The organism is Intestinimonas timonensis, from assembly GCF_900626145.1.
GTDB classification, from domain to species: domain Bacteria; phylum Bacillota; class Clostridia; order Oscillospirales; family Oscillospiraceae; genus Intestinimonas; species Intestinimonas aquisgranensis.
Genome location: NZ_LR130817.1, coordinates 1,485,817 through 1,542,907 on the forward strand (window position 1 = coordinate 1,485,817; position 57,091 = coordinate 1,542,907).

The 57,091-nt window shown below is 60.8% G+C and carries 51 protein-coding genes, 8 pseudogenes and 2 riboswitches (1 of these 61 cut by a window edge); of the genes and pseudogenes, 22 read left to right on the forward strand and 37 right to left on the reverse strand.

The genetic code is table 11. From position 1 onward, the window contains the following. The 16 genes and pseudogenes from E0E29_RS14055 to E0E29_RS14125 all read right to left on the reverse strand — a co-directional run. A protein-coding gene (locus tag E0E29_RS14055) for a DUF1576 domain-containing protein (protein WP_130850375.1) crosses the window boundary here: on the reverse strand, positions 1-1,329 show its 5' portion. It extends 63 nt beyond the left edge of the window; 1,329 of the gene's 1,392 nt are visible here — the first part of the coding sequence; it begins with the start codon at positions 1,327-1,329; the stop codon falls past the left edge of the window. A gap of 35 nt (positions 1,330-1,364) precedes the next feature. After that, the gene (gene ribF / locus E0E29_RS14060; protein ID WP_130850376.1) at positions 1,365-2,264 is read right to left on the reverse strand and encodes a riboflavin biosynthesis protein RibF; all 900 of its coding nucleotides are present in this window, start codon (positions 2,262-2,264) and stop codon (positions 1,365-1,367) included. A gap of 28 nt (positions 2,265-2,292) precedes the next feature. Continuing rightward, positions 2,293-3,171: a tRNA pseudouridine(55) synthase TruB gene (gene truB, locus E0E29_RS14065; protein ID WP_130850377.1), complete on the reverse strand. Its 879-nt coding sequence runs from the start codon at positions 3,169-3,171 to the stop codon at positions 2,293-2,295. Continuing rightward, positions 3,164-4,114, reverse strand: coding sequence for a DHH family phosphoesterase (locus E0E29_RS14070; RefSeq protein ID WP_130850378.1), 951 nt, complete (start codon positions 4,112-4,114; stop codon positions 3,164-3,166). The genes truB and E0E29_RS14070 overlap by 8 nt, the downstream gene beginning before the upstream one ends. A 12-nt stretch (positions 4,115-4,126) precedes the next feature. After that, complete coding sequence (rbfA, locus tag E0E29_RS14075) at positions 4,127-4,465, reverse strand: 30S ribosome-binding factor RbfA (protein WP_130850379.1); 339 nt, start codon at positions 4,463-4,465, stop codon at positions 4,127-4,129. Between the two features lie 241 nt (positions 4,466-4,706). Then, positions 4,707-7,100, reverse strand: a complete 2,394-nt coding sequence (gene infB / locus E0E29_RS14080) for a translation initiation factor IF-2 (RefSeq protein WP_130850380.1) — start codon at positions 7,098-7,100, stop codon at positions 4,707-4,709. A gap of 133 nt (positions 7,101-7,233) precedes the next feature. Next, the gene (locus tag E0E29_RS14085; protein ID WP_130850381.1) at positions 7,234-7,770 is read right to left on the reverse strand and encodes a L7Ae/L30e/S12e/Gadd45 family ribosomal protein; all 537 of its coding nucleotides are present in this window, start codon (positions 7,768-7,770) and stop codon (positions 7,234-7,236) included. Next, positions 7,763-8,041 carry an RNase P modulator RnpM gene (rnpM, locus tag E0E29_RS14090; RefSeq protein ID WP_130850382.1) on the reverse strand — a complete coding sequence of 93 codons (279 nt, stop codon included), beginning with the start codon at positions 8,039-8,041 and terminating at the stop codon, positions 7,763-7,765. Before rnpM ends, E0E29_RS14085 begins: the two co-directional genes overlap by 8 nt. Positions 8,042-8,056: 15 nt before the next feature. Further along, positions 8,057-8,212 carry a hypothetical protein gene (locus E0E29_RS18295; RefSeq protein ID WP_165449915.1) on the reverse strand — a complete coding sequence of 52 codons (156 nt, stop codon included), beginning with the start codon at positions 8,210-8,212 and terminating at the stop codon, positions 8,057-8,059. Positions 8,213-8,245: 33 nt separating this feature from the next. Further along, positions 8,246-8,392: pseudogene (locus E0E29_RS14095) on the reverse strand (transcription termination factor NusA); the annotation flags it as partial. A gap of 132 nt (positions 8,393-8,524) precedes the next feature. Next, positions 8,525-9,694 (reverse strand): transcription termination factor NusA, encoded by a 1,170-nt coding sequence (gene nusA, locus E0E29_RS14100; RefSeq protein ID WP_130850384.1) that lies wholly within the window; start codon positions 9,692-9,694, stop codon positions 8,525-8,527. A gap of 14 nt (positions 9,695-9,708) precedes the next feature. Next, complete coding sequence (locus tag E0E29_RS14105; protein ID WP_130850385.1) at positions 9,709-10,164, reverse strand: ribosome maturation factor RimP; 456 nt, start codon at positions 10,162-10,164, stop codon at positions 9,709-9,711. A 206-nt stretch (positions 10,165-10,370) separates the two neighbouring features. Next, on the reverse strand, positions 10,371-10,976 hold the full coding sequence (locus E0E29_RS14110) for an ATP-binding cassette domain-containing protein (RefSeq protein WP_130850386.1): 606 nt from the start codon (positions 10,974-10,976) through the stop codon (positions 10,371-10,373). Continuing rightward, entirely contained in the window at positions 10,960-11,781 is an 822-nt protein-coding gene (locus E0E29_RS14115) for an ABC transporter permease (RefSeq protein ID WP_242622511.1), read from the reverse strand. Before E0E29_RS14115 ends, E0E29_RS14110 begins: the two co-directional genes overlap by 17 nt. Before the next feature lie 47 nt (positions 11,782-11,828). Then, entirely contained in the window at positions 11,829-12,890 is a 1,062-nt protein-coding gene (locus E0E29_RS14120) for an ABC transporter substrate-binding protein (protein ID WP_130850387.1), read from the reverse strand. A 1-nt stretch (position 12,891) separates the two neighbouring features. Then, positions 12,892-13,557, reverse strand: coding sequence for a Crp/Fnr family transcriptional regulator (locus tag E0E29_RS14125; protein WP_130850388.1), 666 nt, complete (start codon positions 13,555-13,557; stop codon positions 12,892-12,894). Positions 13,558-13,666: 109 nt separating this feature from the next. On the opposite strand from E0E29_RS14125, the gene E0E29_RS14130 reads away from it, so the two are divergent. After that, on the forward strand, positions 13,667-13,903 hold the full coding sequence (locus E0E29_RS14130) for a hypothetical protein (RefSeq protein WP_130850389.1): 237 nt from the start codon (positions 13,667-13,669) through the stop codon (positions 13,901-13,903). 39 nt (positions 13,904-13,942) lie between these two features. Here E0E29_RS14130 and E0E29_RS19300 read toward each other — a convergent pair whose 3' ends face one another. The 3 genes and pseudogenes from E0E29_RS19300 to thyA all read right to left on the reverse strand — a co-directional run bounded on the left by E0E29_RS19300 (position 13,943) and on the right by thyA (position 15,721). Next, complete coding sequence (locus tag E0E29_RS19300; RefSeq protein WP_242622562.1) at positions 13,943-14,416, reverse strand: dihydrofolate reductase; 474 nt, start codon at positions 14,414-14,416, stop codon at positions 13,943-13,945. Positions 14,417-14,452: 36 nt separating this feature from the next. Then, a pseudogene (locus E0E29_RS19305) lies at positions 14,453-14,878 on the reverse strand (2-thiouracil desulfurase family protein); the annotation flags it as partial. Between the two features lie 12 nt (positions 14,879-14,890). Beyond that, positions 14,891-15,721 carry a thymidylate synthase gene (gene thyA, locus E0E29_RS14145; protein ID WP_130850390.1) on the reverse strand — a complete coding sequence of 277 codons (831 nt, stop codon included), beginning with the start codon at positions 15,719-15,721 and terminating at the stop codon, positions 14,891-14,893. Between the two features lie 93 nt (positions 15,722-15,814). Between thyA and E0E29_RS14150 the strand changes: the two genes are divergently transcribed. Continuing rightward, positions 15,815-16,351, forward strand: coding sequence for an FUSC family protein (locus E0E29_RS14150; RefSeq protein WP_130850391.1), 537 nt, complete (start codon positions 15,815-15,817; stop codon positions 16,349-16,351). Positions 16,352-16,355: 4 nt separating this feature from the next. Here the strand turns inward: E0E29_RS14150 and mtaB are convergent, their stop codons facing one another. Beyond that, positions 16,356-17,666: a tRNA (N(6)-L-threonylcarbamoyladenosine(37)-C(2))-methylthiotransferase MtaB gene (gene mtaB, locus E0E29_RS14155; RefSeq protein ID WP_130850392.1), complete on the reverse strand. Its 1,311-nt coding sequence runs from the start codon at positions 17,664-17,666 to the stop codon at positions 16,356-16,358. Between the two features lie 151 nt (positions 17,667-17,817). Between mtaB and E0E29_RS14160 the strand changes: the two genes are divergently transcribed. The 9 genes from E0E29_RS14160 to E0E29_RS14195 all read left to right on the forward strand — a co-directional run bounded on the left by E0E29_RS14160 (position 17,818) and on the right by E0E29_RS14195 (position 25,320). After that, on the forward strand, positions 17,818-18,054 hold the full coding sequence (locus tag E0E29_RS14160; RefSeq protein WP_130850393.1) for an HPr family phosphocarrier protein: 237 nt from the start codon (positions 17,818-17,820) through the stop codon (positions 18,052-18,054). A gap of 2 nt (positions 18,055-18,056) precedes the next feature. After that, a complete protein-coding gene (gene yfbR, locus E0E29_RS14165) occupies positions 18,057-18,635 on the forward strand; it encodes a 5'-deoxynucleotidase (protein WP_130850394.1) in 579 nt (192 codons plus the stop codon). Between the two features lie 37 nt (positions 18,636-18,672). Continuing rightward, positions 18,673-18,942, forward strand: coding sequence for an ACT domain-containing protein (locus tag E0E29_RS14170; protein ID WP_130850395.1), 270 nt, complete (start codon positions 18,673-18,675; stop codon positions 18,940-18,942). Positions 18,943-18,957: 15 nt separating this feature from the next. Beyond that, positions 18,958-20,316: a PFL family protein gene (locus tag E0E29_RS14175; RefSeq protein ID WP_130850396.1), complete on the forward strand. Its 1,359-nt coding sequence runs from the start codon at positions 18,958-18,960 to the stop codon at positions 20,314-20,316. A gap of 266 nt (positions 20,317-20,582) precedes the next feature. Beyond that, entirely contained in the window at positions 20,583-21,107 is a 525-nt protein-coding gene (locus E0E29_RS14180; protein WP_130850397.1) for a nitroreductase family protein, read from the forward strand. 131 nt (positions 21,108-21,238) lie between these two features. Next, complete coding sequence (locus E0E29_RS18830) at positions 21,239-22,078, forward strand: cache domain-containing protein (protein WP_242622512.1); 840 nt, start codon at positions 21,239-21,241, stop codon at positions 22,076-22,078. Beyond that, positions 22,060-23,214: a methyl-accepting chemotaxis protein gene (locus tag E0E29_RS18835; RefSeq protein ID WP_242622513.1), complete on the forward strand. Its 1,155-nt coding sequence runs from the start codon at positions 22,060-22,062 to the stop codon at positions 23,212-23,214. Before E0E29_RS18830 ends, E0E29_RS18835 begins: the two co-directional genes overlap by 19 nt. 195 nt (positions 23,215-23,409) lie before the next feature. Then, a complete protein-coding gene (locus E0E29_RS14190) occupies positions 23,410-24,735 on the forward strand; it encodes a glucose-6-phosphate isomerase (RefSeq protein ID WP_130850398.1) in 1,326 nt (441 codons plus the stop codon). A 171-nt stretch (positions 24,736-24,906) separates the two neighbouring features. Beyond that, on the forward strand, positions 24,907-25,320 hold the full coding sequence (locus E0E29_RS14195) for a P-loop NTPase family protein (RefSeq protein WP_130850399.1): 414 nt from the start codon (positions 24,907-24,909) through the stop codon (positions 25,318-25,320). A 111-nt stretch (positions 25,321-25,431) separates the two neighbouring features. On the opposite strand, the gene E0E29_RS14200 is transcribed toward E0E29_RS14195, so the two are convergent. Further along, entirely contained in the window at positions 25,432-26,643 is a 1,212-nt protein-coding gene (locus E0E29_RS14200; protein WP_130850400.1) for an NADP-dependent isocitrate dehydrogenase, read from the reverse strand. 318 nt (positions 26,644-26,961) lie between these two features. Here E0E29_RS14200 and E0E29_RS14205 point away from each other — a divergent pair, with 318 nt between their 5' ends. Both E0E29_RS14205 and E0E29_RS14210 read left to right on the forward strand, forming a co-directional pair. After that, positions 26,962-27,939 (forward strand): homing endonuclease associated repeat-containing protein, encoded by a 978-nt coding sequence (locus E0E29_RS14205; protein WP_130850401.1) that lies wholly within the window; start codon positions 26,962-26,964, stop codon positions 27,937-27,939. Positions 27,940-28,002: 63 nt separating this feature from the next. Continuing rightward, positions 28,003-28,866, forward strand: a complete 864-nt coding sequence (locus tag E0E29_RS14210; RefSeq protein WP_130850402.1) for a glycosyltransferase family 2 protein — start codon at positions 28,003-28,005, stop codon at positions 28,864-28,866. Between the two features lie 85 nt (positions 28,867-28,951). On the opposite strand, the gene E0E29_RS14215 is transcribed toward E0E29_RS14210, so the two are convergent. The 6 genes from E0E29_RS14215 to E0E29_RS14240 all read right to left on the reverse strand — a co-directional run bounded on the left by E0E29_RS14215 (position 28,952) and on the right by E0E29_RS14240 (position 35,903). Further along, positions 28,952-29,809, reverse strand: a complete 858-nt coding sequence (locus E0E29_RS14215) for an IS3 family transposase (protein ID WP_130848459.1) — start codon at positions 29,807-29,809, stop codon at positions 28,952-28,954. After that, positions 29,806-30,120 carry an imidazolonepropionase gene (locus tag E0E29_RS14220; protein ID WP_130848458.1) on the reverse strand — a complete coding sequence of 105 codons (315 nt, stop codon included), beginning with the start codon at positions 30,118-30,120 and terminating at the stop codon, positions 29,806-29,808. Before E0E29_RS14220 ends, E0E29_RS14215 begins: the two co-directional genes overlap by 4 nt. A gap of 117 nt (positions 30,121-30,237) precedes the next feature. Beyond that, positions 30,238-31,140 (reverse strand): NAD(P)/FAD-dependent oxidoreductase, encoded by a 903-nt coding sequence (locus tag E0E29_RS14225; protein ID WP_130850403.1) that lies wholly within the window; start codon positions 31,138-31,140, stop codon positions 30,238-30,240. 135 nt (positions 31,141-31,275) lie between these two features. Next, the gene (locus tag E0E29_RS14230) at positions 31,276-33,399 is read right to left on the reverse strand and encodes a sensor histidine kinase (protein ID WP_242622514.1); all 2,124 of its coding nucleotides are present in this window, start codon (positions 33,397-33,399) and stop codon (positions 31,276-31,278) included. A gap of 25 nt (positions 33,400-33,424) precedes the next feature. After that, on the reverse strand, positions 33,425-34,123 hold the full coding sequence (locus tag E0E29_RS14235; protein WP_130850404.1) for a response regulator transcription factor: 699 nt from the start codon (positions 34,121-34,123) through the stop codon (positions 33,425-33,427). 214 nt (positions 34,124-34,337) lie between these two features. Beyond that, complete coding sequence (locus tag E0E29_RS14240; protein WP_341273112.1) at positions 34,338-35,903, reverse strand: L-lactate permease; 1,566 nt, start codon at positions 35,901-35,903, stop codon at positions 34,338-34,340. A gap of 361 nt (positions 35,904-36,264) precedes the next feature. Here E0E29_RS14240 and larA point away from each other — a divergent pair, with 361 nt between their 5' ends. After that, positions 36,265-37,533: a nickel-dependent lactate racemase gene (gene larA, locus E0E29_RS14245; RefSeq protein ID WP_341273113.1), complete on the forward strand. Its 1,269-nt coding sequence runs from the start codon at positions 36,265-36,267 to the stop codon at positions 37,531-37,533. 61 nt (positions 37,534-37,594) lie between these two features. Further along, positions 37,595-39,015, forward strand: a pseudogene (locus tag E0E29_RS14250) (FAD-binding oxidoreductase). Between the two features lie 126 nt (positions 39,016-39,141). Here the strand turns inward: E0E29_RS14250 and E0E29_RS14255 are convergent. Both E0E29_RS14255 and E0E29_RS14260 read right to left on the reverse strand, forming a co-directional pair. Next, a pseudogene (locus E0E29_RS14255) lies at positions 39,142-40,468 on the reverse strand (MATE family efflux transporter). After that, the gene (locus tag E0E29_RS14260) at positions 40,465-40,926 is read right to left on the reverse strand and encodes a MarR family winged helix-turn-helix transcriptional regulator (RefSeq protein ID WP_130850406.1); all 462 of its coding nucleotides are present in this window, start codon (positions 40,924-40,926) and stop codon (positions 40,465-40,467) included. Before E0E29_RS14260 ends, E0E29_RS14255 begins: the two are co-directional and overlap by 4 nt. Positions 40,927-41,135: 209 nt before the next feature. On the opposite strand from E0E29_RS14260, the gene E0E29_RS14265 reads away from it, so the two are divergent. Next, positions 41,136-41,408 (forward strand): hypothetical protein, encoded by a 273-nt coding sequence (locus tag E0E29_RS14265; RefSeq protein WP_080907005.1) that lies wholly within the window; start codon positions 41,136-41,138, stop codon positions 41,406-41,408. Further along, a complete protein-coding gene (locus E0E29_RS14270; RefSeq protein WP_130850407.1) occupies positions 41,405-42,262 on the forward strand; it encodes an IS3 family transposase in 858 nt (285 codons plus the stop codon). Before E0E29_RS14265 ends, E0E29_RS14270 begins: the two co-directional genes overlap by 4 nt. A gap of 85 nt (positions 42,263-42,347) precedes the next feature. On the opposite strand, the gene E0E29_RS14275 is transcribed toward E0E29_RS14270, so the two are convergent. From E0E29_RS14275 to E0E29_RS14300, 6 genes are all read right to left on the reverse strand, one after another. Then, entirely contained in the window at positions 42,348-44,645 is a 2,298-nt protein-coding gene (locus E0E29_RS14275) for a xanthine dehydrogenase family protein molybdopterin-binding subunit (protein ID WP_130850408.1), read from the reverse strand. Further along, complete coding sequence (locus E0E29_RS14280) at positions 44,633-45,112, reverse strand: (2Fe-2S)-binding protein (RefSeq protein ID WP_130850409.1); 480 nt, start codon at positions 45,110-45,112, stop codon at positions 44,633-44,635. The genes E0E29_RS14275 and E0E29_RS14280 overlap by 13 nt, the downstream gene beginning before the upstream one ends. Continuing rightward, positions 45,109-45,909: an FAD binding domain-containing protein gene (locus tag E0E29_RS14285; RefSeq protein WP_130850410.1), complete on the reverse strand. Its 801-nt coding sequence runs from the start codon at positions 45,907-45,909 to the stop codon at positions 45,109-45,111. The genes E0E29_RS14280 and E0E29_RS14285 overlap by 4 nt, the downstream gene beginning before the upstream one ends. A 235-nt stretch (positions 45,910-46,144) precedes the next feature. Beyond that, positions 46,145-47,278, reverse strand: coding sequence for a YibE/F family protein (locus E0E29_RS14290; protein WP_242622515.1), 1,134 nt, complete (start codon positions 47,276-47,278; stop codon positions 46,145-46,147). A 90-nt stretch (positions 47,279-47,368) separates the two neighbouring features. After that, the gene (locus tag E0E29_RS14295) at positions 47,369-49,255 is read right to left on the reverse strand and encodes a purple acid phosphatase family protein (RefSeq protein ID WP_130850412.1); all 1,887 of its coding nucleotides are present in this window, start codon (positions 49,253-49,255) and stop codon (positions 47,369-47,371) included. A 173-nt stretch (positions 49,256-49,428) separates the two neighbouring features. After that, on the reverse strand, positions 49,429-50,409 hold the full coding sequence (locus E0E29_RS14300) for a class I adenylate-forming enzyme family protein (RefSeq protein WP_165449917.1): 981 nt from the start codon (positions 50,407-50,409) through the stop codon (positions 49,429-49,431). A gap of 352 nt (positions 50,410-50,761) precedes the next feature. Between E0E29_RS14300 and E0E29_RS14305 the strand changes: the two are divergent. The 4 genes and pseudogenes from E0E29_RS14305 to E0E29_RS18845 form a co-directional block, all read left to right on the forward strand. Further along, a pseudogene (locus E0E29_RS14305) lies at positions 50,762-51,527 on the forward strand (IS5 family transposase). Between the two features lie 45 nt (positions 51,528-51,572). Next, positions 51,573-51,914, forward strand: a complete 342-nt coding sequence (locus E0E29_RS14310; RefSeq protein ID WP_130850414.1) for a VOC family protein — start codon at positions 51,573-51,575, stop codon at positions 51,912-51,914. Between the two features lie 317 nt (positions 51,915-52,231). Then, positions 52,232-52,522, forward strand: a pseudogene (locus E0E29_RS19035) (transposase); the annotation flags it as partial. 189 nt (positions 52,523-52,711) lie between these two features. Beyond that, positions 52,712-53,011: pseudogene (locus tag E0E29_RS18845) on the forward strand (VapE domain-containing protein); the annotation flags it as partial. A gap of 52 nt (positions 53,012-53,063) precedes the next feature. On the opposite strand, the pseudogene E0E29_RS19145 reads toward E0E29_RS18845, so the two are convergent. Next, positions 53,064-53,150, reverse strand: a pseudogene (locus tag E0E29_RS19145) (hypothetical protein); the annotation flags it as partial. Between the two features lie 585 nt (positions 53,151-53,735). On the opposite strand from E0E29_RS19145, the gene E0E29_RS14325 reads away from it, so the two are divergent. Beyond that, complete coding sequence (locus E0E29_RS14325) at positions 53,736-55,118, forward strand: sigma-54 interaction domain-containing protein (RefSeq protein ID WP_130850416.1); 1,383 nt, start codon at positions 53,736-53,738, stop codon at positions 55,116-55,118. Between the two features lie 137 nt (positions 55,119-55,255). Here E0E29_RS14325 and E0E29_RS14330 read toward each other — a convergent pair whose 3' ends face one another. After that, positions 55,256-56,674: an alanine/glycine:cation symporter family protein gene (locus E0E29_RS14330; RefSeq protein WP_130850417.1), complete on the reverse strand. Its 1,419-nt coding sequence runs from the start codon at positions 56,672-56,674 to the stop codon at positions 55,256-55,258. Positions 56,675-56,787: 113 nt separating this feature from the next. Continuing rightward, positions 56,788-56,871: riboswitch (glycine riboswitch) on the reverse strand. A gap of 3 nt (positions 56,872-56,874) precedes the next feature. Then, a riboswitch (glycine riboswitch) is annotated at positions 56,875-56,961 on the reverse strand. Positions 56,962-57,091 lie beyond the last annotated feature (130 nt).

Below are 57,091 nucleotides of genomic sequence, written 5' to 3' on the forward strand. Positions count from 1 at the left end.
CGGGGTCCGCTCCTCCGGCGGAAGATCCCGCTCCATGGGAGACGGCTTGTCCGCTTCAAAGACCTCAAAGAGATTCCTCGGCGTGAGATCAGGCTTCCGGTGCTGGAAGATGGCTGTGACCGTTGGGAAGAGAACAATGGCAATGAGTCCGCCGGAGAAACCGTTGTTGTAGAGGTTGACGCCCGCCAGCACATAGCCGGCCTGGAGGACCACCGCCGAGTGGAGAAAGCCCGCCAGGACACCCACGGGCCAACCGAATACGCCGGCGAAGGGAGCCAGCGTGGTGCCGAAGAGGGCGGCCAGCTGGAGGCCGGGCGTCTCTACGTTGTAGTGCATGAAGATGCCTCCCAGCAGGACGCCGCACATGATGGGCAGGATGTTCCGTGCGTGCTTGCCGTAGGCGGAGAAGCCAATGATGGTGAGGATGCCCCCCAGGGTGGGCCCGTTGAGGTCACCGCCCACCAGCAGGATGTACCCGGTGGCCAGGAGTCCGTTGACCCCCATATTGATGAGCACAGGACCTCCACCCACCGTCAGCAGGAAATCACTGGGAGCCCGTCCCGTGCTGGTGAGAATACGCCGGTAGCCCGCCCAGGTGGCCCAGGCCGGGTGGCCGGAGAAAAAGAGACCGCTCACGATAAAGACCAGACACATGAGGGTTATGGCCACGCCGAAGGGCAGATTATACCCCTCCGCCCAGTAAAGGACGCTGCTGGGCGCGTCCCCTACAGCGGTGAGGATGGGCACCAGCATCATGGCCAGCAATCCGCAGGCAAAGCCCATGTTGTAGAGGTTCATGCCGTTCTGCACCTTGTAGGTATAGGCTGACAGGGAGGGGAGCACCATGCCGATGAAGACGCCGGTAAGGATCCCCCCCAGCGGATGGGCATAGAGACTGCCCAGACCCATGTAGCTCACCAACGGAGAAAGGGCTGTGGCCAGCAGGGCCACCGAGGTATACTTGGAAAAGGGCTCCTTCTGGATGCGGGCATAGATCCAGGTGCCCAGGATGATGGGCCAGATGTTGACAATGTTCTTGCCAAAGAGGGCAAAGCCCGACATGAGCCCCATCTCCGTGATGGTGAAGCCGTTGAGAGGGCACCGGGCTAGAAAGAGGATGGCGGCGCTGATGAGGGTCACCAGGGCGGAGTTGACGAAGGCCGCCCCCGGCCCGGCGATGGCAACATAGTCGGTGATGAGCACATCCTGGGTGTTGATGATCTTCCACAGGCCCGGGAGAATGTTGGACGGGTCATCGAAGATGAGTCCCGCCAGCATCAGGGCCAGTACATACGCCAGGATCACAAAATACATGCGTTTGTATCGCATCTAGAGGTCCCTCCCTTTTGGCTCCGGTCCTGGGGTCAAACGGCGCGGAAAAAGTCTCTTGTCTCCTGGGCGTTGCGCATGACTTCCTCACGCAGGGCTTCCAATGAGGGGAACTTCCGCTCCCCCCGCAGCTTTTTGTAAAACTCCATACGGATGGTCTGGCCGTAGAGGTCTCCGGAGAAATCCAGGATGTACCCCTCCACGCTGACCCTGTCCCCATCGTCCACCGTGGGACGGACACCGATATTGGTGACAGCGGGGCGGCTGTCGCCATTTTCGAACCACACCCGGGTGGCGTACACCCCGTGGGCGGGCACCAGCACGCCCTCCGGGAAGTGCAGGTTCACCGTGGGGAAGCCCAGAGTGGAGCCCAATTTTTTCCCGTGGCTCACCTTGTCGGTGAGCACATGGGGGTGACCCAGAAACTCCATGGCCCGCTCCATCTCCCCCTGGGCGATGAGGGTGCGGATATAAGTAGAGGAAACCGTGATCCCCTCCATCTCGATCTTGGGGATGATGTTACAGCCCACGCCCAGCTGGTCGCACAGCTCCTGGAGTCGCTGGGGATTGCCCTCCCCCTTGTAGCCGAAGTGGAAGTCGTGGCCGGCCACCACATGGGCGGCGCCGTGCTCCTTTACCAGATATTCGGTGACGAAGTCCCGCCAGTCCATCCGCATCATGCTGTCAAAGTGGGCCACGATGACCTCTTTGATGCCGTAGCACCGCCGCATCAGGTCGGCCCGGTCGGCAGGGGAATTGATGAGGGGGGTCACCGCTCCGGTGATCCGGCTGCCCGGGTGGGCATCAAAGGTAAAGGCGGTGGGGATGAGTCCCTTCTGGGCCGACACCTCTCCCACACGGCTCAGCAGAGCGCCGTGACCCACGTGCACCCCGTCAAAAAAGCCCAGTGCAATGGCTCGTTTTGTCTCGTTCAATGGAATCGTCTCTCTTTCCTCTCCCGACTCACACCGGGAAAAAGCTTTTCACTGTGATGAGCTTGCCCCGCTCCGCCCGGCACAGGGCCAGGAAGGTCTGGTCACTGCCGTAGACCCGGTACTCTCCTTCCGGTAGGGCAGGCATCACCAGGGTCATGCCGTTGCGGAGCTTTTTCTCCGCCTCCGGCTTCAGGATCAGGTCAGGGCGGCCGGCAAAGTAGGCGTCCACCGGCAGCAGCAGGCTCTCGGCCTCTCCACGGTCGGCGGCGGCCTGGACCGCCTCCAGTGTCACCGCGTCATCCAGCGTAAAGCCGGCGGCCATGGTCCGGCGCAGAGCGCCCATGCAGCCGCCGCAGCCCAAAGCCTCACCAATATCGTGGCACAGGGTACGGACGTAGGTCCCCTTGGAGCAGCGGACCCGCAGGCGGTAGTCCGCCGGTCCGGTTGACTCCAACAGCTCCAGCTCATGGATGCAGACCGGACGTGCTTTCCGCTCTACCTCCTTGCCCTTCCGGGCCAGCTCGTAGAGCTTCTTGCCGTCTATTTTGATGGCGGAGTACATGGGAGGGATCTGGAGAATGTCGCCCCGGAACCGGTCCAGTACCGCCAGAACCTGGTCCCGGCCCACCGTCACCGGACGCTCTTCCACCACCTCACCGGTGGTATCCTGGGTATTTGTGATGACGCCTAGTTTAAGTTCTGCAATATATTCCTTTTCGGATTCAGAGGCAAACTCCACCGCCCGGGTGGCCCGGCCGATGAACACAGGCAGTACGCCGGTGGCCATAGGGTCCAGGGTACCGGCGTGACCCACCCGCTTCTCGTGGAAGATGCCACGCACCTTGGCGCACACATCCATACTCGTCCAATCAGCGGACTTGTCTATGACGAGAATTCCGTTAGGCATTGGCCTGCACCTTCCGGATGGCGTCCATGATGGCCGCCTTGGCCTCCTCCACTGTGCCCGGCACTGTGCAGCCGGCGGCGGCGGCATGACCACCGCCCCCCAGCAGGGCGCAAACCTTGGTGGCGTTGAGAGTCTCGTCTGTGCGGACGGACAGCTTGCAGGCCCCGTCCTTCAGCTCACGGATGGTCACTGAGGTGTGAACCCCCTCCAGCTGCCCCACGAAGGCGGCAATGTCCTCAGCGTCCCGCTCGTCGGCCTCCAGCCGGGCCATGTCGGCCAGGCTGATGGCAGCGATGGCGATGGCGCCGTCATCGTAGAGGTCCATGGTGTCCACGATGAGGGACTCCAGCTTCAGCCGTTTCAGGCTCTTGGTGCGGAAATGGAGTTTGTTAGCCTTCTGGGCGTCGATGCCTGTTTCCATCAGGTCAGCGGCTACCCGATGGGTGGCCGGTGTGGTGTTGCTGTACTGGAAGCAGCCGGTATCGGTGGCCACCGCCACATAAAGGGGCAGGGCGGCTGTCGGGGACACAGGCCCCCACTGGCGGATGAGGTCATAGATGAGCTCGCCGCAGGCTGCCCGACCGGCATCCAGACAGGTCTCCTTGGCGAAGTACTCCTGGGAGGGGTGGTGGTCGAAGGCCAGGTCGATGCCCCGCTTGAGCCACACCTCACCGGCGGGGGTAAACAGCCCCTTGCCGGCAATGTCCACCGACACCACAAAGGCAGGCTGGAACTCCTCCGGAGCCAGATAGCCCTCCAGGTAGGGGGTAAAGAGGGTGGTAGTGTCCTCGTTGGGGAGGACCCAGGCCGTCTTGCCCTGCTCCCGCAGGGCCTGGCACAGGCCCACGGCGCAGCCGATGGTGTCTCCATCGGGCCGCTTGTGGGTCAGGATGAGAATGTTATTTTGCCGCAGCAGCAGCTCCGCCGCTTCTCTGTACTCCATCGTTCAGGCACCTCACTTGTCCAGCTTTTCGATGAGCTCCAGGATGTGGGCGCCCTCGGCGATGGAGTCGTCGGCCACGAAGGTGAGCTCTGGGGTATACCGGAGCTGGAGGGCCTGGCCCAGCTCCCGGCGCAGATAGCCGCTGGCCGACTTGAGGCCCTTGACCACCTCTTTGACGTCGCTCTTGTCCAGCATGCTCACATAGACCTTGGCGTACCGCAGGTCAGGGGCGGTGTCCACCGCCGTGATGGAGACCAGTCCGTGGACGCGGGGGTCCTTCACGGTCCGGATCAGGGCCGAGAGCTCCCGCTGGATCTCCTCGTTGATGCGTCCGATACGATTGCTTGCCATATTTTTCTCCTATCAAGCATACAGACCCGTCCCCTCCTCAAATGACTTGGGGATGGAACAGGTCTGTTTGGTTGTATTTCTTTTCAGTAAGGTCAGACCTCGATCTGCTCCATCTCGTCGTCGCAAACTCCACACCGCTCCGTCCGGCTCCCGCCGGACATCCGCTCCGTTTCGTTGCTCCTCCTCTCCACACCGGACCCGCTTCGCTGGGCTCCGGTATGGTTTGGACGCCGGTGGAGAATCACACCTCAATCTGCTCCATGAGGTAGGCCTCGATGATGTCGCCCTCTTTGATGTCCTGGAACTTCTCGAAGGTGATGCCGCACTCGTAGCCCTGGGCGACCTCCTTCACGCTGTCCTTGAAGCGCTGGAGGGAGGCGATGGCACCGTCGTAGATGACGATGTTGTCCCGCAGCAGGCGCATCTGGGCACCGCGCTGCATCTTGCCCTCGGTGACGTAGCAGCCGGCCACCATGCCCACGCCGGTGATCCGGAACACGTTCCGGACCTCGGCCCGGCCCAGGTCCACTTCCTTGAACTTGGGGGCCAGCATGCCCTTCATGGCGGCCTCAACCTCGTTGATGGCGTCATAGATGACCCGGTACATCCGCATATCCACATTCATGCGGGCGGCCGAATCACGGGCATTGTTGTCGGGACGGACGTTGAAGCCCACGATGATGGCGCCGGAGGTGGCGGCCAGCATGACGTCGCTCTCGCTGATGGCACCCACCGCGCAGTGGATGACCCGGACCCGGACCTCCTCGTTGGAGATCTTCTCCAGGGAGGACTTCACGGCCTCGGCGGAGCCCTGCACGTCGGCCTTGACGATGATGTTCAGGTTCTTCATCTCGCCGGCCTGAATCTGGCTGAACAGGTCCTCCAGAGAGACCTTCTGGCCCACGGGGCCGCTCATACGGTCCTTCTGCTCCTGCTTGCGCTGCTCCACCAGCTCACGGGCCATGCGCTCGTCGTCCACGGCGTGGAAGTCGTCGCCGGCGCCGGGCACTTCGCTCATGCCGATGATCTCCACAGGTACGGAGGGACCGGCCTCCTTCAGCTTCTCGCCACGGGCGTTGGTCATAGCGCGGACACGGCCCACGGCGGTGCCGGCAATGATGATGTCGCCCTGGTGCAGGGTGCCGTTCTGGACCAGCAGGGTGGCCACGGGGCCGCGGCCCTTGTCCAGCCGGGCCTCGATGACGGCGCCGTGGGCAGAGCGGTTGGGATTGGCCTTAAGCTCCTGCATCTCGGCGGTGAGGACCACCATGTCCAGCAGGTTGTCGATGCCCTCGCCGGTCTTGGCGGAGATGGGGCAGATGATGGTTTCGCCGCCCCACTCCTCGGGCACCAGCTCATACTCGGTGAGCTGCTGCTTGATGCGGTCGGGGTTGGCCTCGGGCTTATCCATCTTGTTGATAGCCACGATGATGGGGATATTGGCGGCCTTGGCGTGGTTGATGGACTCCACGGTCTGGGGCATGATGCCGTCGTCAGCGGCCACCACCAGGATGGCGATGTCGGTGATCATGGCGCCGCGGGCACGCATGGCGGTGAAGGCCTCATGGCCGGGGGTATCCAGGAAGGTGACGGGCTTGCCGCCCACATCCACCTGATAGGCGCCGATGTGCTGGGTAATGCCGCCGGCCTCGCCGGAGGCCACGTGGGCGGAACGGATATAGTCCAGCAGGGAGGTCTTGCCATGGTCGACGTGGCCCATGACCACCACCACGGGGGCCCGGGGGAGCAAATCCTCCTCCTTGTCCTCGCTGACGTCGATGAGCTTCTCCTCAATGGTAACGATGACCTCGTGCTCCACCTTGCAGCCCATTTCCTCGGCAATGATGGCGGCGGTCTCGTAGTCGATGACGTCGGAGAGGGCGGCCATAACGCCGTTCTTGATGAGGCACTTGACCACCTCGGCGCCGGTCTTCTTCATGCGGGAGGCCAGCTCACCCACAGAGATCTCGTCAGGGATCTTGACCACCAGGGGGTGCTTTTTGGCGATCTCGGCCTGGAGGCGGCGCATCTTCTCCTGCTCCTCCGCCCGGCGCTTGCTGCCCTGGAAGCCGCCGCCCCGGCGCTGCTGGTTCCGGCCCTGGAACTTCTGCTTGCCGGCCTGCATCTGCTTGGTCTTGCCGGCGGCCAGATCCTCCAGCCGCTGGTCGTACTTCTCCAGGTTCACGTTGCCGCTCTTCCGGGTGTCCACGATCTTCTTCTCAGGGACCTTCCGGCTGACGGTGTTCTGCTGGGGCGCGCTCTGAGCAGGCTTCTGGGCCGGCTGCTGCTGGGGCTGCTGGCCCTTGCCGCCGTTGTTCTGGCCTCCGGCAGGCTTGCTGCCGCTCTGTGCTCCGGCAGCGGGCTTCTCCGCGCCCTTCTGGGGGGCGGGCGCCGCCTTGGTCTCATCGGCGGGCTTGGGCTCATGATAGGTGTCGGCAAAGATGCTCTCGATGCTGGCCACCTGGTTGTTCTGGGTCAGGTAGTCGAAGAGGATGGCCAGCTCCCCGTCCTCCAGCACCTGCATATTGTTCTTGGGGGCCTCTCCATACTTGCCCAGAATGTTGATGATCTCCTTGGGCGTGCGGTCAAAATCCTTGGCCACGTCCCGAACTCTGTACTTGATCAGACTACTCAAATAAATTCCCTCCGTTGATCGTTGGGATCACTTCAATACGAAAACCCGGAGCGGAGATCCGGGCTTGCGTATTGAAGCGATCCGCAGGCCGTTACTTCCTTCCTGCCGCATCCGCGGCCTCATCTGTACCCTTTCACGTCACGTGACGCCCTCCTCCGCGCTTTGTACCCTTTCCGGGACCTTTCCGCACCTGCTTCTTCCGGCCGGCTGCCTTGCCGGGCGCCGCCGGTCTGGCGGGCGCAGCCCAAGGCTTGGCCGCCGCCCGCTCCAGTTTCTTCTCGTGCCGCCGCTGCTCCTTCTGCCGCTGGAGGGCCCGCTGGGCTTTCTCCTCCAGGTCAGCGGCCGTCGCGCCGTACTGCTCTCCGTCCGCCTCTGCCAGCTTTTGGGCAAAGGCAGCCGCCAGGCCGTAGTCGGTGAGGGCCAGCATAGCGCAGGAGGAGCGGCCCACAGAGAGGCCCAGCTCCCCCTTGGTATAGGGGCTCTGGAGAACAGGCACCCCGGCGGACAGGGCGAAGTGGGAGGCCCGGCGCAGGGTGTTGTCGGCGGCGTCGGAGGCCAGCACCACCAGCCGGGCCTTGTGCGCCCGGGCGGCAGCGGCCACAGGCTCCTCGCCCACCTCCACACGGCCGCCCTTCCGGGCCAGGCCGATGAGCCGAAGCGCGTTATCCATCCTGCTCCTCCCCCCTCTTCATCTGACCCTCCAGGGCCTCATAGACCTCCGGCGGCAGAGCCGCCGAAAAGGCCCGCTCCAGAGCTTTGGACTTCCGGGCCTTCTTCAGGCACTCTGGATCAGGGCACACATAGGCACCCCGGCCCGGCTTCTTTCCTTTGAAATCCAGGGAGACCTCCCCTTCAGGGGAGCGCACCACCCGGATGAGCTGACGCTTTTCCTTCATCTCCCGGCAGCCCACACACTGCCGCATGGGGATCTTCTTCGGCATGTCACACGCCCCCCTTTACCAAATACCGTTCTCGTCCTCGGTCTCCCGGTCGGAGTCCTCCTCTGTCGGGATACCGAAGGTGAAGTTCTCCTCCTCCGGCTCCGTACCGTCAGAGACCGGATGCCGGACGGCGTCGGGTCCAAAGAACCAGTCCCATTTCTCCCAGTCCATGTCCCTGCGCCTCCCGACGCTCTCCTGTGAGGATCACTCCTCGATGTCCACGCTCTCCTCGGGCTCCTCTTCGATCTCCACCTCGGCGTCCTCTACCGTGGGCAGCTCGCCCGGGTCGGACTCCGGCTTAATGTCGATCTTGTAGCCCGTCAGCTTGGCCGCCAGACGGGCGTTCTGGCCACCCCCACAAAAGGCAGCGCCTTTTGCGGGGACCCCGGTCTCCACTTGATTTGGGCGGAGTGAATCCGCCCAAACCCAAGCTTTGCCCAAGGGCAAAGGCTTGACGCGGCAGACGCCGCGGACAGGAGGGCCTTACTCCTCGATGTCCACGCTCTCCTCGGGCTCCTCTTCGATCTCCACTTCGGCGTCCTCCACCGTGGGCAGCTCGCCCGGGTCGGACTCCGGCTTGATGTCGATCTTGTAGCCCGTCAACTTGGCCGCCAGACGGGCGTTCTGGCCCTCTTTGCCGATGGCCAGGGAGAGCTGGTCGTCGGGCACCAGCACCCGGCAGCTCTTGCCGTCGGGCAGCAGGTCCACGCTGACCACGTCGGCGGGAGAGAGGGCCGCCGCCACATAGGCGGTGGGGTCCTCACTGTACTTGATGATGTCCACCTTTTCACCGTGGAGCTCCTCCACGATGTTGTTGACCCGCTGGCCGCCGGGGCCCACGCAGGCGCCGATGGGGTCCACGTTCTCGTCGGCGGACCAGACGGCGATCTTAGTGCGGCTGCCCGCCTCACGGGCGATGGACTTGACCTCCACGGTGCCGTCGTAGATCTCGGGGATCTCCAGCTCAAAGAGACGCTTGACCAGACCGGGATGGGTGCGTGAGATGAGGACCTGGGGCCCTCTGGTGGAGCGGCGGACCTCCACCACGTAGACCTTCAGCCGGTCGCCCTCATGGATCTCCTCCCCGCGGACCTGCTCGCCGGGGGCCAGGAAAGCCTCGGTGTACTCGCTGCTGGAGCTGATACGCAGGTTGGCAGCGCCGCTGCGGGGGTCGATGCGGGTGACGATACCGGTGAGGATCTCGTGCTCCTTGGAACTGAACTCATCATAGATCATGCCCCGCTCGGCCTCCCGGATACCCTGGATAATGACCTGGCGGGCGGTCTGGGCGGCAATGCGGCCAAAGTTCTTGGGCTTGACCTCGATGCGGACCACATCCCCCAGCTCGGCGTGGGGGATGGCCCGGCGGGCCTCCTCCAGAGACATCTCGGTAGCCGGGTTGTCCACGGTCTCCACGATGTCCTTGAGGATGAACATGCGCACCTGGCCGGTCTCGGGGTTGGCCTTGACCTCAATGTTGTCCCCGGCGCCCTCGTGGTCCCGCTTGTAGGCGGAGGCCAGGGCCTGGGTGATCTTCTCCATCATATAGCCGGCGGGAATGCCCTTTTCCTTCTCGATCTGGGCAATGGCGGCGAAAAACTCCTGGCCGTCGTTCTCGCTGCTGTTGGTCTTTTTCGCGTTCTTTCTCGGCATTTCGTTATTCTCCCTTAAAAGCTCACGTGCAGCCGCACCTGAGCAACGTCTTTCTTCTCCAAAGTCACGTCTCCGCCGGGGAGCTCCACGGTCACATTCCCGTTGTCATAGCCCTTGAGCACACCGGTGAGCTCCTTACGCCCCTCCCGGGCCCGGTAGAGCTTCACATCCACCTCGCTGCCCGTGAACTGGGCGAAGTGCTCCGGCTTCTTCAGCACCCGGTCGGCGCCGGCGGAGGACACCTCCAGGGTATAGCTCCCCTCGATGGGGTCGGCCTCGTCCAGGGCGTCACTGAGGGGACGGCTCACCGCCTCACAGTCATTGATGGACACCCCGCCCTCCTTGTCGATGTAGATCCGGAGAAACCACTCCCCCGCTTCCTTTACGTACTCTACATCCCAGAGCGAGCACCCGGCGGCCTCCACGATGGGCGCCGCCAATCCCGCCGTGAGTTCAGTCACTTTTGCCATGTTTCGTCCCCCCTGACGCGCTTTTCCAGATACTTACAGATCCGTTTTTTTCAATAAGAAAGAGCGGGGCGGACCCCACTCTTGACGGATACGTACACTGCTAGTATAGGCAGTATACCATACGGATAGCCTGATTGCAAGATTTTTACCGGGAAATCTCGAAAATACATGGGCTTTTCCCCTCTGAAAAGGAGAGACCCGGGCATTCAGGCCCGGGTCTCCTCTATGGTATGCAAAGGGGAACCGTCCAGGTCCACCCGCCGGGTGGCTAGGGCAACGGTGTGGTGTTCGTGGGCGCACAGCAGCACGGGGAGCCCCAGGCCGTACACCGCCTCCATGAGGGTCTCCGTCCGGGCCTGGTCCACCCCGGCAAAGGGCTCGTCCAGCAGCACCCAACCCCGGCGGACCTCTGCCAGGGCCAGGGACCGGACCAGGGAGAGCCGCCGGGCCATACCGCCGGAGAGGGCGGCGGGATAGGTCCCCTCCTCGCCCTCCAGCCCTGCTGCCGCCAGCCACCGCCTGGCAGTCTCCCGGTCCGGCCGGGGCAGCACATCGGTGATGTGCTGTTCCGCTGTCCGCCAGGGGAAGAGACGGTTTTCCTGGAAAAGGAGGACAGCCTTCGACGGGTCCAGGCCAGCGCTGGTGCCGGAGGACGGTGTCTCCAGCCCCATCAGGACGCGCAGCAGGGTGGTCTTGCCGCAGCCGGAGGGCCCGGCCAGCGCCGTGACCCCCTCCGCCGGCACGGTCAGAGAGAACCGGTCCAATACCAGCTTATCGCCGTAGGACACCGTCAGCTCACGGATCTCCAGCACGGTCGTTCCCTCCCTTCCCCCGCTCCAGCCTGCCCAGCAGCCGTCCCAGGACCCCCTCCAGCACAAAGCTGAGGAAGAGTACGGTCAGGGTCCAGGCGAAGAGGGCCGGGGTCTCCAGATAGGTCTTGGCATTGCTCACCTGGGTACCGATGGCCAGCTTGGGCAGGCACAGCACCTCGGCGGCCACCCCCGCCTTCCAGGCCAGGCCCAGGCTGGTACGGCAGGCAGCGGCAAAGTAGGGCAGCACCGAGGGTACATACACCAGGGTCAGGGTGCGCCGACGTGGAAAGCCGTATGCCCGGGCCAGCTCCAGCAGCTGAGCGTCGGTGCTCTCCACTCCCTGGACCACGTTCCCCCACACTACGGGCAGGACCATAAGGGCAGCGATGATGGCGGGCACCCAGTTCCGATCAGCCCACAGCAGCACCAATATAATAAAGGAGGCCACCGGAGCGGCCCGGACCACCTTCACCGCCGGGGCAAAGATCAGCCGGGCCCACCGGGAAACGGCGGTGAGAGCGGCCATGACGGTGCCCAGTCCCACCCCCGCGGCGGCACCGGCGAAGACCCGGCACAGGGAGGCTGCCGCTGTCCGCCAGAAGTCCACTGTACCCACCAGCTCCACCAGCTCCTGGGCCACCCTGGGGGGCGCCGGCAGGATGAAGGCCTGGCCCTCCCACAGACAGGTGAGGAGCCCCGAAATGTCTCCGGTCTGCCGCCAGGTCGTCCACGCCGCTTCCAGGCTCCGGTGTCCGGCGCACAGGGCGGCGCCCTCCCACACCAGCAGCCAAAACAGGATGGGCAAAAGCCGCTCCCGCCAGCCTTTGGCAGGAGCGGCAGTCAGCCTCTTGTTCACCCTTCGTAGTAGAAGGCGTCGTCGGGGATGCCCCCGCCGATGGAGTCGGGATTGGCCTGGTAGAGGACCTCATAGTAGCCCTGGATGGCGCTGCGCATGTCGGAGGCACCGGTGATGCACACCAGAGCGCACTTGGGGATGGCTGCTTCGGCGATCTGGGCGTTGGCGGTGATGCCGTAGCTGGCCACCAGCTGAGCCGGATTCTCGTCACTGGAGAGGGCCAGATTATCCGGGTCGTTCATAAACTCCACCGAAGCTGCGTAATCGCTCAGGAAATTCTCCACAGCCTGGGGATTCTCCTCGATGAAGTCGGTCCGGGCCACGATGGTGGTCATGGTGAGATGGCTGCCGTTCTGGAGGTTGTCCCACTCTGCAGACAGGTCCAGAGCCTCCCGGACATCGGCGTTCTTGAGCTGCACGGCGGTGGCGGCGGGGACGGGCAGCATGCACAGGTCGGCCTCGCCGCTGACCATCAGAGTGGTGATCTCGTCGCCGGTCTTCCACTGGATGTCCACATCAGCGGGGTCCACCCCGTTCTCGGTGAGGAGGTAGTTGAGGACATATTCGGGGTTGGCGCCCTGGCCGGTGGCATAGATGGTGCGACCGGCCAGATCGGCCATGGAGTGGACGGTGTCGCCGTTCTCCAGGATGTAGAGGACGCCCAGACCGCTGACGGCCAGCATCTGGATGCCGCCGTCGGTCTTATTATATAGGTTAGCGGCCACGTTGGAGGCCACGGCGGCGATGTCGATCTCGCCGTTGGTAAGGCCGGCGGCCACCTGGTCGTTGGCGGTGAACACCTCCACGTTATAGCTGTTGGCGGTGGTACCGGCATCATTGTCGGCCATGAGCTTGGCGGCACCCACACCGGTGGGACCGTTGAGGACGGCGAAGCGGACGGTATCGCCCGTCTCCTGGGTGGGCTGGGCAGTGGTCTCCACCGGGGCGCTGGTCTCGGGCGCCGGAGTGGTGGTCTCGGCGCTCTTCTGGCCGCAGCCGGCCAGGGCGCCGCCCAGCATCAGCAGGGCCATGGTGAGGGCGAGCAGTTTTCTTTTCATGCTAAGTTCCTCCATTCTGTATCTCCAGGACCCTCCGGTCCAGGATGACGATGGTCTTTCCCGCCCGGCGGATGGCACCCGCCCGTTCCAGCTCCTCAAAGGCACGGTAGAGGGAGGCGCGGCTCACATCCAGACGGCGGGAGAGCTCGGTGGCGGGACAGGAGACCTCCTCCCGCCCCGATTCCAGCAGCCAGCGGGAGAGCTTTCCCGTGACCTTGGGGGCGGTGAGGCCCTCCACCTTCCGACTCAGGAAGTGGATGCGCTCGGAGAGATAGGCGATGTAGCTCCTGCGGAAGGCCGGGCAGTCGTCCAGCAGTTCGGCCACCAGCTCCTCCGTGAAGAAGGCCACAGTGCAGGGGGTGAGAGCGGTGATGGTGGTCTCGTAGCGGTCCCGGCGGTGGAAGAGGGCAGCCGCACCGAAGAAGGCCCCTCGCTCCAGGGTGCTCATGACCAGAGCCCCCTTGGTGACCCCGGCCCGGCCGGCGAGGAAGACCCCCAGGCACCGGCGGAACCGGTCGGGACTGTAGATCACTTCGCCTTTGGCAAAGCGTTCCCGCAGGCAGCCCGGGTCCTCCGCCGCCCGGCGGAGCCGGTCCTCCGGTACCTCCCGAAAAAGCTCTGTCCGGGCCAGGGCGGCCAGCTGCTCTCCGCTCCAGTGCTCCGCCATTCCCTCGCCCCGCTTTCTGTCTCATTTCAGACACTTTCAGATTTTACACCCTGGATGGACCAAAGTCAATCCCGAACATAAGATGAGGAAGAAAGGAGGGATCTCCAGGATGGGATACCGCAACCACTGTCCCCACGGTCAGGCACGGCAGCGGCAGGCGTCGGAGTCCGCCTGCGCGCAGGCCGCCGCGGCCCGTCGGGCGGCCCTGGCCGACACCCCTACCCGGGTCTGCCGTTCCGGCCAGTGCGCCGGGGCCTGCCCCACCTGCCGTGAGGTGGTCTCCCTCCTCCGGCGCCAGAACCGGCTGCTGGAAGAGCTGCTGGAGGCCATGGGCGTCCGGCCCTGAATAGCAAACGCCCCGTGAGCATGCTCACGGGGCGTTTGTTTACGGATTCCAGATCCGGCGGTAGGTATCGTAGTGGAAAGTGAGCCCCTGGTGGTCATAGGGCCCTTCGGTCCCGGCGAGACGCCAGTCCGGGTGGTTGTCCAGGTCGGGAAAGTGGGTGTCGGCGGGGAAGGTCCGCTCAAGCCGGGTCACATAGACGGTATCACACCAGGGGAGGAGTTGCTGATAGACGGCGCCGCCGCCGATGACGAAGGCGTCCTCCGGCGCGGCGGCCCGCAGGGTCTCCACATCCCGGAATACCTCCGCCCCCTCCGGAGCGAAGTCCGGGTCCCGGGAGAGGATCAGGTTCCGCCGGCCCGGCAAGGGCCGTCCACCGGGAAAGGTGGCCAGGGTCTTCCGACCCAGGATAACGGCGTTGCCAGAGGTAAGGGCCTTGAAGCGCTTCAGGTCGGCGGGGATGTAGCAGGGCTGGTTCCCATCCTTCCCGATGCCCCAGGCCTGGTCGGCGGCCACGATGGCCTTCCAGTGTCCGCCCCGGAGAAAAGCCCCCAGAGCCTCCCCCCCCTCCTCGGTAAAGACGGCCACACCGGCGGCCTTCAGGGCGGCGGCGGCCACACCGTCCCCTGGCACCCTGGTACCGGTAAAGGTGCCGTCATAGATGGTGCCGCTGCCGCAGGAGGGGCTGCGGGCCTTGAGCACGGCGCAGGGGCAGTCCAGCAGGCGGGCCAGATCAACAGCGCCCTCCACCCCCCGGCGGTAGGGTTCCGTCACATCCGCCCCAGCCTTGGTGCGGACCTTCTCTCCCACCCGCTCGGCGGGAGGCCGCGGGGTGGGGAGTCCCCCAAGCTGCTCCGGGCAGACGGGGACCAGATGGTGCCCGGCGGCGATGAGGGCGGTCGCCCCCTCCCACCCCTTGCCGGTGCCGTCGTACCGGCAGGGCAGACCCAGCAGGCAGGCGGAGATGAGGATGTTCACGTCGCTCCCCCCTTAAACGGCCACCGGGATCTTGGCCGCCATGGGCCAGGCCTCATAGCCCTCCAGGCGGAAGCTCTCGGTGGTAAAGTCATAAAAGTCGGTGACGGCCGAATCCATCCACAGCTTGGGGGCATCGTAGGGCTTGCGGGCGATGATCTCCTCCACCACGGGCACATGGCGGTCATAGATGTGGGCGTCGGCAATGACATGTACCAGCTCCCCCGCCTCCAGTCCCGACACCTGAGCCAGCATATGGACCAGAGCGGCATACTGCATCACGTTCCAGCCGTTGGCGGTCAGCATGTCCTGGCTGCGCTGGTTGAGGATGGCGTTGAGGGTACGCCCCGTGACGTTGAAGGTCATGGAGTAGGCGCAGGGATAGAGGGCCATCTCATGGAGGTCGTGGTGGTTGTAGAGGTTGGTGAGGATGCGCCGGGAGGCGGGGTCGTGCTTCAGGTCGTAGAGCACCCGGTCCACCTGGTCGAACCACCCCTCCTTATATTGGTGCTTCACCCCCAGCTGGTAGCCATAGGCCTTGCCGATGGAGCCGCTCTCGTCGGCCCAGGCGTCCCAGATGTGGCTTTTAAGGTCTTGGACGTTGTTGGACTTCTTCTGCCAAATCCAGAGGAGCTCGTCCAGTGCGCTCTTGAAAGCCATCTTTCGGATGGTCTGGATGGGGAATTCCGCCCGCAGGTCGTAGCGGTTCACAAGTCCGAAGCGCTTGATCGTATGGGCCGGAGTGCCGTCCTCCCAGCGGGGACGCACCGGCAGGTCTGTATCCCACGTCCCGTGGGCCAGAATGTCCTTACAGTTATCGATAAAGATCTGATCGGCGTAGCTCACCGGATTTCCTCCTAAATATTTCAATTTGGCCTGGATTTTTTCTCACAGTATGGTATAATGTCGACACAAAAATACTTTTGGGGGCGAACCATCATGGATGGGCATCCACACCCACATTTCCCCGGCATCGGCCTTCGGAACCTGAAGTCAGCCTTCTCCGCAGCTCTGTGCGCAGCCATCTACTACCTCATCGACCGAAACCCCACCTTTGCCTGCATCGGCGCGGTATACGGCATGGGCAATGACATGGGCCACTCCTGGCAGCAGGGGGGCAACCGTCTCATCGGCACCATCATCGGCGGCTTTCTTGGGATGGGTCTGTTCTGGTTTTATCTGTTGCTGGACCCGCCCGGGGATCAGAGAGTCCTTCTCATCCCCCTCACCTTTGTGGGCGTGGTGGTCCTCATCTGTCTGGCCCAGATGTTCCGCTGGCCCACAGCGGTGCAGCCGGGGAGCGTGGTGCTGTGCATCATCCTCTTCAACACCCCGGTGGACACCTATGTAAGCTACGCCCTCAACCGTATGGTGGATACCGGCGTAGGCGTGGTGGTCTCCATGATCATCAACTATCTCCTGCCACGGGAGCGGCTGGACCGCTGGAAGGCAGCGCTCCAGGCCCGGCGGGGCTGAGGCCTCAGACCTGACCGATCAGGCTGCCCCCCTCCCGGCGCAGGATCTTCACCGCCCGCTCCACATTGTGCAGGTCCTCTCCCCGGGCAAATACCTCCACATAGTTGGGGGCATGCCCCCGCCAGAGTCCTTCCTTCTCCTCCTCAAAGAGGACGGGCAGGGTCTCTCCCACCCAGCTGTCCAGATAGACCTCCTCCAAGTGCCGGGCCAGGGCGCCGGCCCGATGGGCCCGCTCCTCCTTCACCGCATTGGGGATCTGGTCCAGCATCTTGGCCGCCGGGGTGCCGGTGCGGCGGGAATAGGGGAAGATGTGCATGGCCGAGAAGGCGCATTTTTCCACAAAGGCCAGGGTGGCCTGGAACTCCTCCACGGTCTCCCCGGGAAAGCCCACGATGAGATCGGTGGTGATTCCGGGGCGTTCAAAGTATTCCCGGAGTAATTTTACACTCTCATAATACCGTTCGGTATCATATTTTCGGTTCATCCGCTTCAAGACGCTGTCACAGCCCGACTGCATGGACAGGTGGAAGTGGGGACACAGGTTGGGCAGGGCCGCCGCCCGGCGGCAGAAATCAGCCGTGATGGTCCGGGGCTCCAGGGAACCCAGGCGCACCCGGGTACCCTCCGGCAGCGCCCGGCACACCGCCTCTATGAGGTCGATGAGCCCGCTCCCGTCCCGCCGCTCGGCGCCCCATGAGGAGATCTCGATGCCGGTGAGGATCACCTCCCGGTAGCCCTCCTCCCCCAGCCGCCGGCACTGCTCCTCCGCCTCCGGGATGGACAGGGAGCGGATGGGGCCTCTGGCGTAGGGGATGATGCAGTAGGTGCAGAAGTTGACGCAGCCATCCTCCACCTTCAGCATGGCCCGGGTGCGTCCCTCCAGACCGCCGGCGGGCAGCACCTCGAAGGTCCGGCGGCGCATGGCGTCATCTACCGTCATGCGGGGTCCCTCCCCGGCCAGATGGGCGGCCCGGCGGTCCTCCAGGGCTGACTCCAAATCATCCAGGAAGGCCATCCGACCGGCGGTGCCCGAGATGAGGTCCACCTCCAGCTCCTTCACCACCTCCGGAGCCGTCTGGGCGTAGCAGCCGCACACCCCGATCACGGCATCGGGATTTTCTTTTCTGGCCCGGCGGATGACCTGCCGGGATTTTTTGTCACTGACCGCCGTAACGGTGCAGGTGTTGATGATGTAGGCATCCGCCCGCGTCTCAAAGGGGACCAGCTCATACCCCCGGGTAAGCAGTTCGGCCTCCATCGCCTGGGTCTCATATTGGTTGACTTTGCAGCCCAGGGTGTAAATGGCGATCTTCATAGTAATACCTCAACAAAAGGGGCAGATTCCGCCCCGATTTCTGGTTGAAATGGCCAAAATTATAGAGGTTCACGGGTTCTTCATTGTTTTTTCCCGCCCACCTCATTATAATGAGCCTATATCATAATAACACACGTGGGGAGGAACCACAATGACAAGCTTTCCTATCCAGCTCACTTCCGTCAGTGACATTAAGGCTTTTGTGGACGCCGCCAGCCGTTTGGACTGCGACGTGGACGTAATCTGCGGCCGCTATCTGGTGGACGGCAAGTCCATCATGGGACTTTTCTCCATCGATCTCTCTGCGCCCATTCAGGTCCAGGTCCAGGGCTCCCAGGCCCAGGCCGACATTTTCAAGGGCGCCATTCAGAAATTCCTGGTCAAGTAACCATGTCCCATAACTTTTTCGCTCTGATCTCCCGGATGCGCTACATCGGCCGCTGGGGTCTCATGCGCAACACCTTCCAGGAGAACATTCAGGAACACTCCCACATGGTGGCCGTCCTGGCCCATGCCCTGGCGGTCATCCGCCGGGACCTCTTCGGCGGTGATCTGGACCCGGAGCACGCCGCTGTGCTGGCCCTCTACCACGACGCCCCCGAGATCCTCACCGGAGACCTGCCCACGCCGGTCAAGTACTATAACCCGGAGATCCGGGAGGCCTACCGTGAGGTGGAGGAGGTCTCCGCCCGGCGCCTGCTGTCCATGCTGCCGGATGCCCTCCGCCCTGCCTATGAGCCTCTCCTCCTGGAGGACCCGGAGAGCGAGTACCACGCTCTGGTCAAGGCCGCCGACAAGCTCTCCGCCTACATCAAGTGCGTGGAAGAGGTCAAGGCGGGCAACACCGAGTTCCGCCAGGCGGCTGAGCAGACCTATCACATTCTGGAGGACTCTCCCCTCCCGGAGGTGGCCTACTTCCTTGAGCACTTCCTCCCCGGCTTCAGCCTGACGCTGGATGAGCTCCAGTGAGGGCCACCCTTTATTTTTGGAAAGGAACTGATCGTTCATGAAAGCCATCGTCACCGTTCTGGGCAAGGACCAGGTGGGCATCATCGCCGCCGTATGTACTCTGTTGGCCGACAACAATGTCAACGTGCTGGATATCAGCCAGACCATCCTGCGGGAGTTCTTCACCATGACCATGCTGGTGGACGTCTCCGCCTGCAAGCTGCCCTTTACCGTGCTGTCTACCCTGCTGGAGAACGAGGGCTCCAAGCGGGGTCTGGCCATCAAGGTCCAGCGCGAGGATATTTTTGACGCCATGCACAAGATTTAAGGAGGTGTCCCGGCCATGCTCAACAGCAAAGAGATCCTGGATACCATCAATATGATCGACCAGCAGCACCTGGACATCCGCACCATTACCATGGGCATCTCCCTGCTGGACTGCGCAGATCCCGACGCCGAGGCCGCCTGCCGCAAGATCTACGACAAGATCTGCCGCCGGGCGGAAAAGCTGGTCTTTACCGGCGAGTCCATTGAGCGGGAGTTTGGCATTCCCATCGTCAATAAGCGCATCTCCGTTACCCCCATCGCCCTGGTGGCGGGCGCCTCTGTGACCAACGACTACGTCCCCTTTGCCGTGGCCCTGGACAAGGCGGCCAAGAACACCGGCGTCAACTTTATCGGCGGCTTCTCTGCCCTGGTGCAGAAGGGTTTTGCCGCCGGCGACCGCAAGCTCATCGAGGCCATCCCAGAAGCCCTGGCCACCACTGATCTGGTGTGCTCCTCGGTGAACGTGGGCTCCACCAAGGCCGGCATCAATATGGACGCCGTGGCTCTCATGGGCCGGACCATCAAGGCCGCCGCCGAGCGCACCGCCGACTGGGGCGGCTTCGGCTGCGCCAAGCTGGTGGTCTTCTGCAACGCCGTGGAGGACAACCCCTTCATGGCCGGCGCCTTCCACGGCGTGGGCGAGGGAGACTGCGTCATCAACGTGGGCGTCTCCGGTCCCGGCGTAGTGCACCACGCTCTGGAGAAGGTCAAGGGCCAACCCTTTGATATGGTGGCTGAGACCATCAAAAAGACCGCCTTCCGCATCACCCGCATGGGCCAGTTGGTGGCTCAGGAGGCCTCCCGCCGCCTGGATGTGCCCTTCGGCATCGTGGACCTCTCCCTGGCCCCCACTCCCGCCATCGGCGACTCGGTGGCCCGCATTCTGGAGGAGATGGGCCTGGAGGTCTGCGGCACCCACGGCACCACCGCCGCCCTGGCCCTCCTCAACGACGCCGTCAAGAAGGGCGGCGTCATGGCCTCCTCCCACGTGGGCGGCCTGTCCGGCGCCTTTATCCCCGTCTCTGAGGACGAGGGCATGATCGCGGCCGCCGCCTCCGGCGCCCTCCACCTGGACAAGCTGGAGGCCATGACCTGCGTGTGCTCCGTGGGCCTGGACATGATCGCCGTCCCCGGCGACACCACTGCCGAGACCATCTCCGCCATCATTGCCGACGAGGCGGCCATCGGCATGGTCAACTCCAAGACCACCGCCGTGCGTATCATCCCCGCCCCCGGCAAGACCGTGGGGGACACGGTGGAGTTCGGTGGGCTGCTGGGCTCCGCCCCCGTCATGCCCGTTCACCCCTTCTGCAGCGCCGAATTTATCCAGCGCGGCGGCCGCATTCCTGCCCCCATGCAGAGCCTGAAAAACTGAGCGGGCGGCCGCCACGACGGGCCCCATCGCAGATGGGGCGCGCCCTCAGGCGCGTACAAGCGTCTTGCGCAGCAAGACCTTGGCGCAGGCGGAATTCACTTCCGCCGAGCATGTGAAATCATCTTCGGGTCCCCACGGGGACCTGTCCCCGTGGGCCGGCCGCATCCCCGCCCCCATGCAGAGCCTGAAAAACTGAGCACATCCTGTGATCTTTGGCCTCATCAGCGTCATGCTGATGGGGCCTTAAAAAAACGAGGAGGTATACCATGGACGCCATTTTCAACCGCCGCAGTATCCGCAAATTCACCGATGAGCCCCTCACCGACACCCAAATCGAACGGCTGCTCCGGGCCGGCATGGCCGCCGCCTGTGCAAAGAACAGCCAGAACCGTCTCTTCTTTGTCTCCAAAGGCCAGGGCAGCCTGCCCACCCTCATTCAGGTCCACCCCAACGCCTTTGCCCTGAAGACCGCCGCCGTCGCCATCACGGTATGCGCCGACCTGCGCCAGGCTGCTCAGGTCGACCCGCTCAACCCCTGGTGGGTCCAGGACTGCGCCGCCGCCATGGAGAACATCCTGATCGAGGCCGCCGACATGGGTCTGGGCGGGCTGTGGATCGGCGTCCACCCCGACCCCAAACGCATCGTGGCTGTCCAGACCGACCTGGCCGCTCCCAGCCACATTGTTCCCCTGGGCGTTGCCGCCCTGGGCCACCCGGACAAGGTAAAAGAGCCCACCGATCGCTTTGAAACCGACAAGGTCTTTTGGGGGACCTATCCCGTGGATGCCTAACATAGTTTCTTTCCATATTTTTCATTTCAGATGACCCGGCAGAGATTCCTGCCGGGCCGTCTTATTTTTTATCAAAATTGGTCGAAATAGATATTGCGGTTACCAATTTTCAGTCGGGAGGCCCTGTCTGTATGAAAAGTATTCAGAAAGAAATCACCTTCAATTTCCTGGCACTGGTACTGGTTGCGGCACTTCTGTGCGGAGGCGTCGGCATCGTTACCAATTTTATCAGCGCGAACAGTCTCTTGGAGCAGGAGCTCAATGCGACAGCCTCACTGGCCGCCGACCGCGTATCCTATGAGCTCACATCCTATAAAAATGTGGTAGAAGCCCTCGGTATGATGCCCCAGCTCAGCGACAGCACTGTGACCACCGCTGAAAAGAAGGAAATCGTGGACGCCTGGGTGTCTAACTATGACATGGCCCGCGGCAATCTGCTCAATACCTCCGGCATCAGCCTTTTCGACGGCAACGACTATTCCGACCGAGAATATGTACAGAAAGCCCTTCAGGGAGAGGCATGGATCTCCACTCCCACCATCAGCAAGATCACCGGTGAGCTGTCTATCATGGTTGCGGCTCCTGTGTGGCGGGACGGCATCGCCAACAGTCAGGTCGTAGGTGTGGTGTACTTTGTTCCCCACGAGAAATTCCTCAATGATATTATGGCCACTATCCAGACCAGCAAACATGGCGGCGCCTATATGATCAGCCGTGACGGCACCACCATCGCAGACACCGAAATCGAAACTGTGGCCGTTCAGAACATTGAGACCGAGGCCCAGAGTGACCCCTCCCTCTCCGCCCTGGCTGCCATTCACGCTGACATGCGCAACGGCAACAGCGGCTGCGGTCAGTACAAGATCGATGGCATTTCAAATGTATCGGCTACGCGCCGGTCCCCGGTACCGACGATTGGAGCATTGCCGTTACCTCCTATACGCAGGATTTCATGGGTACCACTTACCTGAGCATCATCATCATCCTCGTTCTTCTGGTCCTGGTGATCGTCATCTCCTTCCTCCTGGCGGTCCGCATCGCCCGCAGCCTCAGCGGCCCCATCCGCACCTGTGTCCAGCGTCTGGAGCTCCTCTCTCATGGCGACCTGACCACCCCCTCCCTTGAATTCAGCCGCAAGGACAAGATCGGCATTCTCTCCGACGCCACCGCCCGCATCGTATCCACTCTGAACGAGCTCTTCGGCGACATCAGCTATCTGTTGGGCGAGATGGCCCAGGGCAATTTCAAGGTGACCTCCCGGAATTATGATATTTACCAGGGCGATGTATCCGTCGTTCTGGACTCTCTGCGCAACATTAACCGGAGTCTGAGCTCCACCCTGCGTCAGATCGATACCGCCGCGGAGCAGGTCTCCACCGGCGCCGATCAGGTTTCTTCCGGTGCCCAGTCTCTGGCCCAGGGCGCCACCGAACAGGCCAGCGCCATCGAGGAGCTGTCCGCCACCTCTACCGAGATCAACTCCGGCGCCCAGAGCAACCGTGATATGGCCAGAGCTGCCAGTGACAAAGCCAACATGGCCGGTGCCCAGGTGGCCCTGAGCAATACCAAGATGAAGGAGCTCCAGCAGGCCATGACCGCAATTCTGGATGGTCATCAGGAGATCGGTCAGATCATCACCGCCATTGAAAACATCGCCTTCCAGACCAATATTCTGGCCCTCAACGCTGCCGTGGAGGCCGCTCGCGCGGGCTCCAGCGGCAAGGGCTTTGCCGTGGTGGCCGACGAGGTCCGCAATCTGGCCGCCAAGTCCGACCAGGCTGCCAAGCAGACCAAAGAGCTCATTGAGCACTCCGCGGCCAACGTGGCGACCGGAAGCCAGCTCAGCCAGGAGGTCAGCGCCGCGCTGGACGAGACCGCCGCTCTCACCGGTGAGGCAGTGGGCCTCATCGATCAGGTGATGAACAATATCGTTTCCGAGGCCGAGTCCATCGCACAGATCACCGATGGCATCGAGCAGATCTCCAGCGTGGTCCAGACGAATTCCGCCACTGCCGAGGAGAGCGCCGCCGCCAGTGAGGAGCTCTCCAGCCAGGCCCAGCTCATGAAGAGTCTGGTGGACCGCTTCTCGCTCCGCGACGAGATCTGACCATTTCTTCCGCTCTCGTCCTCCGTCTCTGTTCGGTAAACGTAAATCTGCCTTCAACAGCGCCGGCGGCCCCAGAGGAAAGGGGCCGCCGGCGTTCTATCTTTTGCTCAACCTCGCTTTTTCTCTGGCATCGGCGGACAGGCTGTGGTATAATGGCTCTAAAGACCACGCATCAAAATCCAGGAGGTTTTCGATATGCTGAAACTTGACCTTTCCAACGCAAGTTCCTTCCTGTCCCAGGACTACCTCTCCAGCCGCATGGAGGCCCTGGAACAGGCCCGTGTCATGCTGGCCGAGCACAATGGCCCCGGCGGTGACTTCACCGGCTGGGTCCGCCTGCCCGTGGAGTACGACAAGGAGGAGTTCGCCCGCATCCAGGCCGCCGCCAAGAAGATCCGCTCTGACTCCGACGTGCTGGTGGTCATCGGCATCGGCGGCTCCTATCTGGGCGCCCGAGCCGTCATCGAGCTACTGGGCTCCGCCGACCACAAGCTTGCTCCCAATAAGCCTGAGATTTTCTTCGCAGGCAATGGCCTGTCCACCGACGCCATGGGTGACCTCATCGACTATCTGGAGGGCAAGGACTGGTCCATCAACATCATCTCCAAGTCCGGTACCACCACCGAGCCTGCCGTGGCCTTCCGGGTCTTCAAGGGCCTGCTGGAGGAGAAGTACGGCAAGGAGGAGGCACGGAAGCGGATCTACGCCACCACCGATGCCCACAAGGGTGCCCTGAAGGGCCTGGCTGACGCTGAGGGCTATGAGGAGTTCGTGGTGCCCGACGCCGTGGGCGGCCGGTACTCCGTCCTCACTGCCGTGGGGCTGCTGCCCATCGCCGTGGCCGGCGTGGACATCGAGGCTCTGATGGCCGGCTCCGCCGAGGCCATGGACGTGCTGGCCAAGCCCGGCGCCGACAACATCGCCTGGCAGTATGCCGCCGCCCGGAACGCCCTCTATGACGCCGGCAAGTCGGTAGAGCTGCTGGTGGGCTATGAGCCCTCTTTCCGCTTCTTCGCTGAGTGGTGGAAGCAGCTTTACGGTGAGAGCGAGGGCAAGGATGGCAAGGGCCTCCTCCCCGCCAGCGTGGAGTTCACTGCCGACCTCCACTCCATGGGCCAGTACATCCAGCAGGGCCAGCGCATCCTTCTGGAGACCGTAGTGAAGTTCAGCAAGTCCCGCCGCACCATTACCATCCCCAACGACCCCGACAACGTGGACGGTCTCAACTTCCTCAGCGGCAAGCCCCTCCAGTTCGTGGCCGAGCAGGCCATGCGTGGCACCCTGCTGGCCCACGTGGACGGCGGCGTGCCCAACCTGGTGGTGGAGGCCGACGCCCGGGACGAGCGCACCGTGGGCCAGCTCATCTACTTCTTCGAGTACGCCTGCGGCCTGAGCGGCTATCTGCTGGGCGTGAACCCCTTCGACCAGCCCGGCGTGGAGGCGTACAAGAAAAATATGTTCGCCCTCCTGGGCAAGCCCGGCTATGAGGAGCAGAAGGCCGCTCTGGAGGCCAGACTGTAAGCATACCTTTCTTCCCGGCAGGCCTGGCAGAAAAGCGCCCAAATGGAAAGGGATACCGCCGTGAATTTTTCGTGAACTTGTGTAAATGAGTTGAAATTTCGGCGCAAAAATGGTAACATAGGGACATAGGCCGGAGGACCGCTCCGGCGGACAATGTAAGGAGTGATCGATATGGTTAGAGTGATCATGGGGGTCAAGGGCACCGGCAAGACCAAGCAGATGATCGAACTCATCAATACCGCAGTCCAGAGTGAGCACGGCAACGTGGTGTGCATTGAGCGCGGGCCCAAGCTGACCTATGACATCAATTATAAGATCCGTCTGGTGGAAGCCAGCCACTATGATATGAAGGATTACGAGTTCCTGAAGGGCTTCGTCAGCGGCCTGTACGCCGGGAACTACGATATTACCCACATCTTCATCGACAGCCTCACCAAGATCGTCCCCAGCGAGGCCACCGACCTGGCCGTGGAGGACTTCCTGGACTGGCTCAATGGCTTCGGTGAGGACAACAACATCAAGTTCACCGTCACCATCAGCGCCGATTCCTCCCTGGCCAGCGACGGCGTCAAGAAGTACTTCTGATTCACTCCTTTGGGCAGATTCGGTCCCCTGGGCCGGTTCCAGGAGATCATAAGAGTATAAAAACCGCCCTCTCCGGCATGCCGGAGAGGGCGGTTTTTTCACTTCAGAGACTCAGAGCCGCTGGTTCATCTCATCCCGGATGGTCTCCAGGAACTGGCGGCTGTTGACCACGGTGGCAGGGATCTCACCCTCCCACAGGCCGGCCAGATCCTTAGTCATGGTGCCGCCCTCAATGACGGCGATGGAGGCGGCCTCCAGCTTGTCGGCGAAGGTCATGAGAGCGCCGATGCCGTCCAGCTCGCCCCGCTTCCGGAGGGCGCCGGTCCAGGCGAACAGGGTGGCGATGGGGTTGGTGGAGGTCTCCTCCCCCTTGAGGTACTTGTAGTAGTGCCGGGTGACGGTTCCGTGGGCGGCCTCGTACTCGTACTTCCCGTCAGGGGAGACCAGCACCGAGGTCATCATGGCCAGAGAGCCGAAGGCGGTGGAGACCATGTCGCTCATCACGTCGCCGTCGTAGTTCTTGCAGGCCCAGATGAAGCCGCCCTCGCTGCGGATGACCCGGGCCACCGCGTCGTCGATGAGGGTGTAGAAGTACTCAATGCCCGCCTTCTGGAAGGCCTTGGCGTACTCGGCGTCGAAGATCTCCTGAAAGATGTCCTTGAAGGTGTGGTCGTACTGCTTGGAGATGGTGTCCTTGGTGGCAAACCACAGGTCCTGCTTGCTGCTCAGGGCATACTGAAAGCAGGAGCGGGCAAAAGAGGAGATGGAGGACACGGTGTTGAACTGGCCCTGGAGGACACCGGCGCCGGTGAAGTCGTAGATGGTCTGGCGGACGGGCTCACCCTCCGCCGGGGTGAAGACCAGCTCGGCCTTGCCGGGTCCGGGGACCTTGTACTCGGTATTCTTGTAGACGTCGCCAAAGGCGTGACGGGCGATGGTGATGGGCTTCTTCCAGTTCTTCACCACCGGAGAGATCCCCTTGACCATGATGGGCGCCCGGAAGACGGTGCCATCCAGAATGGCGCGGATGGTGCCGTTGGGGGACTTCCACATCTGAGAGAGCTTATATTCCTCCACCCTCTGGGCGTTGGGGGTAATGGTGGCGCACTTCACCGCCACGCCGTACTTCTTGGTGGCTTCGGCGGAGTCCACCGTCACCTGATCCCGGGTCTCCTCCCGGTGGGGAAGCCCCAGGTCGTAATACTCCGTCTTCAGATCGATGTAGGGCTCCAGCAGGATCTCCTTGATGTCCTTCCAGAGGATGCGGGTCATCTCGTCCCCGTCCATCTCCACCAGGGGGGTGGTCATTTTGATCTTGTCCATAGCGGGCCTCCTTGCGCAAACTTTATCCTGCTCAGTATATCCTTTTTTTGTTCAAAAGGCAATCTCAAGATGAAACTTCCCCGCTCCGCTTCCCCTTGCAGGGTCGGGCAGCACCGTGCTATAATAGCTCATTGTAAACGAGACAGCTGCGGTGCGGGCGCGCAAGGCGCGGCACGCTTCACCAGGAGCCGGTGAGAGTCCGGCGCCGGGCGCTGTATGGGCCAAAACCCGAGCCAGCCATGGGCGTCCATCCATCCGGGACGGACCGGCACTCAGAGGCCCGGCCCTGTCCCCCCACGGAGAGAGGAGACGGAAGGCATGGATCACATGCTGACAGAGGGGGAGCTGCGCCGCCGCAGGCGGGAGCTCCACGCCCTGGCGGGCAAAGCGGAGGCCGAGCCCCAGGGCAAAGAACGTATTCGCTACGGGTTGGACGGTCCTCAGGGGCAGCAGCTCTACGAGAGCTGTTCCGACCAGGAGCTGCTGGAGCTGCTGAGGGAACGGGCCGGGGCTCTGGGCCGCTCCCCCGCCCAGAACGAAGTCCACTGGACCTGCCGGACCTATCTGCGGGCCCGGTTCAAGAACTGGCCCAATGCCCTCCGGGCCGCCGGTCTGAGCCGCTCCGCCGGCCGGTGCGGCAAGCGCTTGGAGCAGGTCCAGGCCGAGGAGCAGGAGAGCCAGAAGCTCTTGGCTCAGGTGCGTGAGGCCCGGAAAACTTTGGGGCGCATGCCCCACCCCTCCGACCTGCCGGAGGTCATACAGGGCCTGCGGCACCAGTATAAGACCTGGGGCGAGGTGCTTGCCGCCGCCGGTGTTCTGGACACCGCCCCCCTCCCCCCCCTCGGCCCGCTGGAAGCGGAATACAAGCCTCTGCTGGAGGCCGTCCGCCGCCGGGCGGAGGAGCTCAACCGCGCTCCCCTCCGCCGGGAGGTGGACCAACAGGTGATGGAAACCTTAGTCCGGCGGTGCGGCTCTTGGCGGCGGGTCCTGGAGCAGCTGGACCTGGAACCGGTCCGGCGCATTGCCCCCTTCTCCAACACCCGGCTGGGGGACCGCAGCGGCAAGCCCCCCGCCCGGCACCGTGGGAGCCTCCACGACTGCTATTACCGCCTGCTTCGGGTGGACGAGATTACCGCCCGGGACCTGGAGACGGTGGCCCAGGCCGCCCGCCGGCTGGGCCGCCCGCCGGAACGCCGTGAGATCCCCCTCCCCGTCCGGCGACGGCTTCAGGAGGCCTGCGGCTCCTGGTCCAACGCCCTCTATCAGCTGGGTCTGGAGCCCCATCACCCCGGCTGACCCATTTCCCCCATTGTCACCCATTCCGCCGAAATGGCGAAATCATTATGTGAGGTGCCCTACTTGAATCAGCCCCTTGTGAGCATCATCGTCCCCGTCTACAACGCCGAGGTCTACCTGGGTCCCTGCCTAGAGAGCCTGCGGAGCCAGACCTGGCCCAACCTGGAGATCATTCTGGTCAACGACGGCAGCACCGACGGCTCCGGCCATCTGTGCGCCGCCGCCGCTCGGGCAGATCCCCGTATCCGTTTTCTGGACCAGCCCAACAAAGGCGTCTCCGCCGCCCGGAACGCCGCCCTGGCCATGGCGGAGGGCGATTACCTTCAGTTCTCCGACAGCGACGACCTTCTGACCCCGGATGCCACCGAGACCCTGGTCCGGGCAGCCCAGAGCACCGGCGCCGACCTGGTCATCTCCCATTTCTTCCGTGTGGATAAGGACAAGCAGGCCCAGCGGGGCCGCATCAAGGGAGATCGTCTCCTCACCCGGCAGGAATTTGCACAGGAGATGGTGAAGGCCCCGGCCAACTACTACTACGGCGCGCTGTGGAACAAGCTCTACCGCCGGTCCATTGTGGAAAAGCAGGAGCTGCGCTTCGCGGAGGACGTGACCTGGAGCGAAGACTTTCTCTTCAACCTGGAGTATATCCGTCATGTCCGGCTGGTGGCGGCGGTGCCCAAGCCCCTCTACTACTACCACAAGCGGCCGGGCAGCCTCATCACCAGCCAGGCCACCCTCCGGAAGGTTATCCAGATGAAGCGGGACACCTTTGACTACTACAAGAACCTCTACCAGGACCTGGACCTCTACGACGAGCAGAAGGCCAGAGTCTACCGCTACCTCATCTCCACCGCCACAGACGGCACCACCATCACCCTGCCCGGCCGCGGCGAAAAAAGCCGCCGGGTCCGTGAAAGCGTCGACTGAACAAAAAGCGCCCCCGCCCTTTTCTGAACTGCCCCAGATTGTGCGGACAGTACAAAAAAGAGCCCTTAGTAGGAAAGATTAAGTTTTAAGCGGAGAGGCGTCGCGCCAGCGGCGCCTCTCCAGTTTTTAACTGGATGCGCTCATGGTTATAGAAGTAAATATAGCGGTCAATCATCTCATTGGCTTCGGAAAAGGTCGCCGGTTTGTGGCGGTAAATACATTCTGTTTTGAGGATAGAGAAGAAATTTTCCGCCATGGCGTTGTCGTACGGGTTTCCTTTCCTTGACATGGATGGTGTGATTCCGTATGCTTGAGTCAGATTGAAGTATGCTGCAGAGGTGTACTGAAATCCTTGGTCGCTGTGGAGCTGCAACTCCGCAGCGACCCTCTTTTTCTCCTGTTTCATTGCCAGATGAACGGTATCCAGAACCAAATTCACTGTCTGCTGGGTTCCAGTCTTGTAGGCGATGATGCTGTTGTCATAGAGGTCCCGGATTATGGAAAGGTACAGCACACCCTGCCTGGTGTGGATGTAGGAGATGTCTGTTACCCATTTGCTGTTAGGTTTGTCCGCATGGAACTCCCTGTTCAGCAGATTCCTGTATTTGTGTGCCTGCCGCCCCATCTGCTGCCATTTCCTGCGGCGGCGGATCTCCGAGAGCAGATCATATTTCTTCATGATTCGCAGCACAGTTTTGGGATTGCAGAAGATATTCCGGCTTTTCAGCCACAGCCACATCCGCCGGTAGCCGTAGGTGCGGAAGCTGCGTTCCCGCTGCTGTGCGATGAGCCCCGCAAGAGCCGCATCCTTTTCTGGCTTGCCTAGGCGATGGACAAAAGCATAGTAGCCGCTTCTGGACACTCCAAAGAATTTGCACATGACTGCCACTGGATACTCTGTCCTGTGACGATAGATGATATGATACTTTACCTTTGCTCTCACTTCCTTTCTGTGAAGCGCAGAAAATCCCGCAGTAGTTTATTTTCCATGCGAAGCCGTTGGATCTCACAGGCCTGCTCTGCCACAACGTCTCCTGGCGCAGCATCTTTTCTCGGCCGTCCTTTCGGTCGTGGGCGGATTCCGGCTTCCAGTTTTCGTTCTTTACGGCGCTCACGCTCAAGTAGTCTTTTTACCACCTGCTTATTCCGGAAGCCATAGTATTCTGCGACTTCCCGCTGTGTTTTCCCCTCTGCCAACATGGCCTTGATCTCTGGTAAAAGCATTTGAACGTGTGTGTAATTTCGTTTCTTCATGACAAAACCCCCTGATGTAGTCTATTTTCCTACATCAGGGGGGCTTTTGTCACTGTCCGTTTTTACTGGATCTGTTCATTTCACTCGGAAAGGACGGGGGCGCTTTTGCGTACTTCATTACACCGCGCCCAGATACTGGCCGGCCTTGCTGGCGGCCATGGCTCCGTCGGAGGCGGCGGTGACCAGCTGCCGCAGCTCCTTGGAGCGGCTGTCCCCGGCTACAAAGACGCCGGGCACATTGGTGGCGCAGTCCTCGCCGGCCTGGATATAGCCGTACTCGTTGAGCTTCAGAGGGGGCGAGAACTTCTGATTGTCGGGGATGAGCCCAACCGCCGCGAAGACGGCGGAGACGTGGAGGATGCGCTGGTGCTCCGGCCCCATGAGCCGGATGGCCTCCACCTGCTTGTCTCCCTGGATCTCCAGCACCTTGTGGTCGGTGAGGAGCTTCACATTGGCCTTGGTCTTCAGGTTGTCCACCAGGTACTTCTGGGCGGTGAGCTTGTCCCGGCGGTGGATGAGCCACACCGTGGGACAGATGGAGGCCAGGTAAATGGCGTCCTCCACAGCGGTGTTGCCGCCGCCCACCACGGCCACCTCCTTGCCCTTGAAGAAGCTGCCGTCGCAGGTGGCGCAGTAGCTCACACCCTTGCCGCCCAGCTTTTCCTCGCCCGGGACACCAAGCTTCCGGCGCTGGACGCCGTTGGCCAGGATGAGCGTGCGTCCCTCATAGGTTCCGTCACCGGCGTGGACCACCTTCACATCTCCCTTGTCCTCAAAGCCGGTGACGGCGGAGAACTGGAACTGGGCGCCAAGGTCGGCGCACTGCTGATAGAGGCCCATGGCGAAGTCAGGGCCGGAGATGGACAGAGTGCCCGGCCAGTTTTCCACATGGGGTGTGGTGACAGCCTGGCCGCCGGGGACGCCCCCCTCCAGCACCAGCACGCTGTGGCCCGCCCGGCGGGCATACAGAGCGGCGGTCAGGCCGGCGGGACCGGCCCCTACGATGACGATGTCATACATCGGAACTACCTCCTTTGGGTACAGTTTTGCCTGCTGCCCCCATTCTAACCCAAATCGGGGCCGGAGGCAATCTTCTTTTCCACAAAGGGTGGAAAAAGCCCGCTCGGCGCTGACAGCGCCGGGCGGGCTTTCCTGTTACGGTTGCTCTGTCCGGGGTGTTTCGATCGCCTCCGGCTCCCGGTACTCTGGGAAGGTGACCACCGCCTTGAAAAGGTCGCCGTCGATATCCAGGCGGAAGGTGCCTCCCTGGAGCTCGGTGAGGCTCCGGGCGATGGAAAGGCCCAGACCGGACCCCTCCGTGGTTCGGGACACATCTCCACGGACAAAGCGCTCCATGAGCTGCTCCGCCGGGATGTTCAGCGGGTCACGGGAGACGTTCTTTACGGAAAGGGCCACGCTGCCGTCCCAGCTCCGCACATCCAAATAGACCCGGGTCCCGGGCAGGGCGTATTTGACACAGTTGCCAAGCAGGTTGTCGATAACCCGCCACAGATGGCGGCCGTCGGCCTCTACATAGAGCTCATGGTCGGGCGTGGTGAGCACCGGGGTCAGGCCGCTCTTTTCAAACTTCTCCTGGTACTCCCCCAGGGCCTGGTCCAGCAGTTGGGTAAAGCCCAGCCTTTCCCGCACCACGGTCAGGCTCCCGGTGGATGCCTTGGACGCCTCTACCAGATCCTCGGTGAGTTTTTTGAGCCGCTGGCTCTTCCGGTCCAGCACGGCGATATACTCCCGGGCTTTGGCGTCCTGGATGTCCTCCTTCTTCAGCAGATCCACATAGTTGATGATGGAGGTGAGAGGGGTCTTGAGGTCATGGGAGACATTGGTGATGAGTTCAGCCTTGAACCGCTCACTCTTGAGCCGCTCCTCCACGGCGCTGCCGATGGCGGCACCCAAATCATTGAGCTGCTCGGCATGCTCCCGGAGGTCCCGGTACATGCCGTTGGTATCAATCTTGAAATCAGGCTCTCCGCCCACGATCCGTTCCGTCCCTTCCCGAATCGCCTGCCACTGCCGCACCCAACGGCACAGCCGCCAGAGGACATAGCCCTGATAGATGGGGACAAGGACCACCGTGGGGGTGGTAATGGCGGTGCCCAGAAGGTACAGCAAGAAGGTCTTCACCGGCCGCTTCGTGATGCTCCAGTTGGCGGAGGCCTCCCCGATCACCCGGCCGAGCCAGCGGCACAGCCGCCAGATCAACGTGTTGCGGAACATATGTCCCGTCTTCCACCGCACCGCCAGGGTCTGCGTCAGGGCCAGGAAGAGCACACTGCCCATCAGGGTAAAGATGCTCAGGCCCACAAAGGGGGTCATACGTGGCGCTGTCTGATTGATGGAGTAGGTGATGGAATCCCCCCCGCTCAAAATGATACACAATAAAAGGCCCATCAGCAGCAGGTAGAGGTCCAGGGGAATACGGTCCCAAAAGCTCAGCTGGATCTTCTCCTCTCCGTTGCGATAGCCCGCAGACCGGCACAGTGCCCAGAGACACCACAGGGCACACAGCAGAGTCACCGCCGCAGCGGCAGCGATGGCCGGTAAATATTTCTGCAAGATCTGGTAATCGGCATAGTCGGACTGAAAATAGTCATCCACCATCAGCGGCCACTGGACTCCGCTCTGGATGGTAAAGGTCTCTTGCACCACCCGGCTGTCCATGGACAGCCGGTAGCCGCCGCTCCAGCCCAGCCCCTCGCTGTCCCCACGATAGCCGTAGCCGTTGTACTGGCCAATGTACGCCGAGGGATCGCTGAACACATACTGTCCGTCCCCCAGATAGATCATGAGGCCGCTCCGGTCAGTACGATCGTCGTAGACGGTGTAGTCCCCCCCGAAGAGCTCGTCTCCCTGGGTCAGGGTCTGCTCCCACAGGGAGACGGCGGACACGCTGTCCATGGAGTCTCCATCCGGCAGGTTGGTATAGCGCAGCGTCCCATCCTGAGTGTGGATCTCTACCCGGTAGTTGGTGTTCTCCGCCGAGAGCATGGTCTTCAGGTTCTCCAACCGCTTCCGGTCGGTGTAGCTCAGCGTCCCATCCCATTTTTCCCGCTGGATGAGTTCACTCATCTCCCCGGCATAGTAGTCATAGAACTGAACGGCTCTATAGGCGCTGTAGCTGTCGGTATAGCTGCCGCTCACCCATAGGTTGTCCCACTGGCTCAGGGTGATCAGCCCCGTCCAGAAGGCCACGGCACACAGGATCACCCCCGCCAGAAAAAGCCCCGCTCTGCTGGCGGGACTGGTAAAGGCCCGCTTCATCACTGTCCTCCCTCAGAGAGAAGGCTCACGCCTTCTCCATCTTGTAGCCCAGCCCCCACACCACCTTGATGTACCGGGGGTTGGCCGGATCGATCTCCAGCTTTTCCCGCAGGTGCCGGATGTGCACCGCCACCGTATTCTCCGAGCCCAGGGAGGGGTCGTTCCACACCCGCTCATAAATCTGGCTGGTGGAAAAGACCCGCCCCGGGTGCTTCATCAGGAGCAGCAGAATGTTGTACTCAATGGGGGTCAGGTTGACACCCTCTCCGTCCACTGTCACGGATTTGGCCCCGTCGTCGATGGCGATGCCTCCATTGCGGAGGACCTGGGGGGCGTCCTCCGCCTTCTGCTGGCCGCCCAGGGTAGTGTACCGCCGCAGCTGGCTCTTTACCCGGGCCAGCACCTCAATGGGGTTAAAGGGCTTGGTCACATAGTCGTCTGCCCCGATGTTCAGCCCCAGGATCTTGTCGGCGTCCTCGCTCTTGGCGGTGAGGAAGATGATGGGGATGTTCTCCGTCTCCCGCAGCTTGGCGGTGGCCCGGATACCGTCCATCTCCGGCATCATGATATCCATGAGGATGAGGTGGATCTCGTGTTCCTTCACCACTTTCAGAGCCTCGATCCCGTTGTAGGCATGGTAGGTCTGATAGCCGTCGCTGGTAAGGTAAATGTCCAGGGCCGAGACGATATCCCGGTCGTCGTCACAGATCAGAATATGATACAAAAGGGCTCACTCCTCCGCTTTCATGGTCAGAATAACACGGCTTTTTTAAGGTCCGGCAGGCAAGTTTCTTAAGAAGTCATTAAAATGCCGCCCACCGCTTCTGTGAGCAGTATACCATGTCCCACAGCCCCTTGGCAACGGCGTCCGCCTGCAGAAAAAACCCCCGCGCCGCTCAAACGGCGCGGGGGTTTTTCGGAGATAGGACAGACTGGAATCAGACGCCCAGGATGGGAACCACGATACCGCCCAGGAGACCCACGATCAGGCAGGCGATGACCAGCTCCAGGAGCGCCCACTTGATGATGCCGCCCAGGAGCTTGGAATCCTGACCCACCAGACCCACGGCCGCAGCGGCGGTGGCGATGCACTGGGGGGAGAGGATCTTGCCGATACCGGCGCCGGTAGAGTTGGCGGCGGCCAGCCAGAAGGGAGAGGTACCAATCTGCTCGGCGGCGGCGGTCTGCAGGCTGCCCAGCAGCACCTCGGTGCTGGTACCACTGCCGGTGATGAAGGCGCCCAGAGCCGCGATGATGGGAGCCACGAAGGGATAGAAGTTACCGGTGATGGACACGAAGAAGACAGCCATATCGTTGATCATGCCGCAGTAGGTCATGATCTTGGCCACCGCCAGCACCGACATAATGGTGATAATGGTCTTGGACATCTGCTTCACGGTGGCAACCAGAGTGTCGATCATCATCTTAGGCGTAGCCTTCTGAACGAAGCCGCCGATGATGGCCGCCACGAAGATCCAGATGCCGGGGGTGTTGATCCAGCTGAAGGAGGCATTGCCGGCATTGGCGGAGGTGCTGATTTTGATGGAGCTGGAGAACACAGCCAGGGCGTTGTTAATGGGGGGAACCAGCTTGGAGGTGACCAGCAGCAGAACAAAAATGAGGATAAAGGGCAGCCAGGACACCAGAGCCTTATGCCCGTCAATGGCCTGAGCATTGGTGTTGCCGGCGCTCATGTTGTACTCAGCGGGAACTTCCTTCCCCTTCCGGGCACGAGCCATGAAGATGGTGCAGCCTAGGCTGACCACGCAGCCCACGATGACGGCCAGCTCAGGACCGGTGAACTTGGCCACGATGAGCTGAGGCACCACGAAGGAGACACCGGAGACCAGGGTGATACCCACCATGCCCTTCAGGGCCTTGACGCCGCCGCCGCCCACGATGACCATGAGGAAGGGCACCAGGATCATGAAGGGAATCATCTGCACCACAGTGGTGAAGGCCAGGGGCACGGGATCAAGGCCGGTCACGTTGGCCAGGGTCACAGTGGGGATACCCACGGAACCAAAGGCGGTGGGGAAGGCGTTGGCGAGCATGCACACCAGGCAGGCGGTGATGGGGTTCATGCCCATGCCGGCCAGCATGCTGGCGGGGATGGCGATGGCGGTACCGAAGCCGGCCATACCCTCCATGAAGCCGCCGAAGCACCAGCCGATGAGGAGCACCAGCACACGCTTATCGGCAGAAACGCCGGTGAGCATCTGCTTGATAACGTCCATGGCGCCCGTCTTCAAAGACAGATTATAAGTAAAGATAGCGGCGATGATGACCAGGATGATGGGCCACAGCGCGGAAGCAAAGCCCTCCAGCGCAGAGGTGGCGCAGTCCACAGCCGGCATCTTCCACAGGAACAGGGACTCCACAATAGTGATGATCAGAGCGCCCACACAAGCCTTGTGGCCGGCCATCTTCAGCCCGGTCAGTGCCACGATCAGCCAGATGATGGGCAGCAGCGACAACACACCTTTTAGTACGATCTCTCCCACAACTTATCACTCCTCTTTCCGGCAGCATTGGTGCTACCAATTTTGCGTGCTCAACCTCATTTTTGCCTGTTAGCCAGGTGTTTTTTCATTGGTTCCACCAATTTTCATAGTTATTTTAGCTCTTTGTAAGCACATTGTCCAGAGCATTTTTGCCCAAGACCTCATTTTCCTACAAAGTGCCGAATATTGGTAGTGCAAATTGTGCGGAATGGAGAATCGTTAGAAAATTGTTTAAAAAGCCTTGCATCTCAGCGGTATTGTGCTAAACTTATATGCAGGAAATAGGTAGGACCAATTAAGAAAGTTGGTTTTACCGTGTTGCGGTGCTCAGCGCATCGAAATTTGAAATGGAGGGATCAACATGCGAATCCCCTTTGGCACCACCGGTCTGGAGCTCAGCCGGGATGTGACCGGGGCAGAAGTCCTGGAGTCCGCCATCGGGACCCTGAAGGCTGAAGGCAGCGAGGATGACATCGTCAAAAAGGCGATGGCCAATCCCATCGGCTCGGCCAAACTCTCCGAGCTGGCCAAGGGCAAGAAGACCGCCACCATCATTATCAGCGATCACACCCGCCCGGTGCCCAGCAAGCACATCCTCCCCTTCATGCTCGCCGAGCTGCGGGAGGGCAACCCCGACATCGACATCACTCTGCTCATCGCCACTGGCTTCCACCGCCCCACCACTCATGAGGAGCTGGTGAACAAGGTCGGCGAGAAGATCGCCAACGAGGAAAAGTTCGTCTGCCACGACAGCCGCAACCCCGACACCAACGTGGAGATCGGCGTCCTCCCCTCCGGCGCCAAGCTGGTCATCGACAAGGTGGCCGCTGAGACCGATCTGCTGGTGGCCGAGGGCTTCATTGAGCCCCACTTCTTCGCCGGCTTCTCCGGCGGCCGCAAGAGCGTGCTCCCCGGCGTGTGCGACCAGGTCACCGTGCTGGGCAACCACTGCTCCAAGTTCATTGATTCCCCCTGCGCCCGCACCGGCATTCTGGAGGGCAACCCCCTCCACAACGACATGGTCGCTGCCGCCAAGCTGGCCAAGCTGCAGTACATCGTCAACGTGGTGATCGACGAAGAGAAGCACGTTGCCGCTGCCTTTGCCGGCGATCCCTTCCAGGCCCATGAGACCGGCTGCGCCTTTCTGAAGGGCTACTGCCGCGTCAAGCCTGAGAAGAAGGGTGATATCGTCATCACCTCCAATGGCGGCGCTCCCCTGGATCAGAACATGTATCAGTCCGTGAAGGGCCTGACCGCCGCCGAGGCGGCCGCCGCTCCCGGCGCCGTGCTCATCATCTCCACCCGCTGCAACGACGGCACCGGCGGTGACAGCTTCTATCACGCCCTGGCCGACTGCGACACCCTGGAGCACCTGATGGAGCGCATCTTGGCCACCCCCATGGACAAGACCGATCCCGACCAGTGGGAGTACCAGATCCTCTGCCGTATGATGCTCAAGCACCGCATCATCTTCGTCTCCGAGCCCGCCATGCAGAAGACCATCGAGGAGATGAAGCTGGAGTACGCCCCCGATCTGGACACCGCTCTGGATCGTGCTCGCGAAGCCAAGGGTAAGGATGCCCACCTGGTCATCATCCCCAACGGCATTTCCGTCATCGTAGAGCCCTGAAGATAACCACTTCATAGAGATACATATTAACATCCTGAAAGATTTTAGGAGGTAAATGATCATGGCTCAGTACAATCAGCTCACGCCCGAAATCATTGAGAAGATCAAGGCCGTCGCCCCCGAGCGCGTCTACGTTGGCGCCGACGTCAACGCCGACTACGCCCGCGATGAGATGCCCATCTATGGCACCCGGATGCCCGATGTGGCCATCGATGTCATGAGCACAGAGGAAGTCTCCGCCGTCATGAAGATCTGCAACGAGAACCACATCCCCGTCACCTGCCGTGGCGCCGGCACTGGCCTGGCCGGCGCCTGCACCCCCATCGCCGGCGGCGTTGTCATCTGCACCACCAAGATGAAGCAGATCCTGGGCTACGACACCGATAACTTCGTGGTCCGTGTGCAGCCCGGCGTGCTGCTCAACGACCTGGCCGAGGACGCCTTGAAGCAGGGTCTCCTGTATCCCCCCGATCCCGGTGAGAAGTTCGCCACCCTGGGCGGCAACGTCTCCACCAACGCCGGCGGCATGCGCGCCGTGAAGTACGGCGCCACCCGCGACTACGTGTCCGCCATGACCGTGGTCCTCCCCTCCGGTGAGATCGTCCACTTCGGCTCCAACGTGTCCAAGACCTCTTCCGGCTACTCCCTGCTGAACCTGATGATCGGCTCCGAGGGTACCCTTGGCATCATCACCGAGCTCACCCTGAAGCTCATCCCCGCTCCCAAGGTCACCGTCAGCCTGATCGTCCCCTACGAGAACCTGGACGAGGCCATTGCCACCGTGCCCAAGTTCAAGAAGAACCACATGAATCCTCAGGCTCTGGAGTTCTTCGAGAGAGAGATCCTTATCTCCTCCGAGGAGTATCTGGGCAAGGCCGTGTTCCCCCGCAACGTGGGCGGTACCGACGTAGGTGCCTACCTGCTGGTGACCTTCGACGGCAACACCCAGGACGAGATCGACGCCATCGTGGAGCAGGCTGCTGAGCTGGTCCTTGAGGCCGGCGCTATGGACGTGCTGGTGGCCGACACCCCCGCCAAGATGAAGGACGCCTGGGCTGCCCGTTCCTCCTTCCTCGAGGGCATCGAGGAGCAGACCAAGCTGCTGGACGAGTGCGACGTGGTCGTCCCCGTGAGCCGCATCGCCGACTTCGTGGGCTATTTCAAGAGCATCGAGCCCAACTATGGCTTCAAGGTCAAGAGCTTCGGCCACGCCGGCGACGGCAACCTGCACATCTACACCTGCGCCAACGACATGGAGCTGGATGAGTTCAAGAAGCAGGTCGACGACTTCATGACCCACATCTATGACAAGGCCACCGAGATGGGCGGTCTGGTCTCCGGCGAGCACGGCATCGGCATGGGCAGATCGATTACCTGGCCCGCAGTGTGGGCGAGACCAACATGAAGCTGATGGAAGAGATCAAGAAGGTCTTCGACCCCAACCTGATCCTCAACCCCGGCAAGGTCTGCTACAAGCTGTAAGCATTTCATTTCTGTTTCCTGGAGGGGCGGTCCATTTTGGGCCGCCCCTCCCTATATGAACAAGGGGACGCTCCGGATGTACCGGAGCGTCCCCTTGCTTTTTCCGTGTCTGCCCAATCGGACAGTTTAATAGTGGTATTTCTTCCGCTTTCCCACCAGGAAGGCAACGGTCACCGCCACGGCCAGCAACTCTGCCGCCGCAGTGGCCGCCCAGATGCCGTCCAGGCCCCAGAGCAGGGGGAGCAGCAGCACCGCCACCACCTGAAAGACCAGGGTCCTCATAAAAGAGATGAGTGCGGAGACCAGACCGTCGTTCAGCGCGGTGAAGAAGGAAGAGCCGAAAATGGCCAGTCCCGAGAAGAGGAAGGAAAAGGAGTAGAGCCGGAACTCCCGCAGTGTGAGGGCCAGAAGGGCCTGGTCATATCCCACAAACAATCGTGATAACGGCAGTGCCAGCAGCTCTGCCGCGGCGAACATGAGCAGAGCGAAAACGCCTACGATGCCCAGGCTCCGCCGCAGGAGTCCCCGGAGCTCTTCGTAGTGTCCCGCTCCGTCGTGATAGCTGATCACTGGTGCCGTTCCCACGGAATAGCCCAGGAAGGCCGCCTGAAAAATGAGGCTGACGTACATCAGAACGCCATAGGCGGCAATGCCATCCTCACCGGCGTAGCGCAGGAGCTGGAAGTTGTAGAGCATCCCCACCACAGACATGGAGATGTTGGACAAAAACTCGGAGGAGCCGTTGGTACAGGCCTTGCGCAGCGCCCGCCAGTCCACCCCCGCCCGGGTCAGGCGGAGCAGGCTCCGATTGGGGCGGCTGAAGTAGAGCAGCGGCAGCAAGCCCGCCCACACACTGACTCACAGCGGTGGCGGCCGCCGCTCCCTCCAGTCCCCAGGATAGCCCCACCACAAACAGAGCGTCCAGCACCACATTGGTCATCCCCGCCGCCACCGTCACAGCCAGGCCCAGCTTGGGCTTTTCCGCCGTGGCAAACAGGCACTGGAACTCATACTGGAGAACGTAGGCAGGGATGGCCAGCAGGATGATGCGCCCATAGGTCACACTGTCCGCCAGCATCTCCCCCTCCGCCCCCAGCAGGGCGGCCACGGGCACCAGAAGCAGTTGACCCAGAATGGCCAGCCCCACGCCGCAAAGGGCGGAAACCCACACCAGCATGGAAAAGATCCGGTTGGCTTTTCCCCGGTCCCCCTCCCCCAGGGTCTTGGCGATCAGGGCGCCGCCGCCGGTGCCGAACATGAATCCCACGCACCCCAGAACCAGCAGGAACGGCATAATGAAGTTGACAGCCGCAAAGGGGGTCTTGCCCACATAGTTGGAGACAAAAAAGCCATCCACCACACCGTAGATGGAAGTGAACACCAGCATTACAATGGATGGGAAGGTAAAACGCAGCAGGCGCCGGCAGGTAAAGTGGTCGGAAAGCCGGGTCATACGTTCCACTCCCTCGCCTTCCGTCCCCGCAGCTCCTCCACCCGCGCCCGCATGTCCACCAGGAAGCGCTCCGTCAGGGCCACATACTGCTCCACTTCCTCCGCAGTCCAGGTGTCCAGAATCTCGTTCTCCATCCGGATGATTTCCTGGGCGGTACCGGCGGCATAGGCCTCCCCCGCCGCCGTCAGACAGACCCGCTTGGCCTTGCCGTCCACCGCCTCCAGATAAATCATCCCCTCCTTCTCCAGCTTCCGCACCGCCGAGTTCACCGTCTGCTTGCTCAGCCCGCACTGCCGGCAGATCTCATGGAGCAGGCAGCGTCCGCCGCTGACGCAGATGGTATAGAGGATCTGGGACACGCTGTCCGACATGCCCAGCAGCAGCGAGGCGTCATGATAGACGCCCTCCAGCTCCCCCAGCAGGTGATTATACCGCTTGATGGCGGCATTTCTTTCCATGCCTCTTCCCCCTTATCGTCCGAAATCGTACTATACGGTATAATAGTATGATTTCGGACCATTGTCAACCACTTTCTTGGACACGACCGCAGCGGCAGCAGAAAACAAAAAAAGGCCGGCCGCTGCGAGTGAACAGCTCCAGTAAAACCGGACAATAGACAAAAGGCCCCCTAATGTAGGAAAATAAAGCTACATTAGGGGGTCTTGCTATGTCCGGAAAAAAAGGGATGAAAAAGTATCCGGTAGGGATACGAGAAGAAGTGGTGTCACGAATCCGTGGAGGAGAAAGCCAGCGTGCTTTATGTCGGGAGTATGGGATCAGCCGGTGGGCTATTCAGTGCTGGCTAAAGGAGCCTGTCCTTCCAAAAGCGCGGGGGCGTAAACCCGCAAAAACACTGGCGGAGTACAAGTATGAGAACAAACGGCTAAAGATGGAAAACGAGCTGTTGCGGGATTTTCTGCGCTCCACAGGAAGGAAGTGAGGCCAAGGGCAAAATACGCAGTAATCTACCGGCACAGAAACGAATATCCGGTAACCGTTATGTGTCGCTTCTTTCAGGTATCCCGCAGCGGATACTATGATTTCGTCCATCGTTTGGGCAGGCCGGAGAAAGACGCGGCCCTTGCAGAAATCATCGCGGAACAGCGAGAGCGCAGCTTTCGTACGTATGGCTACCGCAGAATGTGGCTGGTGCTGAAGAAGCGAGGCATCCACCGTAATCCCAAGACCATCCTGCGTATCATGGAGAAATATGGTTTGCTTGCGGAGATCCGGAGACGCAGAAAATGGCAGCAGATGGGGCAGCAAGTCCACAAGTACAAGAATCTGCTGAATAGGGAGTTTTATGCGAACAGGCCCAACAGCAAATGGGTGACGGACATCTCCTACATCCACACCAAGCAGGGCGTATTGTACCTGTCCATGATCCGGGACCTTTACGACAACAGCATTGTTGCCTACAAGACCGGCACAAAGCAGACAGTCAACCTGGTGCTGGACACCATTCGCCTGGCCATGCGCAAGGAGAAAAAGAGGGCCGCTGCGGAGTTGCAGCTCCACAGCGACCAGGGGTTCCAGTACACCTCGCAAGCATACTTCGACCTGACAAAATCTTATGGCATTACGCCTTCCATGTCAAGACGCGGAAACTGTTACGACAACGCTATGGCGGAAAATTTCTTTTCCATCCTCAAGACAGAGTGTATCTACCGCCATAAACCGGCCTCATTCTGTGAGGCCAATGAGATGATTGACCGCTATATCAATTTTTACAACCACGAGCGCATCCAGCTAAAAACTGGAGTGGCGCCGCTCACGCTGCACCACTCCGCTTAAAACTTCATATTTCCCTACATTGAGGCCTTTTTGTGCTGTCCGCACAATTTGGGGCGGTTCAGAGAGCAGCGGCCGGCCTTTTCATTTAAATGTTTTCTTTTCGATTCTGTGCCATGCCCTGGACCAGTTTCTCCGCCGTGATGGGGAGATCCCGGACCTGGACCCCCGTGGCATTGCGGATGGCCTGGGCCACGGCGGGAGCGGGCGTATTGATGACCACCTCACCGATGGACTTGGCGCCGAAGGGCCCGTTGGGCTCATAGCTCTCCTCAAACTCCACCCGGATCTGGGGCAGATCGGTGCGGCTGGGGATCTTGTACTGCATGAAGGAGTTGTTGGCCATCATGCCCCGGCCATCATAGCACACGTCCTCAAAAAGGGCCATGCCGATGCCCTGGGCAATGCCGCCCTCGGCCTGGATGCGGGCCAGGTTCTTGTTGACCACGGTGCCGCAGTCCACCACGCCCACATAGTCCACCACCTTTACCTCGCCGGTCTCCAGGTCGGCCTCCACCTCGGCAAAGCCCGCCATCAGCGGCGGCGGAGAGGTGGGGCTGCAGTGGGTGGCGGTGGCGGTGAGCCACTGGGCTCCCGGCCCCACCACCAGGTCCTGTCCCAGCTTGGCCAGGGTGATCCGGGTGTCCGGATTGGTATGGTCATAGACCGCCTGGCCGTCGAACCGGGCACGATCGGGGTGGATGCCCAGCCGGCGGGCGCCCTCGTTGGTGATCTTCTCCACCAGCTCAGTGCAGGCCTTCACCACGGCGGTGCCGGTGACATAGGTAGTGCTGGAGGCGTAGGAGCCGGTATCATAGGGGGAGTAGTCGGTGTCGATGGGGGCCACGCTGATCCACTCCATGGGGCATTCCAGCACCTCGGCGGCCATCTGGGCCAGGATGGTATCACAGCCGGTGCCCATGTCGGTGGCGCCGATCATCAGGGTATAGAAGCCGTCATCGTTGAGCTTGATGGTAACAGTGGCCGTATCCACAGCGGAGATACCGGAGCCCTGCATGGTGATGGCCATGCCCACGCCCCGGACGTGCCGGTCGTCCACCCGGACGCTGGGGTACTTCTCCGCCCAGCCAATCATCTCCATGCCCCGCTGGATGCACTGGGGCAGGCTGGAGCTGCTCAGGGGCTCGTTGTAGTAGGCCGGCATATTCATGCCCTGCTGGGGCAGGTTTTTGAGCCGCAGTTGAGCCGGGTCCATGCCCAGCTCGGCGGCCAGCTCATTGACAGCCGACTCCATGGCGAAGCAGCCCTGGGTGGCGCCGTAGCCGCGGTAGGCCCCCGCCGCCATGGTGTTGGTGTAGACCACATCGTAGGTGAAGCGGAAGGCGGCATCCTTGGCGTAGAGAGGGATATTTTTATGTCCCACCAGACCCACGGTGGTAGAGGCATGCTCACCGTAGGCGCCGGCGTTGGAAAGGGCGTGCATGTCCACCGCCTTTATGGTACCGTCCCGCATGGCGCCCACCCGGACGTGGACCCGCATCTGGTGGCGGCTGTTGGAGGCCTGGAAGACCTCCCGGCGGGTGTAGACAATCTTGGCCGGCCGGCCGGTGCGCAGGGTCACCAGGGCGGGGAAGAGCTCGCTCACCAGGGTCTGCTTGGCACCGAAGCCGCCGCCGATCCGGGGCTTGGTCACCCGCACCGCCCCCTGGGGCAGCCCCAGAGCGTGGGCAATGATCCGGCGGCAGTGGAAGGGCACCTGGGTGGAGGAGGTGACGTTGAGCCGCCCCGTCTGGTCCAGCCAGGTATAGGTGGAGAAGGTCTCCATCATGGCCTGGGCATTGGCCTTGGTATAGTAGGTCCGGTCCACCACCACATCGCACCCGGCCAGGGCGGCCTCCACGTCGCCGTCGGCGTCGCAGCCGCTGGAGACCAGGTTCCGGGACGGGTCGCCGCCAATGTCGAAGTTGGTGTGGTAATCGGACTCCGGATGGATCACGGAGGGGTTGTCCAGGGCCTTTTCAAAGTCGATGACCGGCTCCAGCACCTCGTACTTCACTTGGATCATCCGCATGGCCTTGTCCACGCTGGCCTCATCCCGGCCGGCCACAATGGCCACCGGGTCTCCCACATACCGCACCACCTGATCCAGGATGTACCGGTCGTAGGGGCTGGGCTCGGGGTAGGACTGGCCCGCCAGGGTGTAGCGGATCTTGGGCACGTCCTCCCAGGTGAGGATGCAGGCGATGCCGGCTACCCGGCTGGCCGAATCCTTCCGGATGGACTTGATGCGTGCAAAGGCGTGGGGGCTGCGGAGAATCTTCACCACCAGGCAGTCACGGGGGGCCAGGTCGTCGGTGTAGAGACCCTTGCCGCTGGTGAGGGTCATGCCGTCGGTCTTGGGGACGGCCTTGTTCACATAGCGCATGCCTGGACCTCCTTTTCCTCTCTGGCGTCCAGCCAGGCCCGGATGGCCCGCATCTGCCCGGCGTAGCCGGTGCAGCGGCAGAGGTTGCCGGAGAGGTACTGCCGGACCTCCTCATCGGTGGGGTGGTCCAGCTCCCGGCCCATGGCCAGCACGGTCATGATGAGGCCGGGGCTGCAATAGCCGCACTGCTCGGCGCCCTCGTCCACCAGGAAGCGGGCGAAGGCCTGGGCCTCCTCCTGCACGCCCTCCAGAGTTGTGACGATCTTGCCGTCGGCCCGGGCGGCGGGGTAAGAGCAGGAGAGCACGGGGCTCCCCTCCACCCAGACGGTGCACAGGCCGCAGTTGGAGGTGTCGCATCCCCGTTTCACGCTGTAAATGCCGTACTTCCGCAGGAAGTCCAGCAGCATCATATCGTTGGGGATGTGCTTGTTGAGCACCTCTCCGTTGACGGTGATCTTTACCTTCACGCCTGATTCCCTCCCTTCCCGCAGGCCTCAGCGGCCCGGCGGACCAGCACCTTGGTCATCTCCCGGCGGTAGTCGGCCCCGGCCCGCAGGTCCGTGCCGAAGGTCAGCTCCCGGGCGGCGGCCTCACCGGCCTCCTCGGGAGTGCCGCCGGCGGCCAGGCAGGCGGCGGCCTCCACCGACCGCCGGGCGCTGGCCGGACGGGCGCCCACGGAGACGATCCACTCGTTGTCCAGACGGCTCACTCCCACTGCCAGCAGAGGCAGGTCGGTGGTGGAGCGGCGCAGGCTCTCATAGGCGGCGGTGCGTCCGTCGTCCCGGACCCGGACCTTGACCAGGATGTCGTCAAAGTGGATGGGCATGGCCATGAAGTCGGCCAGGGGGATCTCCCCCTGCCGGTAGAGGACCACCGAGGCGTCCAGGGCCAGCAGGGCCGCTGTCACGTCGGAGAAGCCGAACCGGGAGTAGACTGAGCCGCCCACGGTGGCGCAGTTGCGGAACTGGACGCCCACGATGTGCTCCACGCAGCGGCTCAGGATGCCGCCGAAGCGGCCGGTGAGCTCCGGCGCCGTCTCCAGCTGCCGCAGGGTGACGCAGGCGCCGATCTCCACACAGCCGTCCCGGACCTCGATCCGGTCCAGCCCCAGTTGAGTGAGGTCAACGGCGGTGCGCAGGCGCCGCCGGCCCATCTTCAGCCAGCAGCAGCCGCCCAGAATGGCGTTGTTCTTCGGGTCCCGGCTGAGGAGCTCATAGGCCGCCTCCAGGGACTGGGGGAACATGTAGCTTTTGATGGTGTACAAATCCATCCCTCCAAAATAATGCCGCAGAACGGCCTTCGCCATCCCGCGGCGCCCGCTCGGTGGCGGGCTCCCCTGCCGGATCACATCCGCGGGGAGATCTCTTCAGGATAGATTATAGCGGATCAGGTCGAATTTGTATAGCATGGAATCCGTTTTCTGAAAAATCTCTGCTCTGCACGAAAGCAGTACGGTTTTAGGGCCTGTCAGCCGTAAGTTCACCCATGAGCCGACACGTTCACCGGCTTTCCACAGGGGAGGGCCAGGTATAGAGCAGTACGGCCAGGGCCACAGTGACCGGCACAGCCAGCACGATGCCGAAGCTGCCGGAGAGCCCCTGCATGATGGCGATGCCGATGTTGTTGGAGTTGATGATCTGCTGATAGGGCAGCGCGTAGGCGTAGTCCAGCACCAGCATGGAGATACTGCCTCCGGCAAAGGCCAGGATCAGGGTGTTGGAGTCGGTGCCCATCATGTCCCGGCCCACATGCATTCCCGCTTTGAACAGATCCCGGCGGGAGATGGCAGGGTTCTGGGCGTGGAGCTCAGCGATGGCGCTGCCGATGGACATGGCCACATCCATCACAGCCCCCAGACTGGAGATGAGCAGTCCGGAGAAGAGAAGTCCGCCCACCTGGACCCCACTGGTGCTGGCCAGGGTCAAAAGGCTCTCGATATCCGACACATTCCAGCCCGTGATACCGGTGGCCATACTGAAGACAGTGGCGGCGATGCCGGCGATGATGACCCCTGCCACCGTTCCGCCGGTGGCGACCAACGTCTTTTTGGTGGGGCCGCCGATGAGGTACATAGTGACCAGGGTGGTGACCACACAGATGAACACCGCCACCCAAAAGGGCGACCAGCCCTGATACACCAGCGGGAGATACACAAACAGGATGCAGAAGAAGGTGAAGACCAGCCCCAGGGCACCCTTAATCCCCTGCTTGCCACCAACCAGACAGAGGACCAACAGATAGGCCGCCGCGAAGCCATAGATGATCCACTCACGGTCCTGGGAATAGATGCTGGTGATGGTGGACTCCCCCGCCACGCTCTGCATGACCACGACATGCATCCCCACCGTACAGCCGGCGCCGAAGAGGAAGCCGGAGGAGCTGGTGGTCTCCAGCTCCTGTCCCGCCCGAACGCCGGTGGTCATGCGCACCACCACCCGCTGCTCCCCCACCCGGGAGCCGTCGGGCTGGAGGTTGTCCTGAAGGATCTCGGTCACCACGCCCTTTTCAAAGGTCTGACCCTCCCGGTTGACCAGTGCGATCCGCTCACCCTGGTTGATGCGGACGATAAACAGCGCAAATACCGCCAAAAGAAGCAGCGGGATTCCCCACCGCAAAAAACGTGCTCTGAGCATAAGTCCTGTTCCGCCTTTCTGTCTGAACATAAAGATTCCCGGCGGCTATGCCGCCGGGAATCCATGTCTTGCACAACCTGTACCGTCTGATCAGGCGCCCAGGGACACACTCAGGGTGGCCAGGAAGGAGGCGGTCACATAGTAGTTGCCGTCAGCCAGCATGGCGTCGGTGGTGACGCTCTCCCCGTCCACGGTGAGGGTCAGGGAGGCGGCGGCGCCGGCGGTGGGAGCAGCGGCGGGCACCGCGTCGGTGTATGCGGCGCCGGTGGTAACCACCACACCGTCATTCCAGGCCACATTGAACTGGCTGTCGCTGCCGTTTACAGAGGCGGCCACATCGCGCAGGCGGTAATAGGTCTCGCCGCCGGCGGCGAGGGTGGCCACATCGGCCTCAGCGGTCTGGTCATTCTGGTCAGCCGCGCTCTTCTGGATGGTGAAGGCATCGTCAATGGCCTCGGTCTTGCCCTCGGCGGTCACCTGGTAGGTGACGATGGAGAAGGAGTCCTCATCCATCTCGATGACGGAGTAGGAGGGCAGCCAGTTCTGGCTCCGGGCGGCGATGTAGTCCTGCTGAGCGGCGATGAGCTCATAGAACTTGGAGCCGGAGGCGGAGTTGGCGGTCATGTACAGGGCGCCCTTGGGGTTGACCACGGTGTTGCCAGTGGTGTCCTCAATGGTGTAGCAGCCGTTGTCGGCCTGGAAGGCGTCATGAGCGGCGGTACCGGCGGTGTCGCCCTCCTCGGGATACAGGGGGATCTTCTCATCGGTCTGGGTGTTGTAGGCGTTGTCCCAGTCGTAGTCGCTGCCGTCCTCATTCAGGCGGAACTCGTAGGTGCCGTGGGTCTGACCGTCGCCGTAGAGCAGCTTGGAGCGGCTGTAAGTGTGGTCGTGGCCCTGGAGAACCACGTCGATGTCGTACTCGTCAAAAATGGGAGTGAGCTGGGTGCGCAGGATCATGCCGTCAGTGTCGGAGTGATCCAGGCCGGTGCCGTAGATGTCCTGGTGGATGGTCACGACGCGCCAGGCGGCGTCGGGATCGGAGGCCACAGCCTCCTGAATGGTCTTCTCATGCTCGGCCACATTGTAGTTGTTGGTATTGAGCACGATGAACAGGCCAGAGCCATAGGAGTAATAGTAGTCGCCGCCGGCCTCCGTCTCACCATAGCCGGTGGTGTTGGGGTTGTTGAAGTGGTAGGTATAGTCGGGATTCAGGGAGTCGTGGTTGCCGATGGTGGTGGCCACAGGCAGGCCGGAGAGCACAGAGGCAGACAGGTAGCCTGCGTACTCCTCCTCCTTGGCCTGACCGGTCTTGTTGACCTGGTCGCCGGCGGAGATCACAAAGTTCAGGTCGGGGTTCTGGGCGGAGGCGATCTCCAGGGTGCGGTTCCAGGCGAAGGCGTCGTTGCGGGCGGCGGTGTTGGCCGCGCCGGAATCGGCCTTCAGGGTGTCGCTGCCCTGGGTCTGGCCCTTGGAGGCGCCGATCTGAGGATCGCCCACATAGAGGATCTTGACGCTCTCAAAGCTGCCGGTCTTATATTCCTGGACCTCGGTCTGCACACCGTTCTTCTCCACGGTGTAATAGTAGGTGGTGTTGGGCTCCAGGCCGGTGACGACCACATGGTTGTAGTCATAGGCCACGCCGTCGGTGAGGCTGGTGTCCACCTGACCGGAGGTGCCGGTAAAGGCTGTCAGATTGTCCTTGTCGGTACCGAAGTGGACCACGGGCGTGGCGGCCTTGCCGTCCTCGCTCTTGCTGTACCAGGCGAAGTTGAGCTGGGTCTCGTCAGCACCGGGGGTCAGGGAGACCTTGGTATAGTCCGTTGCCACGCTCTCCCACTCGCTCACCCAGGCCTGCCACTCCTCGGAGCCGCCTGTCACACTGCTGTCATTGTAGCTGGCCGCCAGCGCGAAGGGGCATGCGCTCAGAGCCAGGGTGCCGGCCAGAACACCGGCCAGGATCTTCTTCCGTTTCTGCATCTGTTCCAACTTCCTTTATCGTTTTGGTTTTTTATCCAGGAACCGTGATGCAGTATAGCACTCAAAAAATGGCCTTTCAATACGCTTTCTGCAACATTTACGCACTTTTTACTTTGTTTACATTCTCATGATCGGGCTGTCATCCTCCCTTGAAAAATCAGCCCGAACAGTATCTATTGCGCAGATCCCAGTATGGTCTGCCTGGCAATGGCGGCAACCTTTTTGCAGTTGATCTTGCCTGTATTTGTATAAGGAAACTTGGAAAAAAACAGAATAAATTTCGGTACCTTGAAGGCCGCCAGACGCTGACACATGGCGCTGTGCACCTGGGCTTCACTCAAGGCGGCGCCGCTGCCGGGCACGATGCAGATACACGGCACCTCACCATAGTGGTCGTCCGGGATCCCCACCGCTTTGCAGCAGGAGATCCGTGCATCCCCGGACAGTACGGCCTCGATCTCGCTGGGCATGATGTTCTCGCCGCCGCGGATGATGATGTCCTTGATCCGGCCGGCATAGTGAATGTTTCCCGCCGCGTCCTGCCAGCCCAGGTCCCCCGTATGAAGCCAGCCGTCCTCGTCCACAGCAGACACCACTTTGCCGTTTTCATAGTATCCCAGCATGACCATGGGGCCGCGGACCTGGATCTCACCGGCCTGGGTGTCCCCCTCCCCCATGGGCACCTCATGCCCGACGATCCGTCCCTCCAGGCGGTCCACAAAGTGCCCCAGCGTGGTGGAGCGGACTTCCAGGCTCTCCTCCGGAGACGCTATGGTAACGCCTGCGATCACCTCGGATTGACCCAGGCCGGGCAGCAGGGTCATACCCAGCTTGCCCTCGATGGTGCGGAACTGTTCTGGGGAGCAGTATGCGCCCCCCACAATGCCGCAGCGCAGGCTGGCGACCCGCTCCGGCCGGAGATCCGTTCGTGCGATCAGGGTGAGGTAGACGCTGGGTACCGCAGTGAGGATGGTGCACCGGTACCTCTCGATATACGTCAGCCTGGTCTCGCTGTGCCGGTCCGGGGGCAGGATGAGACAGGCCCCCGCCGCTGCCGACGCCAGAAGGTTGCAGTTGATGCAAAAGGTGTGGAACATAGGGAGGGCGCAGCAGACCACATCCTCTTCGGTCATGCGAATGTCGTCTGCCTTCATCCGCCCGCTGCTGGCCAGCTGCGCCCCCGAGGAACACACCAGTTCATGGCTAGGGCTTGTTTGAAAAAAGGCGGAGATTGTGCTAAAGCAACAAAATAGCGATGGAGGCAAGATACGCTTCCCCTGCGCTGGCTGCCGCCAGCTACCCTTTTGTGGACTTGCCATCTGGGGACATCTTGCGTTGCAAGCTGTTCCCAGCCGACAAGTTTCATAAAATATGCTATCTTTTTGATAGGCAGTGAAGTATAATGAAGATGACAACAAATATGAATTTATTTAGAGGTGTTAGACAATGAAATTAGGCCTTGTTTGAAAAATAAAAGTTGCACAAGAAACCAAGTTATGCGAAGCTATGAGCATGAAACGATATGAATTAACAAAAGAACAATGGGAACGAATCAAGCCGCTGCTGCCACCGGAAGAAACGGGAAAGCGGGGTCGTCCCCGGAAGGATAACCGGATCATGCTCAACGGAATGCTCTGGATCGTCCGGAGCGGTGCGCAGTGGCGTGAGCTGCCGGCGACCTATGGTCCTTGGCAGTCTATATACGCAAGATTCGCCAAATGGCGGAATGAGGGCACTCTGGAAGCGGTATTCCACACACGGTCTGCGGACGCGGATATGGAGAACCTGAGCATGGACTCCACTTGCGTAAAGGTGCATGAAAGCGCAAATGGCGGGGAAAAAAACGGCGGATAAGGCGGTTGGCCGTACCAAAGGCGGGTGGAACACAAAGCTCCACGCTGTCGTAGACGGTCTGGGAAACCCGGTGGAGTTCCTTCTCTCCGCTGGAAATGACCACGATTCGGTTCACGCTGTTGAACTGCTGAAAAAGGTCAGAATCGGCGGGAGTGCCGTGCTGGCAGACCGGGCCTATGGTGCCCGGACGATTCGGGAATATATCTCAGCGCACGGGGCCAGCTATGTGATCCCGCCGCAAAGCAACGTTTCCGATCCCTGGCCGGTTGACTGGCATCTGTATAAAGAACGCCATCTGGTGGAGTGTTTTTTCCAGAAAATCAAGTGGTTTCGCAGAATCGCCACCAGATATGACAAGTCGGATGCTTCCTTCCTAGCCTTTGTGTATCTTGCCTCCAGCGCTATTTTGTTGCTTTAGCACAATCTCCGCCTTTTTTCAAACAAGCCCTAAAGAACATTTTTAATTGTTGTTAAAGATATTGAGAAATCAAAACGATTTTACAATGACCTGTTCGGTCTTGATTTGGTACTTGACAATGACGGTAACATGATTTTAACGGAAGGACTTGTGCTTCAAGACGAAAAAATTTGGAAAAAGTTTTTAGGAAAGGATATTATCCCTAAAAGTAATTCTTGTGAATTATATTTTGAAGAACAAGATATAGAAGCATTCGTTGAAAAGCTGGAACGGTCTTATCCCTCAATTCAATATGTTAATAAACTTATGACACATAGTTGGGGACAAAAAGTAATTCGTTTTTATGATTTGGACGGTAATTTGATTGAAGTAGGAACACCGATGTAACACCATAAAATCCAGTTTGTCAACTTCACATCGGGTCAACTTGCCCCGAACTTTTATAACTAAATACCCGCCGCCCACACAGCGGCACACCGAGCAGGAAATCTGAAAAGGTCTCCTGCTTTTTTTCTGCCCCAAATGAGGTGGTAAAACGCCACCCCATCCACCAATTACCGAAAGGAGGGACACGAAATGCCCTGTCCACAGGTACTGTCCAGAATTGGACCTGTTGACAAAAGTCCCAAACACCCCATTCCCATGGTATAATTAAAATAAGGGAGGGATGGAGCATGATGGGACGGCAAAGCGGTCAGAAGAGTATGGTGATTCTGGATATAGCAGAATTAATTCCACGCGATCACTTACTTCGGAAAATCAATCAGATGGTTTCATTTGACTTTATCTACGATCTTGTAGCGCCATATTACCCTGCAAATGGCCGCCCATCTGTTGACCCTGTTAGTATGTTTAAAATGCTGCTGGTGGGATACCTTTATGGCATCAAGTCAGAACGCCGGCTTGTCCAGGAAATTCAGCTAAACATTGCTTATCGTTGGTTTTGTGGCTTTGAGCTTGGAGAAAAGATACCGGATCATTCTACCTTCAGCAAAACAAGAGTCCGCAAGTGGAATGAGAGCAGCTTGTTCCAACAGATCTTTCTGGAAATTGTCCGATGCTGCATGGAACAGAAATTGATAGACGGCAAAGAGATGGCCTCCGATGGCTGCTACATCCCAGCCGACGTTTCAAGGAACAGCTGGATGGATATAGAAGTTGAAGTCGAGCAGAGCATGTTGAGCTATCATCCCATCCGGGATTATTTAAGTTCCCTTGTGTGGGACGGGAAGGAACGAATCCGCTTCTGCCTACGGCACTTTCTGGGAGCTGACGCAGATGATTACACCTATGAAGCGTTGAAGCTGTTCCTGGTGGGCGCTATCTCACGAGCCTTTCAGCCGGGGTGCAAGTTTGAAATCATGCTCTGTCTGGTCGGAGGTCAGGGGGCTGGCAAGTCCACCTTCTTCCGTCTGCTGGCAGTCCGGGACGAGTGGTTCTCCGATGATTTGCGGACGCTGGACGATGACAATGTGTACCGTAGGGATCGCCCTCCGGGGCCTCCACCTTGATGACCTCCGCGCCCCAGTCGGCCAGGATCCGTCCGCACATCGGCGCCGCGAAATTCGTTTCCATCTCCAAAACTCTGATTCCCTCCAGCGGTTTCATGGCTACCATCTCCATTTCAAAATTTAAGAGCAGTTGTTTCTTGACTCTGCCCAGCTTATAAGCAATTACAGGGTCAACTTGAATTGCACAATTTTCTCTCCGGATCAAGATTTGTGTTTTTTTCGCATGTCACGGCCGTTCTATCCCCCGTTGCACAGCCCATTCCCCGTTTTATTTGCACAATTTCAGATTTCGTTCTTTTTTGCGGCCGGTATATCAATCCGGAGAACTACTTTTATATTTGCAGCAATTTGGTCATATCGCATAAAATCATTCTTATATTTTTTCTATTTATATCTTATATCCATATATTTTCAGCGCTGATAATCTTGTCAGCCGCTGCGGAAATTTCAAATCTGTATCCGCTGCGCACATTTGCACAATTTCAGCATGCCGTCTCGCGCCTCAAAAAGCATTTTGCACTTTTTGTACCTTCCAATTTGATTTGCACAACTTTTTTGGTTGACAGTTCCGTGCCGCTTCTCTAGAATGTAGGCGTAGGAACCACATCTTCTGCATCCGGAGCACGGCCATTGCTGGCACCTGTTCAGCGGCATCTGCACCGGATGCGGACTTTGGTTTTTGACCGAGGAGGTATGTATGGTGAATTCCCGCATGAGCCTGGATGATCTGAGTTCTGTTACCACGGTGCTGGACCACTTGGATATTGGCGTCACGATTTTTGACGCCAACGGAAAATTCCTTTTCGTCAACCGGGGCAGCCTGCACATGAGCGGCCAATCCCGTAGCTTCTATGAAAACCAGACCATTTTTGATCTTTATAAAAAGGGCGTTTTTAACCACCCCGTATGCACAGAGGTCATACGCACCAAGAAACCCGTGGCCAGGGTGCAGCGCTCCATTACAAAGGACGGCGGGAGAAAGGAGTACCTGGTGCGGGCCAATCCTATTTTTGACGGCGAGGGCAATATCGCGCTGATCGTTGCCGACCGGATTGAGATGAAATCCCTGCTCCAGCAATATGAATCGCTGCGGTACGACTGCTATGAGGAGTACACGCCCGTGGAAAACACACAGAGCACGGACAAGATCATCAGTCGGAGCCGTGCCATGGAGCAGGTCATGTCCCTGGCGCTCCGCGCCAGCCAGCGTGATTCCTCCGTTTTGCTCCAGGGAAAATCCGGGACAGGCAAGGAGGTCATTGCGGAGTACATCCACTCCAACAGCATGCGGCGCAGCCATGAGATGGTCCGGATCAACTGTGCCTCCATGCCGGAAAACCTGCTGGAATCAGAGCTGTTCGGCTATGAGCGGGGCACCTTTACCGGTGCCTTGCAGACGGGAAAAATGGGCCTGATCGAACTGGCTGACAAGGGGACCCTCTTCCTGGACGAGGTGAACTCCATGCCGCTGGAGCTCCAAGCCAAGCTGCTCCGGGTGCTGGAGACAAAATCTGTGCTGAGAATCGGCGCATGTAAACCCCGGGCCATTGATTTCCGGCTGATCGCCGCCACGAACGCCGATCTGCGGGAATGTGTTTCCAAAAACCAGTTCCGGGAGGATCTGTATTACCGCCTGAACGTCATCCCCATCACCATTCCCCCTTTGAAAGACCGCCCGGAGGACATCAGACCTCTGGCCAACTACTTCTTACAAAAATTCTGTGCCCAGTACGGCTTGCAGAAGCGACTTCTGCCCAAAATTTACCGTCTGATGCAGAATTATGACTGGCCCGGCAATGTGCGTGAGCTGCGGAATTTCATCGAGTGGATCGTGGTCATGAGCACCTCCACCACTGTGAAGATCAGCGACATTCCCGCCGGGTTCCTGACCTCGGTCCATACGCAGACACCTTCTGAGGAGGAAAAGGAGCCTCCGGAGGATGAGAGTTCCGCCATCATCGCCGCTCTGGAGAAATTCCAGTACCGGCGGCAGGATACTGCCGATTATCTGGGCATTTCCAGGCGCACCTTACAATACAGGCTGAAAAAGTACGGCCTTCTCACGCCTCGTTCGGAATAGCGATCCATAAAACATCCCGCTTTGGAGGCGTGCGCGCACAAAAAAAGAGCCAGACGAACCGCCGCGGTTCGTCTGGCTCTTACACTTATGCGATTTTCATGCTCGCGCGGCTCGTTCGGCTGCCTTTCGCGCTTTTCTCAGGCTTTTCCAACCTTTTTCCTGCCCCTGCCTTGGGCAATCTTCATCACCGTACCCGTCAGCGCAAAGAGCGCGATGGCATTGGGAATCACCATCAGGTTGTTGAACATATCCGTCAGTTCCCACACCAGGTCGTTGGACATGAGCGTGCCCAGGAAAATAAAGATCAGCGCGATGACCGCATACACAGGGGCTGCCTTTCTGCCGAACAGATAGATCACGTTGATCTTGCCGAACATGTTCCAGCCCAGCACAGTGGAGAAGGCAAAGAAAAACAGGCACACCGCCACAAACATGGCGCCCGCCTCCGCTCCGAACACGGAGCCGAACGCCACCTGGGCCAGATTGGTCTTGCTGATATTTTCGGGGATGGTACCGGAGTGGAGGATGCCGTCGCTGGTGTAGAGGGTGGAGATGATCACAAGGGCGTTGAGGGTGAGCACCACGAAGGTGTCGATGAACACGCCCACCATGGCCACCACACCCTGATCGTGGGGGTCCTTCACATTTGCCTGGGCGTGGGCATGGGGAGTGGAACCCATACCGGCCTCATTGGAAAAGAGGCCGCGCTTTGCACCCTGACTGATGGCGGTCTTGATGGCATAGCCGAAGCCGCCGCCGATGATGGCCTGGGGCTGGAAGGCGTAGCGGAAGATCATGGCAAAGGTCTCGGGCAGATAGGCCAGCCGGGCCACCAGTACCGCCAGGCCGCCCACCAGGAAGATCACCGCCATGATGGGGACCAGCTTTTCAGTCACCGCGGCCAGACGGTTGATGCCGCCCAGAAAGATTACGGCGCAGATGACCACCAGCACGATGCCCACCGCCCAGGACGGCACATGGAAGGCGGTCTGGAATGTGGAGCCGATGGAGTTGGACTGGACCATACAGCCCATGAAGCCCAGGGCCAGAATGATGGCCACGGCAAAGAAGCCGGCCAGGAACTTTCCGAACGCACCCTTGAAGGCGGTGGTGATGTAATATACCGGGCCGCCGTGGAAGGCGCCCTGTTCATCTACCACCCGGGTCTCAATGGCCAGGGTGGCCTCGGCGTAAATGGTGGCCATACCGAAAAAGGCAATGACCCACATCCAGAAAATGGCGCCCGGTCCGCCGGTGAGGATGGCGCCGGAGGCGCCTACGATATTACCTGTGCCCACCTGGGCGGCAATGGCGGTGGCCAACGCCTGGAAGGAGCTCATACCCCGCTCCTGCCGCCCGCCCCGCAGAGACAGATTTCCAAACACTCGCCGCATTCCTTCGCCAAAGCAGCGCACCTGGATGAATCGGGTACGGATGGAGTACCAAAGTCCCACGCCGATCAGCAGAAAGACCAGGATATAGCTGGACAGGGTCACATTGATGTTGCAGACAATGGGGTAGAGCCAGGCTTCCAGGGATTGAAATGCTTCCAACATACTTCTTCTCTCCTCTTTCAGAACAAAAAAACAGGCCGTGGGTCCACCCACGGCCTGAAAAGATAAACACCACCCGCAAACAGACCAAAGCCCGGTCCGCAGCGGCATGTATCCTCTGTCCTTTTGCCTGAGAGATTGACGGTATGCTTCCGCACCGTTTTGCCCCTTCGGCACCCAGTTCATGAGCTTCTCCAGAGTGACATTCACGCACAGTCCTCGTTCCTGCTGGGAACGCCTGAGAGTGTTACTCCTTCGGCAAGCCAACGGCTTTTTCCTGGGCGCTTCAACTGTCCTGTTCGATTGTGATGGACATTATACCGCCATTAGTGGACAATGTCAAGTCTCATTTCTCCCCTGCCCGAGGAGATCATTTTGTGCAAGGTCAGGGTATTGACCACAAGGATTGCGTTTTTCCGC

Bases quoted from the DNA above. Each gene is read 5' to 3' on its own strand.
- truB (WP_130850377.1), bottom strand. From the start codon at position 3,171: ATGCCTAACGGAATTCTCGTCATAGACAAGTCCGCTGATTGGACGAGT.
- E0E29_RS14070 (WP_130850378.1), bottom strand. From the start codon at position 4,114: ATGGAGTACAGAGAAGCGGCGGAGCTGCTGCTGCGGCAAAATAACATT.
- rbfA (WP_130850379.1), bottom strand. From the start codon at position 4,465: ATGGCAAGCAATCGTATCGGACGCATCAACGAGGAGATCCAGCGGGAG.
- E0E29_RS14085 (WP_130850381.1), bottom strand. From the start codon at position 7,770: ATGGATAACGCGCTTCGGCTCATCGGCCTGGCCCGGAAGGGCGGCCGT.
- rnpM (WP_130850382.1), bottom strand. From the start codon at position 8,041: ATGCCGAAGAAGATCCCCATGCGGCAGTGTGTGGGCTGCCGGGAGATG.
- E0E29_RS18295 (WP_165449915.1), bottom strand. From the start codon at position 8,212: ATGGACTGGGAGAAATGGGACTGGTTCTTTGGACCCGACGCCGTCCGG.
- nusA (WP_130850384.1), bottom strand. From the start codon at position 9,694: ATGCCGAGAAAGAACGCGAAAAAGACCAACAGCAGCGAGAACGACGGC.
- E0E29_RS14105 (WP_130850385.1), bottom strand. From the start codon at position 10,164: ATGGCAAAAGTGACTGAACTCACGGCGGGATTGGCGGCGCCCATCGTG.
- E0E29_RS14120 (WP_130850387.1), bottom strand. From the start codon at position 12,890: ATGAAAAGAAAACTGCTCGCCCTCACCATGGCCCTGCTGATGCTGGGC.
- E0E29_RS14125 (WP_130850388.1), bottom strand. From the start codon at position 13,557: ATGGCGGAGCACTGGAGCGGAGAGCAGCTGGCCGCCCTGGCCCGGACA.
- E0E29_RS14130 (WP_130850389.1), top strand. From the start codon at position 13,667: ATGGGATACCGCAACCACTGTCCCCACGGTCAGGCACGGCAGCGGCAG.
- E0E29_RS14150 (WP_130850391.1), top strand. From the start codon at position 15,815: ATGGATGGGCATCCACACCCACATTTCCCCGGCATCGGCCTTCGGAAC.
- mtaB (WP_130850392.1), bottom strand. From the start codon at position 17,666: ATGAAGATCGCCATTTACACCCTGGGCTGCAAAGTCAACCAATATGAG.
- E0E29_RS14160 (WP_130850393.1), top strand. From the start codon at position 17,818: ATGACAAGCTTTCCTATCCAGCTCACTTCCGTCAGTGACATTAAGGCT.
- yfbR (WP_130850394.1), top strand. From the start codon at position 18,057: ATGTCCCATAACTTTTTCGCTCTGATCTCCCGGATGCGCTACATCGGC.
- E0E29_RS14170 (WP_130850395.1), top strand. From the start codon at position 18,673: ATGAAAGCCATCGTCACCGTTCTGGGCAAGGACCAGGTGGGCATCATC.
- E0E29_RS14175 (WP_130850396.1), top strand. From the start codon at position 18,958: ATGCTCAACAGCAAAGAGATCCTGGATACCATCAATATGATCGACCAG.
- E0E29_RS14180 (WP_130850397.1), top strand. From the start codon at position 20,583: ATGGACGCCATTTTCAACCGCCGCAGTATCCGCAAATTCACCGATGAG.
- E0E29_RS18830 (WP_242622512.1), top strand. From the start codon at position 21,239: ATGAAAAGTATTCAGAAAGAAATCACCTTCAATTTCCTGGCACTGGTA.
- E0E29_RS18835 (WP_242622513.1), top strand. From the start codon at position 22,060: ATGGGTACCACTTACCTGAGCATCATCATCATCCTCGTTCTTCTGGTC.
- E0E29_RS14190 (WP_130850398.1), top strand. From the start codon at position 23,410: ATGCTGAAACTTGACCTTTCCAACGCAAGTTCCTTCCTGTCCCAGGAC.
- E0E29_RS14195 (WP_130850399.1), top strand. From the start codon at position 24,907: ATGGTTAGAGTGATCATGGGGGTCAAGGGCACCGGCAAGACCAAGCAG.
- E0E29_RS14200 (WP_130850400.1), bottom strand. From the start codon at position 26,643: ATGGACAAGATCAAAATGACCACCCCCCTGGTGGAGATGGACGGGGAC.
- E0E29_RS14205 (WP_130850401.1), top strand. From the start codon at position 26,962: ATGGATCACATGCTGACAGAGGGGGAGCTGCGCCGCCGCAGGCGGGAG.
- E0E29_RS14220 (WP_130848458.1), bottom strand. From the start codon at position 30,120: ATGAAGAAACGAAATTACACACACGTTCAAATGCTTTTACCAGAGATC.
- E0E29_RS14225 (WP_130850403.1), bottom strand. From the start codon at position 31,140: ATGTATGACATCGTCATCGTAGGGGCCGGTCCCGCCGGCCTGACCGCC.
- E0E29_RS14230 (WP_242622514.1), bottom strand. From the start codon at position 33,399: ATGAAGCGGGCCTTTACCAGTCCCGCCAGCAGAGCGGGGCTTTTTCTG.
- larA (WP_341273113.1), top strand. From the start codon at position 36,265: ATGCGAATCCCCTTTGGCACCACCGGTCTGGAGCTCAGCCGGGATGTG.
- E0E29_RS14260 (WP_130850406.1), bottom strand. From the start codon at position 40,926: ATGGAAAGAAATGCCGCCATCAAGCGGTATAATCACCTGCTGGGGGAG.
- E0E29_RS14265 (WP_080907005.1), top strand. From the start codon at position 41,136: ATGTCCGGAAAAAAAGGGATGAAAAAGTATCCGGTAGGGATACGAGAA.
- E0E29_RS14275 (WP_130850408.1), bottom strand. From the start codon at position 44,645: ATGCGCTATGTGAACAAGGCCGTCCCCAAGACCGACGGCATGACCCTC.
- E0E29_RS14290 (WP_242622515.1), bottom strand. From the start codon at position 47,278: ATGCTCAGAGCACGTTTTTTGCGGTGGGGAATCCCGCTGCTTCTTTTG.
- E0E29_RS14295 (WP_130850412.1), bottom strand. From the start codon at position 49,255: ATGCAGAAACGGAAGAAGATCCTGGCCGGTGTTCTGGCCGGCACCCTG.
- E0E29_RS14300 (WP_165449917.1), bottom strand. From the start codon at position 50,409: ATGAAGGCAGACGACATTCGCATGACCGAAGAGGATGTGGTCTGCTGC.
- E0E29_RS14325 (WP_130850416.1), top strand. From the start codon at position 53,736: ATGGTGAATTCCCGCATGAGCCTGGATGATCTGAGTTCTGTTACCACG.
- E0E29_RS14330 (WP_130850417.1), bottom strand. From the start codon at position 56,674: ATGTTGGAAGCATTTCAATCCCTGGAAGCCTGGCTCTACCCCATTGTC.